This is a genomic window from Streptosporangium sp. NBC_01810, assembly GCF_035917355.1.
Classification (GTDB): Bacteria; Actinomycetota; Actinomycetes; order Streptosporangiales; family Streptosporangiaceae; genus Streptosporangium.
In genome coordinates, this window is record NZ_CP109070.1 from 4,402,347 (window position 1) to 4,460,017 (window position 57,671).

At 69.0% G+C, this 57,671-nt stretch carries 52 protein-coding genes and 1 pseudogene (2 of these 53 cut by a window edge); 21 read left to right on the plus strand and 32 right to left on the minus strand.

The window, feature by feature from the left end:
• Positions 1–559, minus strand: the 5' portion of a protein-coding gene (locus tag OIE13_RS19035; RefSeq protein WP_326637929.1) for an ABC transporter substrate-binding protein. 401 nt of this gene lie to the left of the window's left edge; the window shows 559 of its 960 coding nt (coding positions 1–559); its start codon is at positions 557–559; its stop codon lies off the left edge, out of view.
• 399 nt (positions 560–958) lie between these two features.
• Complete coding sequence (locus OIE13_RS19040; protein WP_326637928.1) at positions 959–1,813, minus strand: Gfo/Idh/MocA family protein; 855 nt, start codon at positions 1,811–1,813, stop codon at positions 959–961.
• Positions 1,814–2,060: 247 nt separating this feature from the next.
• Between OIE13_RS19040 and OIE13_RS19045 the strand changes: the two genes are divergently transcribed.
• On the plus strand, positions 2,061–2,654 hold the full coding sequence (locus OIE13_RS19045; protein WP_326828472.1) for a histidine phosphatase family protein: 594 nt from the start codon (positions 2,061–2,063) through the stop codon (positions 2,652–2,654).
• A 218-nt stretch (positions 2,655–2,872) separates the two neighbouring features.
• Here the strand turns inward: OIE13_RS19045 and OIE13_RS19050 are convergent, their stop codons facing one another.
• The 3 genes from OIE13_RS19050 to OIE13_RS19060 all read right to left on the minus strand — a co-directional run bounded on the left by OIE13_RS19050 (position 2,873) and on the right by OIE13_RS19060 (position 4,351).
• Positions 2,873–3,130 carry a hypothetical protein gene (locus OIE13_RS19050; protein WP_326637926.1) on the minus strand — a complete coding sequence of 86 codons (258 nt, stop codon included), beginning with the start codon at positions 3,128–3,130 and terminating at the stop codon, positions 2,873–2,875.
• 123 nt (positions 3,131–3,253) lie between these two features.
• Entirely contained in the window at positions 3,254–3,490 is a 237-nt protein-coding gene (locus tag OIE13_RS19055) for a DUF397 domain-containing protein (protein WP_326637925.1), read from the minus strand.
• The gene (locus OIE13_RS19060) at positions 3,491–4,351 is read right to left on the minus strand and encodes a helix-turn-helix domain-containing protein (protein ID WP_442811745.1); all 861 of its coding nucleotides are present in this window, start codon (positions 4,349–4,351) and stop codon (positions 3,491–3,493) included.
• A 316-nt stretch (positions 4,352–4,667) separates the two neighbouring features.
• On the opposite strand from OIE13_RS19060, the gene OIE13_RS19065 reads away from it, so the two are divergent.
• The 3 genes from OIE13_RS19065 (at position 4,668) to OIE13_RS19075 (ending at position 8,824) form a co-directional block, all read left to right on the plus strand.
• Positions 4,668–5,099, plus strand: a complete 432-nt coding sequence (locus OIE13_RS19065; RefSeq protein ID WP_326637924.1) for an ATP-binding protein — start codon at positions 4,668–4,670, stop codon at positions 5,097–5,099.
• A 277-nt stretch (positions 5,100–5,376) separates the two neighbouring features.
• On the plus strand, positions 5,377–7,773 hold the full coding sequence (locus OIE13_RS19070) for a helicase-associated domain-containing protein (RefSeq protein ID WP_326637923.1): 2,397 nt from the start codon (positions 5,377–5,379) through the stop codon (positions 7,771–7,773).
• A 256-nt stretch (positions 7,774–8,029) separates the two neighbouring features.
• Positions 8,030–8,824 carry an ABC transporter ATP-binding protein gene (locus OIE13_RS19075; RefSeq protein ID WP_326637922.1) on the plus strand — a complete coding sequence of 265 codons (795 nt, stop codon included), beginning with the start codon at positions 8,030–8,032 and terminating at the stop codon, positions 8,822–8,824.
• A 42-nt stretch (positions 8,825–8,866) separates the two neighbouring features.
• On the opposite strand, the gene OIE13_RS19080 is transcribed toward OIE13_RS19075, so the two are convergent.
• Complete coding sequence (locus OIE13_RS19080; protein WP_326637920.1) at positions 8,867–9,214, minus strand: hypothetical protein; 348 nt, start codon at positions 9,212–9,214, stop codon at positions 8,867–8,869.
• A gap of 119 nt (positions 9,215–9,333) precedes the next feature.
• On the opposite strand from OIE13_RS19080, the gene OIE13_RS19085 reads away from it, so the two are divergent.
• Positions 9,334–9,654 carry a GroES family chaperonin gene (locus OIE13_RS19085; protein WP_326637919.1) on the plus strand — a complete coding sequence of 107 codons (321 nt, stop codon included), beginning with the start codon at positions 9,334–9,336 and terminating at the stop codon, positions 9,652–9,654.
• A gap of 40 nt (positions 9,655–9,694) precedes the next feature.
• On the opposite strand, the gene OIE13_RS19090 is transcribed toward OIE13_RS19085, so the two are convergent.
• The 4 genes from OIE13_RS19090 to OIE13_RS19105 form a co-directional block, all read right to left on the minus strand.
• Positions 9,695–10,648 (minus strand): hypothetical protein, encoded by a 954-nt coding sequence (locus OIE13_RS19090; protein WP_326637918.1) that lies wholly within the window; start codon positions 10,646–10,648, stop codon positions 9,695–9,697.
• 90 nt (positions 10,649–10,738) lie between these two features.
• Positions 10,739–11,008, minus strand: a complete 270-nt coding sequence (locus OIE13_RS19095; RefSeq protein ID WP_326637917.1) for a hypothetical protein — start codon at positions 11,006–11,008, stop codon at positions 10,739–10,741.
• Between the two features lie 179 nt (positions 11,009–11,187).
• On the minus strand, positions 11,188–12,018 hold the full coding sequence (locus tag OIE13_RS19100) for an ABC transporter permease (RefSeq protein ID WP_326637916.1): 831 nt from the start codon (positions 12,016–12,018) through the stop codon (positions 11,188–11,190).
• Positions 12,015–13,028 (minus strand): ATP-binding cassette domain-containing protein, encoded by a 1,014-nt coding sequence (locus OIE13_RS19105; protein WP_442811542.1) that lies wholly within the window; start codon positions 13,026–13,028, stop codon positions 12,015–12,017. Before OIE13_RS19105 ends, OIE13_RS19100 begins: the two co-directional genes overlap by 4 nt.
• A 125-nt stretch (positions 13,029–13,153) precedes the next feature.
• Between OIE13_RS19105 and OIE13_RS19110 the strand changes: the two genes are divergently transcribed.
• Positions 13,154–13,924: a TetR/AcrR family transcriptional regulator gene (locus OIE13_RS19110; RefSeq protein ID WP_326828473.1), complete on the plus strand. Its 771-nt coding sequence runs from the start codon at positions 13,154–13,156 to the stop codon at positions 13,922–13,924.
• Positions 13,925–14,006: 82 nt separating this feature from the next.
• Here OIE13_RS19110 and OIE13_RS19115 read toward each other — a convergent pair whose 3' ends face one another.
• From OIE13_RS19115 to OIE13_RS19130, 4 genes are all read right to left on the minus strand, one after another.
• Positions 14,007–17,276 carry a type I restriction endonuclease subunit R gene (locus OIE13_RS19115; RefSeq protein WP_326828474.1) on the minus strand — a complete coding sequence of 1,090 codons (3,270 nt, stop codon included), beginning with the start codon at positions 17,274–17,276 and terminating at the stop codon, positions 14,007–14,009.
• 62 nt (positions 17,277–17,338) lie between these two features.
• Positions 17,339–19,744: a type I restriction-modification system subunit M gene (locus OIE13_RS19120; protein ID WP_326637910.1), complete on the minus strand. Its 2,406-nt coding sequence runs from the start codon at positions 19,742–19,744 to the stop codon at positions 17,339–17,341.
• A 17-nt stretch (positions 19,745–19,761) separates the two neighbouring features.
• Positions 19,762–20,478, minus strand: coding sequence for an RloB family protein (locus OIE13_RS19125; protein ID WP_326637908.1), 717 nt, complete (start codon positions 20,476–20,478; stop codon positions 19,762–19,764).
• Positions 20,475–21,770, minus strand: a complete 1,296-nt coding sequence (locus tag OIE13_RS19130) for an AAA family ATPase (RefSeq protein ID WP_326828475.1) — start codon at positions 21,768–21,770, stop codon at positions 20,475–20,477. The genes OIE13_RS19125 and OIE13_RS19130 overlap by 4 nt, the downstream gene beginning before the upstream one ends.
• Positions 21,771–22,034: 264 nt before the next feature.
• Between OIE13_RS19130 and OIE13_RS19135 the strand changes: the two genes are divergently transcribed.
• Both OIE13_RS19135 and OIE13_RS19140 read left to right on the plus strand, forming a co-directional pair.
• Positions 22,035–24,470 carry a type I restriction-modification system subunit M gene (locus OIE13_RS19135; protein WP_326828476.1) on the plus strand — a complete coding sequence of 812 codons (2,436 nt, stop codon included), beginning with the start codon at positions 22,035–22,037 and terminating at the stop codon, positions 24,468–24,470.
• Positions 24,463–25,683 (plus strand): restriction endonuclease subunit S, encoded by a 1,221-nt coding sequence (locus OIE13_RS19140; RefSeq protein WP_326828477.1) that lies wholly within the window; start codon positions 24,463–24,465, stop codon positions 25,681–25,683. Before OIE13_RS19135 ends, OIE13_RS19140 begins: the two co-directional genes overlap by 8 nt.
• A gap of 11 nt (positions 25,684–25,694) precedes the next feature.
• Here OIE13_RS19140 and OIE13_RS19145 read toward each other — a convergent pair whose 3' ends face one another.
• Positions 25,695–25,895, minus strand: a complete 201-nt coding sequence (locus tag OIE13_RS19145; RefSeq protein ID WP_326637901.1) for a DUF397 domain-containing protein — start codon at positions 25,893–25,895, stop codon at positions 25,695–25,697.
• Positions 25,895–26,710 (minus strand): helix-turn-helix domain-containing protein, encoded by an 816-nt coding sequence (locus tag OIE13_RS19150; protein WP_326637899.1) that lies wholly within the window; start codon positions 26,708–26,710, stop codon positions 25,895–25,897. The genes OIE13_RS19145 and OIE13_RS19150 overlap by 1 nt, the downstream gene beginning before the upstream one ends.
• Before the next feature lie 588 nt (positions 26,711–27,298).
• On the opposite strand from OIE13_RS19150, the gene OIE13_RS19155 reads away from it, so the two are divergent.
• From OIE13_RS19155 to OIE13_RS19185, 7 genes are all read left to right on the plus strand, one after another.
• On the plus strand, positions 27,299–27,544 hold the full coding sequence (locus OIE13_RS19155; protein ID WP_326637897.1) for a hypothetical protein: 246 nt from the start codon (positions 27,299–27,301) through the stop codon (positions 27,542–27,544).
• 112 nt (positions 27,545–27,656) lie between these two features.
• Complete coding sequence (locus tag OIE13_RS19160) at positions 27,657–28,250, plus strand: DUF6879 family protein (RefSeq protein ID WP_326637895.1); 594 nt, start codon at positions 27,657–27,659, stop codon at positions 28,248–28,250.
• A gap of 93 nt (positions 28,251–28,343) precedes the next feature.
• Positions 28,344–28,772 carry a hypothetical protein gene (locus OIE13_RS19165; protein WP_326828478.1) on the plus strand — a complete coding sequence of 143 codons (429 nt, stop codon included), beginning with the start codon at positions 28,344–28,346 and terminating at the stop codon, positions 28,770–28,772.
• 11 nt (positions 28,773–28,783) lie between these two features.
• Positions 28,784–31,030 (plus strand): tetratricopeptide repeat protein, encoded by a 2,247-nt coding sequence (locus OIE13_RS19170; RefSeq protein ID WP_326828479.1) that lies wholly within the window; start codon positions 28,784–28,786, stop codon positions 31,028–31,030.
• A 206-nt stretch (positions 31,031–31,236) separates the two neighbouring features.
• Positions 31,237–31,527: a hypothetical protein gene (locus OIE13_RS19175; protein ID WP_326828480.1), complete on the plus strand. Its 291-nt coding sequence runs from the start codon at positions 31,237–31,239 to the stop codon at positions 31,525–31,527.
• Between the two features lie 81 nt (positions 31,528–31,608).
• On the plus strand, positions 31,609–34,863 hold the full coding sequence (locus OIE13_RS19180; RefSeq protein ID WP_326828481.1) for a type I restriction endonuclease subunit R: 3,255 nt from the start codon (positions 31,609–31,611) through the stop codon (positions 34,861–34,863).
• 13 nt (positions 34,864–34,876) lie between these two features.
• Positions 34,877–35,584 carry a M48 family metallopeptidase gene (locus OIE13_RS19185; RefSeq protein WP_326828482.1) on the plus strand — a complete coding sequence of 236 codons (708 nt, stop codon included), beginning with the start codon at positions 34,877–34,879 and terminating at the stop codon, positions 35,582–35,584.
• A gap of 256 nt (positions 35,585–35,840) precedes the next feature.
• Here OIE13_RS19185 and OIE13_RS19190 read toward each other — a convergent pair whose 3' ends face one another.
• The 4 genes from OIE13_RS19190 to soxR all read right to left on the minus strand — a co-directional run bounded on the left by OIE13_RS19190 (position 35,841) and on the right by soxR (position 39,624).
• Positions 35,841–37,052: an AI-2E family transporter gene (locus OIE13_RS19190; RefSeq protein WP_326828483.1), complete on the minus strand. Its 1,212-nt coding sequence runs from the start codon at positions 37,050–37,052 to the stop codon at positions 35,841–35,843.
• A 523-nt stretch (positions 37,053–37,575) separates the two neighbouring features.
• Positions 37,576–37,950 carry a hypothetical protein gene (locus tag OIE13_RS19195; protein ID WP_326637875.1) on the minus strand — a complete coding sequence of 125 codons (375 nt, stop codon included), beginning with the start codon at positions 37,948–37,950 and terminating at the stop codon, positions 37,576–37,578.
• Positions 37,951–38,316: 366 nt separating this feature from the next.
• Positions 38,317–38,823: a TIGR02611 family protein gene (locus OIE13_RS19200; RefSeq protein WP_326637873.1), complete on the minus strand. Its 507-nt coding sequence runs from the start codon at positions 38,821–38,823 to the stop codon at positions 38,317–38,319.
• A 324-nt stretch (positions 38,824–39,147) separates the two neighbouring features.
• Positions 39,148–39,624, minus strand: coding sequence for a redox-sensitive transcriptional activator SoxR (gene soxR / locus OIE13_RS19205; protein ID WP_326637871.1), 477 nt, complete (start codon positions 39,622–39,624; stop codon positions 39,148–39,150).
• A gap of 208 nt (positions 39,625–39,832) precedes the next feature.
• Here soxR and OIE13_RS19210 point away from each other — a divergent pair, with 208 nt between their 5' ends.
• The 5 genes from OIE13_RS19210 (at position 39,833) to OIE13_RS19230 (ending at position 43,483) form a co-directional block, all read left to right on the plus strand.
• The gene (locus tag OIE13_RS19210; protein ID WP_326637870.1) at positions 39,833–40,159 is read left to right on the plus strand and encodes a hypothetical protein; all 327 of its coding nucleotides are present in this window, start codon (positions 39,833–39,835) and stop codon (positions 40,157–40,159) included.
• Positions 40,160–40,166: 7 nt separating this feature from the next.
• Positions 40,167–40,772: an AAA family ATPase gene (locus tag OIE13_RS19215; protein ID WP_326637869.1), complete on the plus strand. Its 606-nt coding sequence runs from the start codon at positions 40,167–40,169 to the stop codon at positions 40,770–40,772.
• A 39-nt stretch (positions 40,773–40,811) separates the two neighbouring features.
• Positions 40,812–40,940: a hypothetical protein gene (locus OIE13_RS19220; RefSeq protein WP_326828484.1), complete on the plus strand. Its 129-nt coding sequence runs from the start codon at positions 40,812–40,814 to the stop codon at positions 40,938–40,940.
• A gap of 211 nt (positions 40,941–41,151) precedes the next feature.
• Positions 41,152–42,624 (plus strand): hypothetical protein, encoded by a 1,473-nt coding sequence (locus OIE13_RS19225; RefSeq protein ID WP_326637865.1) that lies wholly within the window; start codon positions 41,152–41,154, stop codon positions 42,622–42,624.
• 61 nt (positions 42,625–42,685) lie between these two features.
• A complete protein-coding gene (locus tag OIE13_RS19230; RefSeq protein ID WP_442811540.1) occupies positions 42,686–43,483 on the plus strand; it encodes an ROK family protein in 798 nt (265 codons plus the stop codon).
• Positions 43,484–44,114: 631 nt separating this feature from the next.
• On the opposite strand, the gene OIE13_RS19235 is transcribed toward OIE13_RS19230, so the two are convergent.
• From OIE13_RS19235 to OIE13_RS19250, 4 genes are all read right to left on the minus strand, one after another.
• Positions 44,115–45,398 (minus strand): glycosyltransferase family 9 protein, encoded by a 1,284-nt coding sequence (locus OIE13_RS19235; protein WP_326637863.1) that lies wholly within the window; start codon positions 45,396–45,398, stop codon positions 44,115–44,117.
• On the minus strand, positions 45,395–46,630 hold the full coding sequence (locus OIE13_RS19240) for a glycosyltransferase family 9 protein (protein WP_326637860.1): 1,236 nt from the start codon (positions 46,628–46,630) through the stop codon (positions 45,395–45,397). Before OIE13_RS19240 ends, OIE13_RS19235 begins: the two co-directional genes overlap by 4 nt.
• A gap of 401 nt (positions 46,631–47,031) precedes the next feature.
• Positions 47,032–47,520 carry a dCMP deaminase gene (locus OIE13_RS19245; RefSeq protein WP_326637858.1) on the minus strand — a complete coding sequence of 163 codons (489 nt, stop codon included), beginning with the start codon at positions 47,518–47,520 and terminating at the stop codon, positions 47,032–47,034.
• 27 nt (positions 47,521–47,547) lie between these two features.
• Positions 47,548–48,246: a RibD family protein gene (locus OIE13_RS19250; protein ID WP_326828485.1), complete on the minus strand. Its 699-nt coding sequence runs from the start codon at positions 48,244–48,246 to the stop codon at positions 47,548–47,550.
• A gap of 235 nt (positions 48,247–48,481) precedes the next feature.
• On the opposite strand from OIE13_RS19250, the gene OIE13_RS19255 reads away from it, so the two are divergent.
• Positions 48,482–49,108 carry a helix-turn-helix domain-containing protein gene (locus OIE13_RS19255; protein ID WP_326637855.1) on the plus strand — a complete coding sequence of 209 codons (627 nt, stop codon included), beginning with the start codon at positions 48,482–48,484 and terminating at the stop codon, positions 49,106–49,108.
• A 25-nt stretch (positions 49,109–49,133) separates the two neighbouring features.
• Here the strand turns inward: OIE13_RS19255 and OIE13_RS19260 are convergent.
• From OIE13_RS19260 to OIE13_RS19295, 8 genes and pseudogenes are all read right to left on the minus strand, one after another.
• A pseudogene (locus OIE13_RS19260) lies at positions 49,134–50,540 on the minus strand (FAD-dependent oxidoreductase); the annotation flags it as partial.
• The gene (gene kynU / locus OIE13_RS19265) at positions 50,471–51,799 is read right to left on the minus strand and encodes a kynureninase (RefSeq protein ID WP_326637853.1); all 1,329 of its coding nucleotides are present in this window, start codon (positions 51,797–51,799) and stop codon (positions 50,471–50,473) included. The pseudogene OIE13_RS19260 and the gene kynU, both read right to left, overlap by 70 nt.
• Before the next feature lie 213 nt (positions 51,800–52,012).
• Complete coding sequence (locus tag OIE13_RS19270; RefSeq protein WP_326637851.1) at positions 52,013–53,032, minus strand: LLM class flavin-dependent oxidoreductase; 1,020 nt, start codon at positions 53,030–53,032, stop codon at positions 52,013–52,015.
• A gap of 112 nt (positions 53,033–53,144) precedes the next feature.
• Positions 53,145–53,468 (minus strand): TIGR04076 family protein, encoded by a 324-nt coding sequence (locus OIE13_RS19275; RefSeq protein WP_326637849.1) that lies wholly within the window; start codon positions 53,466–53,468, stop codon positions 53,145–53,147.
• Positions 53,469–53,521: 53 nt separating this feature from the next.
• Entirely contained in the window at positions 53,522–53,911 is a 390-nt protein-coding gene (locus OIE13_RS19280) for a nuclear transport factor 2 family protein (RefSeq protein ID WP_326637847.1), read from the minus strand.
• Between the two features lie 73 nt (positions 53,912–53,984).
• Positions 53,985–55,271: an amidohydrolase family protein gene (locus tag OIE13_RS19285; protein WP_326637846.1), complete on the minus strand. Its 1,287-nt coding sequence runs from the start codon at positions 55,269–55,271 to the stop codon at positions 53,985–53,987.
• On the minus strand, positions 55,268–56,980 hold the full coding sequence (locus tag OIE13_RS19290) for a hydantoinase B/oxoprolinase family protein (protein WP_326828486.1): 1,713 nt from the start codon (positions 56,978–56,980) through the stop codon (positions 55,268–55,270). The genes OIE13_RS19285 and OIE13_RS19290 overlap by 4 nt, the downstream gene beginning before the upstream one ends.
• On the minus strand, positions 56,973–57,671 hold the 3' portion of the coding sequence (locus tag OIE13_RS19295) for a hydantoinase B/oxoprolinase family protein (protein ID WP_326637842.1). The gene runs 978 nt beyond the window's last position; the window shows 699 of its 1,677 coding nt (coding positions 979–1,677); the start codon falls outside the window, past its right edge; it ends in the stop codon at positions 56,973–56,975. Before OIE13_RS19295 ends, OIE13_RS19290 begins: the two co-directional genes overlap by 8 nt.

The following is a 57,671-nucleotide window of genomic DNA, read 5'->3' on the forward strand; positions in this document are numbered from 1 at the left end:
GCTCGTCGAGCTGCTTCTTCATCTGCGCGGCGAGTTCGGTGGCCCGCTCGCCGTTGCCGGTGGCGGCACCGAGGTCGGTGATCTGGTCGTAGGTCTCGTCCAGCTTGGTGGCGGCGGGCTCCAGCAGCACCGGTACTCCGACCTTGCCCAGCGCGGCCACGATGCCGTCGATGTCATCGGAGAGCACGACCAGGTCCGGCTTCTGGGCGATGATCGCCTCAACGTTCGGCTTGAAACCGGACAGCTCGCTCTTCGGCGCTTCCGCGGGGTGGTTGGATCGGTCGTCCACCGCGATGACCTGTGATCCGGCGCCGATCGCGAACAGGCTCTCGGTGGCGGCGGGCGCGAGCGAGACGATCCGCTCGGGCCTGCTCTGGATGGTGACGGAGCCGTTGCCCGCCTCCACCGTGACGGGGAAACCCGCCGCCGGGGAAGGGGAGGTGGCGGCGGCGCTTGCCGAGGTGGGGGAAGCCGAGGTGGCTGGGGAACTCTGACCGCATCCGGCGAGGGTCAGCGTGGCGAGCAGTGCGCCGGCGAGGGCGCTGCGTACGGGCCTCACGTGAGGTCCTTTCAGTTACCGGAACCGAGGGACCCAGGCAAGGACGGGTCACCCTTTTCCACGAGGGTCGGCGTCGACAACGCGGCGGAGGCGACCTGGCTCGACCCACGAGGGGCCATGACAGTTGCGGGACAGCGCCGGGCTCACACCGGACTTCGCTCACGCCGCGCGTTGGACGAACGCTATCAACTCCCCCGAACAGCCTCTATGCCGAGGCTCCGGGCTGACCGCTCTGTGGCTCTCCAGGTAGGCCGCGCTCCGGAGGGGCCGCTCGCCGAACCTCCAGGCCCGCTCTTCGAAAGAGCCGCTCTCCAACCCTCCAGGCGCGCCATCCCGCCGGCAGGCCGCACGCGTACGGAGCCGCTCGTCCGGCGGGCCGTCGTTCAGCAGGGGCGTCTCTCAGCCGAGCTGTTCCTCGGCGGCGGCGATGATCTCCTGCAGGCGCAGGCCGTGCGCGGCGCCCAGGGGGTGGCCGCCACCGCGCCGCACGGTCCGCTCGAACTCCACGAGCATGAGGGAGAAGACGTCGGAGCCCAGCCGGGTGTCGTCGATGGACTCCCGGCCGAGGCGGCCGTAGATCTCGATGTCGGCGGGCGGGCTCTCGCCCGGCACGCTCATGCACAGCGACGCCTCGCTGACCGCGCCGGTCTCGTGCTCCAGCAGCAGGCCGACCCAGCCCAGCGGATTGCCGTGGGCGCGGACCCCGACGACCCGGCCGAGCGCGGCGTCCAACATGTCGATCATGTGCGGGCCGACGTCGAGGATCGCGCCGCGTTCCAGTCGCCAGGAGGTGGCGAAGGCCCCGCCGAGCATCGCTCCCGAGATGTTGGCCGCCCGGCCGCCGAACGGCTCGATGGCCGAGACCCTGGCCAGGAAGGCCCGGGTGGCGGGCGAGTAACGCCAGGTGAGGACCATCTGCGAGGCCACGCCCGCCTCGGCGACCGCCTCGGCCAGCCGCCGGGCACCGTCCAGGTCGGCGGCGAGCGGTTTCTCCAGCAGCAGCGCCTTACCCGCCTTGGCTGCGAGCACGCCGAGCTCCGCCTGAACGGCGGGCGGCACCGAGAACGCGACGGCCTCGCAGTTGTCGAAGAGTTCCTCGATCCGCTCGAAGACCGGAGCCCCGAACCTGGCCGCGGCCTCGGGGCGGCGAGCCCACACACCCGCCAGACGTGTGTTCGGACCAGCCGCCAGCATCGGCGCGTGCACCATCTCGGCCCACGGCCCGGCACCTACCAGACCCACAGATAACGTCACGGATCCAGTTTCGCACGCTCCCCGGCCCTGATCGCGTGCTCCGGACGATGCGCCGTGGTCCCGCTGTCGACCACGATCGTCTGACCGGTCGCGGCTGACGTCGAAGTCCTCGAGGAGCTCGCGGGGCGCTGAGAGGAGCGCTCGCGGGGCGCTGAGAGGAGCGCTCGCGGGGCGCTGACCCGCGAGGACTCCGGAGCCTCCACCCCGAAGCGTGGGCGACGGGCCGCTGACGGCATGATAGTGCACCATGGACCAGATGATTCTGCTGCGGCATGGTGAGACCGAGTGGAGCCGGGACGGTCGGCACACCGGACGCACCGACCTGCGACTGACAGCCAAGGGCGAGGAGCAGGCACAGGCGCTGGCCCCGCTGGTCGCGGGCCGGACCTTCGGTCTCACCCTGGTCGGCCCGGCCCTGCGCGCGAGGGACACCGCCGAGCTCGCCGGGATCAAGGACTACGAGACCGACCCCGACCTGTGGGAATGGGACTACGGCGGCTACGAGGGCATCACCACCTTGGCGATCCGCGAGACCCGCCCCGGCTGGTACCTGTGGCGCGACGGCGTCATCCCCGGCGACGCCGATCACCCCGGCGAGAGCGCGGAGCAGGTCGCAGCCCGCGCCGACCGGGTGATCGCCCGCGCCCGGGCCGCGGACGGCGAGGTGCTCCTGGTCGCCCACGGGCACTTCCTGCGGATGCTGTGCGCCCGCTGGCTCGGCCTGCCCCCGGCCGACGGCCGCCTGTTCCGCCTGGACACCGGCACCTACTCCCGGCTCGGCTTCGAGCGCGACGAGCCGGTCGTCCTCACCTGGAACGCCCCGGTCCTCCCCGCCGCCTAGTGGCCCCACACCGAACGTTGACCGGGAAACCCGCAGCGGGGAACAGACGTTCCGGCCCGGAAAAGCCCGGTCAACGTTCGGGGACGCCTCACCAGATCGGGGCGAGGCGGGGGCTCTGCCTAGATCGGGGCGAGGCGGGAGCCGGGAAAGGGCACCAGCAGGGTCTCCCGCCACGGGTCCGCGTAGCCCTCCGCGGTGATACAGCGTGGAGATCTCGTTCAGGCGGCCGCCGCGGCGGGCTGCGGACCTCGCCCCGTCAGCCATTCGAGAACCCTGCGGTGACCGTGGCAGGCATCCTCGAAGTGGCCCCAGCGCCAGTAGCGTGGCTGGTCGCGCACTCCGGTGACCCATGTGCGATAGGACACCGGAGCGGGCGCACCCTCCCCTGTTGCCGCCGAGGCGACGCCGTAGGTACGGATAACGACACGCCCGCCTGGCGCGAACAGCACGTCGTCGGCCACCGGGTACAAGGTCATCTGGTCGAGCACGGTTTGAGCCCCCAATCGCTGTGACCTCAAACTCTTCCGTGCCGTTCCACTCCCCCGGTTACACCACCGGCGCGCCTCGGTTAACCCTGCGGCCCTGACGTAAAAACGGCGTTACACCGTTAAACCGTCGAACTCCCCATCCTTCACGCCGAGCACCAGGGCACGAATCTCGTCCCGGGTGTAGATCAGGGCAGGACCCTCGGGAAAACGCGAGTTGCGGACCGCGATGCTGCCGTCCGAAAGCTCGGCAAGCTCGACGCAGTTACCCGTCGAGTTGCTGTAGCGGCTCTTGCGCCAGCTGGCCCCGGCAAGGTCAGTGGCCGGCATGCCGTTGTAGGTCTGGTTCATTTACATCTCTCTGAGAAGGTCGCCGAGGATCTCGGCGGTGCCCCCGGGCGTGGTGCTTTCCACGCACAACTGCTCCATGGCTGTGAGGTATGGGTCGATGTCCTCACGTTTGTCAAGGTAGAGGGCACCCCAGAGCTGCTCGACATAGACGACGTCCGACAGATCGGACTCGGGAAACCGCAAGATGCTGAACGCACCACCCTCGGCCGCGTGCATGCCGAATCGGAAGGGCATCACCTGAAGGGTGATGTTGGGCAGCGTGGCCACCTCCAGCAGGTGCTGGATCTGCTCACGCATGGTCTCCTTGCCTCCGATGGGACGCCTCAGGGCCGCCTCGTCGATGACCGCCCACAACCGGGGGCCGTCCTTCTTCGTCAGGCGATCCTGCCGCTGCATGCGCATATGCACACGACGCTCGATCTCCGCCTCCAGCGCGTCCGGGTAGCCCAACCGGATCACGGTGCGCGCGTAGGCGGACGTCTGCAGCAGGCCGGGAATGAACTGCACCTCGTAGGTGCGGATCATGTTCGTCGCCTCCTCCAGCCCCACGTAGGTGGTGAACCAGTTCGGCAACAGGTCGCCGTACTTGTGCCACCAGCCGGGGGTGTTCGCCTCGCGGACCATCTCCAGCAGGCCGCGCCGTTCTGCGTCGTCGAGCACGCCGTACAGGGTGAGCAGGTCTTCCACGTCACGCGTCTTGAAACCGACACGTCCGAGTTCCATGCGGCTGATCTTGGACTCTGAGGCACGGATGTGGAATCCCGCGGCCTCACGGGCGAGCCCTTTCTCCTCACGCAGCCGGCGCAGGCTCGCGCCGAGCATGATGCGCCGGACAGTGGAACCGGTACCGGGCGGATCCATGGACACGTGGTGCTCCTCGCTCGCTTTCCTGATCGACAGTCTGTCACTTCGCGGCCGAAGAATCCCTGGCCACGATCAAGATCCCCTTTCGCATGAAATTACCCAATCACGGGTAACGGTAGCGGTTGCACACACCTTATGCACGTGCATTCGCTCTTGCACCTGCACGGGAGTTTGCACCATGATTGCGGCTGTGCAGTCCGCCCAAACCGCGCCTCCCCGAGCGTCAACGTCATGGACGGCGCTCGACTGGTGGCCCCCCGCAGGCTGGTGGCCCGACTCCGCGCGCGATCTTCTCCTTGGATCCCCGGCAGTCATGGCCAGCGCCACCTTCGTGCTCCCGCCACACGCCGAGTCCGTCCACTCCGCCCGCAGCTTCGCGACCGGCACTCTCACCGGCTGGAATCTCGGCGAGCTGAGCGAGAACATGGAGCTGGTCGTCTCGGAACTGACGACCAACGCCATCAGACACGGCCTCCGGCTCGCCGAGTCGCGCGCCAGGGAGCCGGTCCGGCTCTCCCTGCTCCGGCGGGGCAACCTGGTCGCCTGCACACTCAACGACCCGGGAGCCGGCTTCCCCACGCTTCGCGATCCATCGCCACTCGACATCGGCGGCCTCGGACTGCACATCGTCGAGTCGCTGAGCCTCCGCTGGGGCTGGGCACCGCTGGCCCCGTACGGCAAGATTGTCTGGGCCGTCCTCAGAACGGGCCTTCGCGAGGATCCCGCTCCCCTCGACCGCCCGTAGCCTCACGAACGCCCGCCGCGTACCGTTCCCCCGCTTCTCCACGACCTCCACCGACCCCTTCCGGACGGCGCCGCCTCTTCCCCTTAAGGGCGCCAACCGGTCCCGGGGCCGCCACTTCTCCCTCTTGGCGGCCCCGGGACCGTTAGAACCGGATGGAGACCTCACATAACGCGTCGCATTCTGCGCGGTAGATGCCGTCAGAGATGCCCTCTGCATTACCGTGGATGTTTATGGCTCACGGAGAGTCCCCGCGCGAGATTCCTGAGAGAGCTGCGAGATGGACGATCACCTGCTCGGCTGGTTGAAAACCCTCGACGAAGAACGGCTCGCCCGAGTTCTGGCCAACCGGCCGGACGCCATCGCCCCGCCGTGGCCGCGCCGCCTGGACACCCTGGCGCAGCGGCTGGGCAGCGGGTTCGCGGTGATGGAGGTCATGCGCGGCCTGCCGCTGCCCTCCCTGGAGGTGGCACAGGCCTCACTGACCCTCGGCGAGCAGGCCGGGCCTGAGGCGGTGGCCCGGTTCATGGGCGTGCCCGAGGCCGAGGTGGCGCCCTGGCTCGACCTGCTGTTCGACCACGCCCTGGCGTGGCCGGACGGTGAGGGCCGTATCCGGGTGGCCGAGGGGCTCGCCCGGTGGTGGACCGCCCCCTGCGGGCTCGGTGAGCCGCTCCCCAACTACCTGAACTCCTGGACCGTCAGCGCCGACGCGCTGCGCGGGCTGGCCAGGACCCTGGGCCTGCCGAACGGCCCGAAACGGCACACGGTCGCCAGGGTCACCGAGATCCTCTCCGACCCTCAGCGGGTGATCGCGCTGCTGGAGAAGGCCCCGGAGGGCGCGAGGCGGCTGCTTGAGGAGTTCGCCTGGGACGGTCCCGTCCGAGACGTGGACGGCGGCGCGTTCGTGGTGCCGGGGGCTCCCGAGAAGTGGGCCGCCGATCACGGGCTGCTCTTCCGCCCCAGCTGGAACGTGGCCGCGATGCCTCGTGAGGTGGCGCTCGCGCTGCGCGGCCCCGACTACCATCCGCCCTTCACCCCCGTACCGCCCGACCTCGCCACGGTCCCGGTCGATCCCGAGGCCGTCGACCACCTGATGACCCTGGCCGCGCCACACGTGGTGGAGCGCTGCGCCGCCATGCTGGAGAACACCGCGAAGTTCCCGCTGCCGCTGCTCAAGGCAGGCGGGGTGGGCGTGCGCGAGGTCCGTCGAGTGGCCAGGGACACCGGCTGCGACGAGGACGAGACCCGGCTGCTGCTGGAGGTCTGCGCGGTGGCCCGGCTGCTGGCCTGGGACGATTCCGCCGGCGGGCTGGTGCCCACCGAGAAGTTCGACCGCTGGCGGCTGGACGACGCGGCCGCCAGGCTCCGGGTACTGCTGTCGGCGTGGTGGCGGATGGAGCGCTCGTCGCTCCGGAAGGTCGACGGCAAGTACGGCACGGTGCTCGGCGACGATCCCGCCGGAGCCATGGTCGCCCGTGCTCGGAGGGCGGTGCTCGGCGTGCTGGCCCGTCTGCCCGCCAACACCGCGTGCGTCGACCGGGCCGGGCTGGTCGAGTCCACGTACTGGCACGCCCCGCTGCTGGACCGGTCGCTGCTGGCCGAGTGCGCTTCCGCCGTGTTGGAGGAGGCCCGGATGCTCGGGCTGGTCGCCCTCGACACGATCACCGACCTCGGCCGCGCGATAGCCGGGCTGGACGCCTTCCCCGGCGACGAGATCGACGACTCCACGCCCCTGGTGGAGAACGATCCCGTACTGGTCGAGTGCTCCACCAGGGCGCTGGCCAGCGTGCGGCGGAGCGCGCTCTTCGGCGCCGACCTCACCGCGGTGGTGACCGGCCCGCCCGCGGGCGAGCTCGCCGAGCTGCTCGACCGGGCCGCCGAGCGCGAGTCGCGCGGCGCGGCCTCGGTGTGGCGGTTCACCCCGGCCAGCGTGCGCCGGGCCATGGACTCCGGCTACACCGCCGAGGGCCTGCTGACCGACCTCGCGGAGGTGGGCAGGGTTCCGCAGCCCCTCGACTACCTGATTCACGACGTGGCCAGGCGGCACGGCGAGGTCACGGTGACCACCGTCGCCTGCATCGTGCAGGCCTCCGACCCGGCGCTGCTGGCCGAGATCGCCGGGCACCGGCGGCTGGGCAGGCTGGGCCTGCGGCTACTCGCCCCGACCGTGCTGGCCAGCGCGATGCCCGCCGACAGGACCCTGACGGCGCTGCGGGAGAACGGCTACGCCCCGGTGCCCATCGAGGACACCGGGGAGATCACCATCCGCAGGGCCCGCGTCGAGGAACCACGGAACGGACGGCTGATCCTGCTGCCCGGGGGCAGGGTCGCCGAGTTCGAGCAGCCCCCGTACCCGCTGGTGGAGCCGCCGCCGGACCCTCGCGAGCACGCTCAGCGCCTGCTCGTCGCCGAGGGCCAGGCCGCCCAGTCCGGCGGCAGGACGTGGGCGGTCATCGGCCGCATGGCCTCCCGCCTGCCGACCGCCCAGCAGTCGCTGCTCGGCTTCGTCGTCGACCGGGGCGTGCGGGCGGCGATCACGCTGACCGACGGCCTGACCGCCACCATCAGCCACGGCGAGCTGCGCAGCGGCGTGCTCGACGCGTGGTGCGAGGAGGCGGGCGACTACCTGGAGTTCCCGCTCGCCGACATCATCGAGGTCCGCGGCGCCTACGCCTGATCCCGTCCGCTCCACCTCGTAGGCCTACCGGGTCTGCCGTCTCGGCTCCGCTCCCGCACGCGGCGAGGGCGAACACGAGGCCGACGGCCATGAATCCCCGCTGCGGAGAACCGGTAGGGACATTTCCCTCTTTGAAGGATAGGCTTACCTAAATGACTATTTCATTAGATTAGCCTTACCTTGGCCATACCGGCAGGGAGGGGTACCCGGTGAGTAGGGACGTCGTGGCCATGGCCGCGTCCGAGAGGGAACGACGTTGAGACTGTACGGCACCGGCCTGACCCTCTCCTACGACAAGCGCGTGGTGGCCAGAGATCTGGACGTCACGATCCCCGACGGGTCGTTCACCGTGATCATCGGTCCCAACGCGTGCGGCAAGTCCACGATGTTGCGGGCCCTGGCCCGCATGCTCAAGCCCCGCGCGGGGGCGGTCCACCTGGACGGATCCGTGATCACCTCGCTGCCGTCCAAGGAGGTGGCGCGCAGGTTGGGCCTGCTGCCGCAGAGCTCGATCGTGCCCGACGGCATCACGGTCGCCGACCTGGTGGGCCGGGGCCGCTATCCGCACCAGCGGATGATGCGCCAGTGGTCCCGCGAGGACGAGGCCGCGGTGGCGGCGGCCATGGAGTCGACGGACGTGACCGAGCTGGCCGACCGCTGCGTGGACGAGCTCTCCGGCGGCCAGCGCCAGCGCGTCTGGCTGGCCATGGCGCTGGCCCAGGAGACCCCGATCCTGCTGCTCGACGAGCCGACGACCTTCCTGGACATCGCCCACCAGATCGAGGTGCTCGACCTCTGCGCCGACCTGCACGAGCAGGGCAGGACCCTGGTCGCCGTACTGCACGACCTGAACCAGGCCTGCCGCTACGCCACCCACCTGATCGTGATGCGCGACGGCCGGATCGTCGCCGAGGGCGACCCCTCCTCGATCGTCACGGCCGGGCTGGTACGGGAGGTCTTCGACCTGCGCTGCGAGATCATCAAGGACCCGCAGAGCGGCACCCCGCTGATCGTCCCCGAGACCCGCCGCCGCGCCGTCGCCAGGACATAGGCGCGGGGCCGCGTCCGAAGGCGGCGGGTCTCCTCCGAGAGGCTAGCCCTCCAGCGCGACCCGGCGGGCAAGGCCCAGCGGGAGGCCGCCGGAACCCGCCAGCGTGTCGTGGAAGGTGCGCAGATCACCGCGGCCCGCGGCCAGGTAGTCGTCGCGGATGCGGTCGATCTCGTCCTCGAAGTCTCCGGGGCCTTCCGTGCCCTGTCCCCCCTGCTCCCCCTGCAGCCGCTCCAGCCAGCGGCGCGCCTGCCGCTCCCTGGCGAGGATGCCCGCCTCGGTGAAGTCGCCGAGGGTCCTGTCGTACCCCGGCGCGCCCGCGAGGGCGGCATAGATGGGATTCTCCGCCAGATACCAGTCGATAAATTCGCTTACGAGCGCGGGAGACGTCATAGCGCGAGATCCTACTTCGCAGGCGATTTCACCACCGATGTCGTTGCCGACCGGCCTTCTCACGACCCGAGTCCACGGACAAGCAGGCACGGCTCCGCGGTTCCCATAAACTTCATGACGTGGGTGACCCGAAGTTCGAGATCCAGATGCTCCACGACCGCGTCATGGTCAAGGTCGAGCAAGAGTCAGAGGAACGGCGCAGCACGGCCGGCATCGTCATCCCGGCGACGGTGAAGATGGCCAACCGCCTCGTCTGGGGTGAGGTCTGCGGCGCGGGCCAGAACGTCCGGGCGGTCAAGGTCGGCGACAAGGTCCTGTTCAACCCCGAGGACCAGTACGAGGTCGAGGTGCACGGCCAGCTCTACCTGGTCATGCGCGAGCGCGACCTGCACGCCATCGCCACCCCGCAGACCGACAACGGCACCGGCCTGTACCTCTGAGCTCCGCGAAGGACGTCCCCACCGCTCGGTGAGAGACCCCTTACCTCCGGGTGTATCCGAGATAGAGCTTGTTGTTCCAGTCGGCGGCGGCGAAGGCGGCCAGCACCCGCGTGGTCTTGCCCTTCAGGGTCGACAGGACCACCTGGTAGTGGTTCCCGGAGGGGATGACCGCGATGAAGTGCTTCTCGTCCCACCACCCCCACAGGGCCTTCGGCTTGATGCCGGGCACCTTGGCCGCGAGCCTGCCCGAGGTGCGATCCCAGACGCAGACGTGCTCGGTGTGGCTGGACGGGCACCAGGTCATCAGGCCCTTGCCCGAAGGGGTGAAGGCGTCCTCCCCGCCGGCGGGTCTGCCGGTCTTGGCCAGGGTGCGGCGGATCGTGCCGTCCTGCCCGTAGAAGCGGGCACCGCCCTGGTACTCGGCCACCACCTCGGTGCCGTCGGAGCTCCAGCGGAACCGCGCGGCCTTGTCGACACCGGCCACGGTCACCGCCTTGGCGCTCTTCGCCGACACGTCGACGACCACGAACCCGGAGGCCACCCACGCCGAGCCGCTCTTCCGCTCGGTGGTCAGCACCGCCTTGCCGCCGTCGCGGCTCCAGTGCACGTAGTGCGCGACGAGCGGCTTCTTCACCGTACGGATCCTGGTGCCCTTGGAGGTCGCCAGGTCGAGCAGGACGACCGAGTCGTAGCCGCTCTTGTAGGAGGTGGGCACCGCGAGTGCGTTGCCCCCCTTCGGCGCGACCGTGACCTCCTGGTAGGCGGCCTGCCGGGTGAACCCGTCGCCCCTGCGCAGATAGGTCATCTTGCCCAGGGAGTAGGAGGTCACCCTGAGCGGGTCCGTGGAGTCCTCCCGTACGGTGACCCGGGTGCCGGGCAGCACGGTGTCAACGGGTGCGGCCTCGGCGTACGCGGCCGCGGGGAGCGGAACGATCGCCGAAGCCAGCACGACAAGGCAGCCGAGGAACCGGTAAATCCCAGGAGTCGCGGGCACGCCGGAATCCTAAGCCGGAAATCTCCCAAGATCCCGATCTAGACCGAATCGGTTAGAACAGGTGTAAGAGGGGCTCAGGGTGGTGATGGTTCATGCTTCACCCGTCACCGCCCCACACCTCAGACACTCCTCGACCACGGGGACGCGATGGCGCCGGTCTTCGTAGAACCGGTGACCGAGCGCCGCCACGACGAGCACCCCGCCGAGCAGCAGGAGCATGAACGGCCCGTACTTCTCATGTCCAATCAGGCCCATGACGAGATGGGCTATGCCTGCGGCGACGATGATCGCGCCGACGTTGAGCAGTTCCTTGTTGAGCGTCCACCCCGAGGCGGATCGTTCCCGTTCCGTCTCACTCATGTCCCCAGGTTCACTACCGTCAGTTACAGGCTCCGACGGATTCCGTCACCACGATGTAAAAGGCGGAGCGGCAATGTAAAACGCGGAGCATCTTCTCGCGGCGGCAAACGTTGTGATCCATCGGGAAACAGGGCTTCCCCCGGCCGCACAGAGATCTGACGGCCGGGAGGCAGACTCCGTCAGCCGCCGAGCCGGCGGAACCTGCGCGCCGACAGCGGCAGGAAGACGGCGATCAGCAGCAGCGGCCAGACCACCGCCATGAGCGGGGCGTTCTGCACGATCCACGACTCCCCCGCCCAGCCGGGGTTGTCGAAGAGCCCTCTGGCGGCCGTGGCGGTGGCCGAGAGCGGGTTCCACTGCGCGATCGCCCCGAGCCAGCCGGGCATGGTGGCGGGGTCGACGAACACGCTGGACAGGAAGCCGACGGGCCAGACCAGGATCTGCACCGACGTCACCACCTCCGGCCCTCCCGCGACGAGGCCGACATAGATTCCCACCCAGAGCAGGGCGAAGCGCAGCAGCAGGAGCAGGCCCACGGCGGCCAGCGCCTCGGGCAGGCCGCCCTCGGCACGCCAGCCGAGCAGCAGCCCGGCCCCGATCATGACGGCCAGCCCGACCACCGAGTTGAGCATGTCGGCGATCCCGCGGCCCATGACGACCGCCGAGGCGCTCATGGGCATCGAGCGGAACCGGTCGGTCACGCCCTTGGCCGCGTCGGTGGTGACCGCCATCATCGTGCTCTCCAGGCCGAAGAGCATCGTCATGGCGAACATGCCGGGGATCAGGAAGTCGAAGTAGCCACCCCCACCGGGAACACCGATGGCGCCGCCGAACAGGCCGCCGAACATCAGCACCATCATGACCGGGAAGAGCCAGCCGACGATGACCGTCCCCGGGCGGCGGACCCAGTGATTCAGGTCGCGCAGGGTGATCGTCCAGGAGTCGGCCAGTGCCCAGCCGAACCGGGAGAGCGGAGAGGTGGCGGGCAGGGTCGAGGTCGTCGTACTCACGCGGACACCTCCGTACGGGCCGCCGGGGCGGGGGCCGGGAACCGCTCGCCGCCTGTGGCGCCCGTCAGGTGCAGGAAGACCTCGTCGAGCGTGGGGCGGCGCAGCGTGACGTCGATCGGCTCGATTCCGGCGTCGCCGAGCGCGGTGGCCATGGTGACGAGTGCCCGGGTGCGCTCGGCGACCGGGATGCTGACCCGGCGCGATTCGGCGTCCACCTGGATCCCGCCGGACGCGACCCGCGCCGCGAGCGCCTCCGCCCTGGCCACGTCCGCCGGATCGGCGAGGACGAGGTCGAGCCAGTCGCCGCCGATGGCGGACTTCAGCTCCTCCGGGGTGCCCTCGGTGACGACCCGGCCCGCGCCGAGCATCGTGATCCGGTCGGCCAGCCGGTCCGCCTCCTCCAGGTACTGGGTGGTGAGCAGCACCGTCGTGCCGGAGCCGACCAGGTCACGGATGGCCGACCAGACCTCCTGGCGGGCTGCCGGGTCGAGGCCGGTGGTGGGCTCGTCCACGAAGAGCACCGAGGGCGCGACGATGAGGCTCGCCGCCAGGTCGAGTCGCCTGCGCATGCCGCCGGAGTACTCGCCGACCGGCTTGGCCCCGGCGTCCGCCAGCGAGAAGCGCTCCAGCAGGTCGTCGGCCCGCCTCCGCGCCCCGGTGGCCGGCAGGTGGTTCAGCCTGCCGAACATCACCAGGTTCTGCCGCCCGCTGAGGATCTCGTCGACCGCCGCGTACTGGCCGACCAGCCCGATCCGCTCGCGAACCTGCCGCGCCTGCGCGACGACGTCGAATCCCGCGACGCTCGCCCGGCCCGAGTCCGGGCGCAGCAGCGTGGACAGGATCCGGATCACCGTGGTCTTGCCCGCGCCGTTGGGCCCGAGCAGGCCGCAGACCGTGCCGGCCGCCACCCGCAGGTCGAACCCGTTGAGCCCCGTCCCCTCGGAGGCACCCGCATAGTTCTTGCGCACGTCGTGCGCGGCGATCGCGAACTCTGCCGCTTTCACAGTCACCCGTTTCACCCCTTTTCGCCCGTCTTCTCATCCGGTGCCGTCGCACCTCTAAAGCGTAGACTGTACCGTACATCGTACGGCTCGGTTACGGTGGTCTCAACGACGAGAATCTGGAGACCGTTCCCTTGAGTGCGAAAAAAGCTTCCGACGCCGACCCGGCACGCAGCCTGGCGCTCCTGTGGGGCTCGCACAGCAAGCCGGGGCGCTCCGGGCTCACCGTGCGCTCGATCGTCCTGGCGGCCATCGAGCTGGCCAACGCCGAGGGGCTCGAAGCGGTCTCGATGCGCCAGGTCGCCGAGCGGCTGGAGGTCGGGACCATGTCCCTCTACACCCACGTCCCCGGCAAGGGCGAACTGGTCGACCTCATGGTCGACACCGCCTACGGGGAGCTGTACGCCGATGTGGACACTCCGTCCCGGCAGGCAGGCGGGTGGCGGGGCGCGATGGGGTTCGTCGCCGCCCGCAACTGGGACCTCTACCGGCGCACCCCATGGATGCTTCAGGTCATCGACGCCCGCTCCACGCTGGGGCCGAACGCGTCGCTCAAGTACGAGGCCGAGCTACGCCCGCTGGACGGCGTCGGCCTGACGGACGTCGAGATGGACTCCGTCCTGGCCCTGGTCCTCAGCCACGTGCAGAGCACCGCCAGGGCCGCGGCCAACCAGGAACGGGTCCGGCAGGAGAGCGGGATGACCGACACCGAGTGGTGGCTGTCCAACGCCCCGATGCTCGACAAGATCATGGACGGCACCCGCTTCCCCGTCGCCTCCCGCGTCGGCGAGGCGGCGGGCCAGGCCCACCAGGCGATCTCCGACCCCGCCCACGCCCTCACCTTCGGCCTGGACCGCATCCTGGACGGGGTCGCCGCCCTGATCGCGAGCAGAGATCACCCGTAGGCCGGACACTTACCGGGCTTTCATCCCGTGACCCGTCGACCTGGATGATCTGTGCCGTCCATCGGCGGGAAGATCCCGGCCGTCAGTCCTCACGGAAGTGCTCGATATCGGCGCAGACCACCTGAACGATCGTCGCGGCGGCCGTCGCGGCAGCGGCGCGACCGAGCATGCAGCGATCGATGAGCAGTTCACGGACCCCGACGCGGAGGGCCTTCTGCAGGTAGTTGCTCTGGGGGAAATGCGGAGGACGGACCCCCTCGCGGATGAGAACGACGAGTTCCCTCGCCACCGTGACCGCGAGACCGGGTTCACTCGCCGTCCCCAACTCCTGGGCCAGAACCTGCTCCATGATGCTGTAGATCGGCCCCTCGGTATGGGGCGCCAGGCCCAGCGCGAGGATGTCCGCCTCCGGCGCCAGTGTCTGCTCGACCAGTTCGCGCAGTGCTTCGGCCAGTTCCTCCCATGAGTCGTTCAGCCGCCGCAGGAGGTCGTCGATCTGCTCGCTGATGCTCTGGGCACGGATTGGGTCGGTGGCCGAGACGCGCTCCAGGTGGTGCCTGAGGGCGTACTCCAGCTCCCGTGCGCGGTCGCGACCGCTCCTGATGGCGTCGACCGCTTCCATGAAGCCGGGAGTGGTGATCTCCACCGGGGGAACCTGCTGTCCGGCCTGGCCCGCGCGGACGTGCTCGTCGAGCAGCTCGCGCAGCAGGGCACTGTGACGGTAGACGTCCTGCTGTCCCAACTGCGTGTCCCGGAACAACCGTCGGGCATGCCACTGGACGTCGTAGACCGCCCTCGCCAGATCGAGATGTTCAAGGGCCTCATCACGCGGCAGCAGCCGCTCGACGCCGAGCAGCAGGTCCTCGACCGCGGCGTCGAACCGGCGGCGGGTACGGGGATCTTCGAGCAGGTGGAGCATCTCGGACCTCCCCTCCTCGCTCTCGATCATGTCGATGTCGAGCTCCACGAGCAGATCGCGCATGCACTTGGCCGCGCTCACCAGGCGGGGCAGCTCGTGGTCGAGCAACTCCTCCCGCATCCCGGTCAGGTCCTCCTGGTCATAGTCCGCGAGCGCCCGCCCGAGGTTGTCGATGATGCCCACGTAGTCGACGACGAGCCCGTGGCGCTTGTTGCGGGCGGTCCTGTTGGTCCGCGCGACCGCCTGGAGGAGCTCCGCGTCCCGGATGGAGCGGTCGATGTAGAGTGCCTGCTCCAGCGGCGCGTCGAAGCCGGTGAGCAGCATGCTCTGGACCACCAGGAAGGCGATCGGGGCCGGTCCGCTCTCATCGCTGAAGGCATCGTCACGGGCGTACTTCGTACGGTCGTGCTCCGCCCAGGGCGTGTCATCCGTGTAGCGAGGTTCGGCCCGCGAAAAGGGAGCGGGAACGGGAGTGGAAAACGGCGCGACGAACCGGTCCGTGTGCTCCTTGTGCGCCTCGGACGCCGTCCACCGCCTCCAGTCCTCCGGATCGCCGTCCCGGTGCGAGATGACCGTGGCGAACTCCACCCTGGCCAGGAGCCGGCGGAAGCGGTTCGCCATGGCGAGCACCGGGGCCTCGAACCCGTCATGTGCCCCCTCGTCCTGCCGGTGGAGCCGCGCGGCGGCCAGGAGCGCGTCCCTGGCCTTCCCCAGTGCCTCCCCGTAGCGCACGGCCGCGAGCCTGGACACCGCGACGACCTGTGCCTTGAAACCGTCTGGCAGGCCCGTGAGCACCCAGTGGGCGAGCATGTCACGTGCCTTGGCCTCGATCAGGTCCCTGGACTCCAGGATCTCCCGGAGTGCGACGACGGCGGGGCCGCCGCCCATCTCCCGCTCCATCGCCAGGTCGAGTTGGACCCGGTCGATGAGATGACCGGGCAGGTGGCGCCCCTCGTAGCGGATGGGCACGATGGTGCGGTCCGTCTCGGCCTCGGTCAGACCGTAGTGGTCGACCGTGATGCCGAACAGGCTCCGGGTCGTCTGCTTGAACGAACGGACGATCGGGGTGCCGGTGAAACCGATCATCGCCGCGTTGGGAACCGATGCCCGTAATCGCTGGTGGAAGGTGCCCGACTGGGTCCGGTGGGCCTCGTCGACGAGCAGCAGGATGCGGCTGCTCTTGTTGAGCACGGTGGTGGCGAACTCGACGCCCTCGGAGTCTCCTGCCAGCCCTGTCACCGTCCGGGGCCCCGCGTCGTCCCTACGCGCCTGCTGGATCATCATCTGGAACACGCCGGGAACGCCCCGGGTGAGGTGCCTGCGGGCCTCCCGGCTGCTCGTGAGGACCTTGACCTTCTCACCACTGAGCCGCAGGACCGGGGTGAGCTGGCGTCGTAGGTCCAGCCGATCGGAGACCACCATCACCATGAGGTCTTCCAACCCCCTGGTCGTACGGATCTTCCGTACCAGGAAGGTCATGGTGAGGGTCTTACCGGCGCCCTGGGTGTGCCAGAGCAGGCCTCCCCGATCCTGCGGGGAGACCCCGTGCCGCAGCCGGAAGACCATGGCGTGGACTGCCTTGAACTGCTGGTGGCGGGCGACGATCCGATTGTCGGTCCCACTCCGGTGGGTGCAGACGGAGAAGTTTCGCACCAGGTCGAGAAGGTGGGCCGGCCGGAGTGCCCCGGCGAGCAGGGTCTCCAGCTCGCTGAGCGGACCGGGCACGCTCAGCTCGGCGCGCACCTCGTCCTCGGCGACGGGCAGGGTCGTGCGCCAGACGGCGAAGTCCTCGGGCCGGGAGGTGACCGTCCCCAGCTTGGCCCCGACGCCGTCCGTGGCGACCAGGACCTGCACGTAGCGGAAGAGCTCGGGCACGCTCCGGTCGGGGGCCAGCGCACGCTCCCCCGTCCAGGAACGCAGCGCGTCGACTGCGTCGCGCACCCCGCCCACCAGTGAGGCGACGGCCGCCACGACGAACGGAATACCGTTGACATATCCGACGGCGTCGAGACGGATGTCGGACACACCGCCGTCGCGGGGTCGCTCGACGGGATGCCCGGTGACGAGGAGGAATTCGTTGGCGCCCGGGGCGTCCCAGTCGACCAGCCGGACGACCTGCCGCCTGCCGCCGTCCCAGTCGGACAGTCCCTCGACGTCCACGCCGGACTGCAGGACCTCCAGTACCTTCCGGTTGCCCTCCACCATGTCCATGGGGATGCGGCGGGTCAGTTCCTCCCAGACCTGCTCCAGACGTCCGGGGTCGAGCCACGGCTGACCGTCGCGCAGGTTGATGCGCCGGACGGCGGCCAGGAAACGGTCTTTGAGCAGCCCTTCATGGTGATCGCCGATGTCGCGGGCGGTCTTCATGGACCAGTCGACGGCCTCGTGCCAGCCCAGCCGCCCCAGAAGCCTGGCGATCCTCTTCTGTGCCACATGGTTCACGGTGGCCGACCGCCCCTTCTGAGCAAAATGTGGGAACTGAATCTAGCGCTAGGTCACGACATTTGCTGACGTTTCCTGCGTGGGTATCCCAGGTCGCGCAGATGTACGGCAAGACGGGCCGCGGCCTCCTCGCGCTCACGTTCCAGGTCTTCGAGCGAGATCTCGTACTTGTCGGCGAGCCTGCGAAACCCGGCGGTCAGCTCACGCCTGGCCGCCTCCAGACGCTCCTCGATCCGGGCGGTCACGTCCTGGCCGAACACGTCGACGACCAGCTGTCCCGCCTGCTCCGAGGTGAGCTTGGCCGCCTCTGTCTCAATGGTGGTGGGCAGGACCGCCGCAACGGAGTCGACCGCCTTACCCACGATGTCGCGGTCGCTCTTGAGCCTCTTCAGATCGGCCGCGGGAACACCCTCCTCCTCGGCGGCCTTCACCTTGGTGTCGAGCTCGGCGTAGGCGGCCTCCGCGGCCTCAGCTCCTTCGCCGTACCAGGGGATCAGCCGTTCGACGAAGGGACGCTCACGGACCGCGCGCCACTCGGCGCCCGTCGTGGGCTTGGGCTTTCCGCGAACCCGCCGGGTGGGAAGAGCCGCCACCGCGCTCGCGGCCCAGGCCCCGATCAGGTGTATCGGCCCCTGTGCCGCGAGCGTCTTCACGTCGGCCAGGTTGTCCGCCCACCACTCGGCGACGACGCCGGCCGCGGTGAACTCGTCCAGCAGTGGAATGGACGCGACCACCTCGCAGAATGAGGAGATGAGCGAGGCCCTGGCCGCCATCGGGGCGCCGTTGACCGGCAGTTCCTCCAGCAGTACGGCGTGCTTGCGCCACCAGGTCTCGACGGCGGCCCGGAAGGCGGCCTCCCGATCTCCCGCGAGGCCGTCCACGCGGGCCGCCGTCGCCTCGTGCCCTTCGGGCAGGAAGTCGAGGTAGCCGTCATCCGGGGCGGTGAAGAAGGCGGCGGGCTCAAGGCCGTAGGCGGTGAAGGCGGGGGCGAGCGCCTCGACCTCGGCGCGGGGGATGCCGCCGTAAAGGTGGGCGGAGACGTCCTGCGGCTCCGGCTCCGGTGTGTTGTCGACCCACCTGCGGATGTTCAGGTTGGCGCCGTCGTCGAGCAACTCCTTCACCGGCACAACCCGGGAGAAACCGCCGATCTCCCGCCACTCCTGGTAGGTTCGTACGATCTTCTCGGCGTGTTCCTCCCCGAGGATGTTCTGCTTGCGCCCACGCCGGTACTCGCGGTCGGCGTTGACGAACAGGACCTTGTCCCGGGCGTGTGCGGGCTTGTGTCCGGGCGCGCGGAGAATCAGCAGGCAGATGGGGATGCCGGTGCCGTGCAGGATGCCGGCCCCCAGGCCGATCACCGCCTCGACGGCGTCGGCGCGGAGCAGGCTCTCCCTGATCTCCTTCTCCACCCGGTCGCGGAACAGCACTCCGTGCGGCATGACGGTGACCGCCACGCCGTCGTCGGCGAGCGAGGCGACCATGTGCTGGACGAACATCAGGTCGGCGCTCGGCGAGGTGCCGTGTTCGAACCGCCGGTAGTCGCGCGAGGTCGCGACCCCCTGGTCATAGTCCTTCCAGGAGAACTCCGGGTTGCTGAGGATCCGGTTGAACCGCTGGGGCACTCCACCGTCAAGGTGCCGGGGCTCGGCGAGAGTGTCGCCCAGCCTGACGTCGGCGTCGCGGATGCCGTGCAGTAGCAGGTTCATCCGGCCGGCCGCCCAGTGCGCCGTCGACAGCTCCTGCCCGGAGAGCGAGACCGTGTGCGCCTGGCCCGGGTGGTGGTCGGCGATGTACTCACGGGCGTAGACGAGCACGCCGGCCGAGCCCGCGCAGGGATCGTAGACGGAGTCGCGAGGACGGGGTGCGGCGAGGCGGACCATCAACCGCACCACCGAACGGGCGGTGTAGAAGTCGCCGCCCTTGGAGTCGACGCTCTCGGCGAAGTCCCGCAGCACCTTCTCGTAGGCCAGCCCGATCAGGTCGGGAAATTCGAGATCCTCGTCCCTCAGCCGGATCCCGCTGAACAACCGGACGAGCTCCACCAGGGTCGCGTTCTTCAGCTGGGCTCCATCGGGGGCCCGGTTGAAGTCAATGTGCCGGAGCACTCCGTCGAGATCCTCGTTGTTCTTCTCCAGGCCGTGCAGGGCGGCGTTGAGGTGACCGCCCATCTCCATGCTCCGCCCCGCGAGGCTCGCCCAGCGCGACTCCGGGGGAACGAATATCTCAGTGCCGTAGGTCTCGGGGTCGTCGGCCGCCTCCGTGGCCTCCGCCGGGTCGCGCGTACGGGCCAGTTCGGCGTCGTACGCGCACTGCCAGGCCCGCTCGAAGGCGTCGGAGCACCGTTTGAGCAGCAGCAGCGCGAAGACGTAGTTGCGCTTGGCGGAGACGTCGAGTTTGCCGAGGCCGTTCGCGGCTTCAAGGAGCAGGTTTTCGAGCTGGGGAAGGGTGACCCTGGACACGAGGGGGGCTCTCCGGGTTAGGCGGTGGTGAAGCCGAGGCTTTCCAGCATGACGTAGACCCCGGTGGAGGGATCCCTTTTCAGGATCGGACAACTCTCGTGGTGCGGCTCCCGCCTGCCGTCCGCGACGCGGCGGTCCGGATCGCACAGGCCGCTCTCACAGCCCGCGTCCAGCTTCCTGGCCAGCTTGATCGCCTGACCGAGGTTGGCCGAGAGCGCGGCCTGGCGGACCGGAGAGAGGAGCCGCTTGTCCTTCTTCGGAGCGTAGTCTTCGAATCCGGCGGTCCCCTGGAGCTTGGAGACCAGGAAGGCACTGCTATCCCCCTGGGGGGTGGGGCGCCCGGGAGCGAAGTGCAGCCAGAGCCACAGGTCAAAGGAGGGATGGGAGAAGGCGACCTTGATCTGGTTCTTCCTGGCGAGAACGGCTGCAGACTCGACATCGGGGTGCTCGTCACGGTCGAACATGACCCAGACATTCTCGCGATCACCTCGATAGAGGCCTTTCCGCACCTTGATGGCGCGTTCAACCGCTCCCGTGGGCTTGAATCCCTCCGGCCTGGTGTAGGGGATGACGTGGAAACGCATCGTCTTGCCGAAACTCGCTTCCAGCAGCTTGAGATAGTCGCCCTCGGTCTCTCCCTCGCACACGACGTACAGGGTCTGCTGAGACCGGTTGGTTCCCAGCTTGCGCCCCGGGTGCACATCCTTCCCGGGAACGGCGTTGCGACGGCTCACGCGCTACACCCCTGTGGCTCGGCACGTGCCTCGTCGTCCGGCACGTAGGCGATCGTGTCAGCGACGTCCCCGCTGTGCACTCGGGGGATGCCTCCGTAGGCGCCGGACAGGTAGCGCCGGGCCAGCGGCTCGCCCTTGCGGGGCCGTGCGTCGGTCAGCGGGTAGAGCTCCGAGCGGCCTCCGGCTCCCTTCTCCGTGATCCATACCTGATCCCGGTCCAGGGGTTGCTGGGGGTGCAGACCGCTGATCAGGGTGGTGTCGTGCACGGTGGCCACGAACTGGGCGTGCCGGGGATTGGCCTCCTCGCTGCGGAAGGTCCGCACCACCTCGGCGGCCAGCAGGGGATGCAGGCACGCGTCCAGCTCGTCGACGAGCAGGAGCGCCCCGGTGTCGAGCGCCTCCAGCATGGGACCGATGAACGCGAACCACGACTGGGTGCCCGCCGACTCGTCGTGGAAGTCCATCGGGACCGGCCCCGACTCCCCCTCGTGGATGAGGCGGATGCGCGGCTCGCCCAGCTCGAAGTCGACCTCCGCACCGCAGATCCCGAGGTCGGCCACCTTCAGCAGCGCCACGATCTGCCGCCTGCGCACCGGATCGCGGAGCATCGTCCCGGTGAAGTCGCGCCGCGCCTGTTGGTCGTGGCCCATGCTGACCCACCAGAAGTTCTTCCCGAACCAGTCGCGGAGCGGGGAGAGCTGCGGATGGTTGTAGTCGGCGGCGACGGTGAGGAAGAGCGCGGTGGCCTTCGTCCGGGGGACCAGACTCTCCTTCGCCCCCTTCATCCCCTCACCGGGAAACCGGAACGGCTCGGCGGCATCGGCCTGCCGCTCGAACCAGACCTGCCTGCGCGCCTGGCCACCCGGATAGGCGTGCAGCCACTCGGCCTCCACCCGCTCGTCGGAGACCTCGAATCCGTAGACGTAGCGGTCGCCGTCGAGGACGAAGTCGGCCTCGTAGTACGAGGTGCGCAGGCGCGCTTCGAGATCGAGCATGAACGCCTCGCGCGGCACCGGGCTGCGCCGCCGCCAGTCGTCGGCCACCGAGTCAGCCGACCACCGATCGACGGAGTGGAGCACGGCCTGCTGCATCCAGCGCATGGCCTCGATCACATTGGACTTGCCCGATCCGTTCGCGCCGTAGATCACGCTTGACGGAACGTACGAGAGATCAGGCTCCTCCGGCAGGCCCACCAGGCGGCCTGAGCCTTGGTTGAACTTGCTGGCGGTCAGGTGCAGTTCGAACTCGTCGCGGAACGACCTGTGGTTGGCCGCTCTGAATCTCAAGAGCATGGAAAGCCCCCTAGCACGGGTCCTGGTTCCATATTAGGAGGTTCTGCGGAGAAAACCTACACAGAACGCAATAAAACTCGATCCATTCTAACAGGGCTGGTCACGATCCGAGAATGTCCCGTCACGATCCGTATCCGCCGGGCACACTGGGGGCACCCGGCGATGGCCGGATTGGGCTGGACCTCATGGCAGTGAAAAGTCATAAATGTCCGCCAAAAGGACTAGCCTCGCATCGCGTACTACCTGCTAGGAAGGACTCACCACGTGGCCAAGCTGACGCTCCCGCAACTGGAGCGCCATCTGTTCGGGGCGGCTGACATCCTCAGGGGCAAGATGGACGCCTCGGAGTTCAAGGACTACATCTTCGGGATGTTGTTCCTGAAACGATGTTCCGACCAGTTCGACGCGGTCCGCGAGAAGGTGATCGAAGACCGGATGGCCGAGGGCGTTTCCCCGGAACGAGCGGCGGAGATGGCCGACAAGCCGTTCTTCTACCCGCGTGACTTCTATGTGCCGCCGGAGTCCCGCTGGAAGTGGATCAGAGACAAGTCCCGCGCCTCCCATCTCGGTGAGATGCTCAACACCGCCCTGGAGAGGCTTGAGGAGGAGAACACCGACGCTCTGCGCGGCGTGCTCGGACACATCGACTTCAGCCGCCGCAGCGGTGCGGCGGCGCTGAGCGACAGGAAGCTCCAGCAGCTGATCGACCACTTCAACCGCTATCGGCTGCGCAACGCCGACTTCGAGTTCCCCGATCTCCTCGGCGCGGCGTACGAGTTCCTGATCGGCGAGTTCGCCGACTCGGCCGGCAAGAAGGGCGGCGAGTTCTACACCCCGCGCGGCGTGGTCCGGATGCTGACCCAGTTGGTCAGGCCTCGGCAGGGAATGCGGATCTACGACCCGTGCGTGGGGTCGGGCGGCATGCTGATTCACGCGCTGGAGTACGTCGAGGAGCACGGGGGCGACCCTCGCGATCTGTCGCTGTACGGGCAGGAGTACAACGGCAACACCTGGGCCGTCGCGAAGATGAACATGATCCTGCACGGCATCCTCAACGCCGATCTGAGGAACGACGACACCCTGGCCCGACCGTTGCACGCCACCGACGACGGCCACCTCATCCAGTTCGACCGCGTCCTCACCAATCCGCCCTTCTCCCAGAACTACGAGAAGACCGGCATGGAGCACCGGGAGCGTTTCGAGAAGTACGGCTGGGCGCCGGAGAGCGGCAAGAAGGCCGACCTGATGTTCGCCCAGCACGTGCTGGCGGTGCTCGCGCCGAACGGTGTCGGCGCGGTGGTCATGCCGCACGGGGTGCTGTTCCGGGGCGGCGATGAGAAGAGGATCCGCCAGGGGATCATCGAGGACGACCGGCTGGAGGCCGTGATCGGCCTCGCCCCGAACCTCTTCTACGGCACCGGCATCCCGGCCTGCGTGCTGATCCTGCGCGGCAGCGCCCAGCGCGACCCCGAGCGTCGTGGCAAGGTCCTGTTCATCAACGCCGACCGCGAATACACCTCCGGCCGCGCGCAGAACTACCTGGACCCCGAGCACGCCGAAAAGATCGTCTCCACCTTCACCGGCTACCGGGACATTCCCGGCTTCGCCCGGGTGGTGGACATCGAGGAGTTGCGGGAGAGCGAGTTCAACCTCAACATCCGGCGCTACGTGGACAACACTCCCCCGCCGGAGCCGCAGGACGTCCGGGCCCACCTGCACGGCGGGGTGCCCAAGTCCGAGGTCCGCGATCGGCGCCCGCTGTTCGACGCGCTCGGCATCGATGTGGCGAAACTGTTCGTCGAGCGGGACGCCGACTACTACGACTTCCCCCCGGAGGGCTGGGAGGCGGCGGCGGCCCGGATTCCGGAGCTGGCCTCCCCGGTGGAGAGACGGTTCGGCGAGGCGTTCGACGAGTGGTGGAGAAAGCATTCCGAGATCGTGGTCGCGTTACCGGAGAGCGGTCACCCGATGAAGGCCCGGACCGAGCTGCTGGACCTGTTCGTGACCGAACTGGGACCGCTGGGCGTGCTCGACCGGTTCGAGCTGGCGGGGGTGACCGCCTCCTGGTGGAGCGGCGTCCAGTTCGACATGCGGACCCTGGCTCAAAACGGCTTCGGCGGCGTGGTGGAGAGTTGGTTGTCGACTACCGCAAGCGCTTTCGCCGGCGATGACGACAACACCCCCGGGGACAAGCAGCGCGTAGCCGCCGAACGCCGCAAGGCCCGGCAGCATCCCATGGTCGCGCTGGTGATTCCCGACTATCTGAGCGCCCTGGAGGACGAGGAGTCGCGCCGGACGGAACTGGACGCCCAGATCAAGGCCGCCATAGCGACGCCGGGTGACGATGACGCCGAGGAGCCCGAGGAGACGATCAGCGCTGCTGAGCTGAAGAAGCTGAAGGCGGAGCTGTCCATGGTCCGAGGCAGGATCCGCCGGCTGGAGAATGTCTTCGTCGAGCAACTGTCGGCGGCGGTCCGCCTGCTCGACATCGACGCGGAACGGGACCTGGTTCTTCAAATCTTCGAGAACGGCCTGAGGCGGCGTCTGGAGGACAAGGTCTCCGTCCGCCGTCGGATAAGCACCAATGTTTATCGTATATGGGGCGACAAATACGCGGTCACCCTCCGCGACCTCGAAGCCTCCCGAACAGCCGCCACTACCCGTTTGGACGCCCACCTCAAGGAGCTCAACTATGCGTGAACTTCCTGAGGGCTGGACTTCCATGCCGCTGTTGGAATGCGGAACCTGGATGTCCGGTGGCACACCTTCCACAGACAACCCCAGCTACTGGGGAGGAGATATCCCATGGATCAGCGCAGCAAGCCTAAAAGACTTTTACATCCGTGACTCGGAGCGGCGGATCACGTCGCTCGGCGCTAGGTCAGGAACGCGAATGGCCCCAAAGGGGGCGGTCCTCTTCGTTGTGCGCGGCATGAGCCTTAAGACCGAGTTTCGCGTTGGCGTAACGCAACGCGAACTATCTTTTGGACAAGACTGTAAGGCCATCATTCCCAGACCAGAAATCGACGGCACGTTCCTCGGACTTGCTCTCAAAACACACTCAAGCCAGGTTCTAGGTATGGTCGATGAAGCCGGACATGGGACCGGTCGCCTCCCCATCGACATGCTCTCTCGACTAAGCATCGATATTCCATCAAAAAGAGAACAGCAAAATATTTTAAATATCTTTGAGTCAATCGATGCGAGAATCTCAGCAACAGGGCGCATCATAGCCAAACTTGAGAGGATAAACACAGGAATTAAGCATAGAGAAATAGAAACATTCCTATGGTCTGCACAGAATTCAAGATCCCTGCTCCCGCTATCCGCAATAGCGGAAATAAGAAGCGGAGTTACCCTTGGTTCAGAACCTCACGGCACAGAATCTATCCAAGTACCCTATCTAAGGGTTGCCAATGTTCAAGATGGACACATAGACACCAGGGAAGTTAAAACTATACGCATAATGCGCAACGAGCTAACCAAATATCTACTTTTAAAGGGGGATGTTCTACTGACAGAGGGCGGAGACTTCGACAAGCTCGGGCGTGGCGCCGTGTGGGACGCCCGAATTTCTGAGTGCATCTCCCAAAATCACATTTTCCGGGTTCGGTGCGACCAATCTCGCCTTATTCCGGAATTCCTGTCAGCTTATACCTCATCACACCACGGGAAGCGATACTTCCTCAGTATTGCCAAGCAAACCACCAATCTCGCAACCATAAATTCCACTCAGCTGAAATCTATGCCCATCCCCGTCCCATCTTTGGAAGTTCAGAAGCGGCTGGTCAACGCACTTGAAGCGCACAGCGCAAAAGTAACGACCGAGAAGAAGCAGCTAAAACAGCTCATGTTGATCAAGCAAGGCCTCATGAAGGATCTACTAACGGGCAAAGTTCGAGCAAACAGCTAAGTTAACCTCGATCAAACTTCAAACCCACCTTCTTTGATCTCCTTGAGGAACATCCCCCATTCGGATCGACTGAAAATGAGTGCTGAACCATTGGGATTTTTGCTGTCGCGTACAGCAATGACACCGGGCAGGTTGCTAGCCACTTCCACACAATTCCCACCGTTGGTGCTGCTTCGGCTGGACTTCCGCCATTCGGCCCCGGTCAGATCCATTATGCGATCATCCTCGCTATGAGCTCCAGCGATGCCCTCTGCGGTAGTGCCTCCGCGCGGAGGGCATCGAACACGTATGTGACAGTCTCAACGTCCTCACGACGCTGGACGATGTGGCCGTGTGCCGCCGTCTCCAAGTAAACGGCATCCGGCCCGTTTCGGAAACCCGCAATGACGAAAGCACCAGCAAGCCCTGGGTGGGCTACTGTCTCCTTCGGCACGACCTGAATCGTGATCCGAGGATGCTTACCAAGTTTTATGAGGTGTTCGATCTGCCTCTGCATGACCTGCGGTCCACCAATTGCCCGATGCAGCACTCCTTCATCGAGAACAACCCAGAACACCGGAGGATCACTCCGCTCAAGAACCGCCTGTCGTTCGAGCCTCGCAGCCACCATCTCGTCGATCTGTTCAGGGGTGTCTCCAGGACGCCCTCCGATGAGCATAGCCCTGGCGTAATCCTCGATCTGGAGTAACCCCGGAAGCACCAGGGGCTCATAGCCCTTTAGGCTTGTCGCCTCGCGTTCGATCTCCACGAACGGCCGGAACCACATCGGATACGCCTCCCGGCTGAGCAGTGGCCACAGGCGCATCAGTGCCCCGCCTGTCTCCAGGACCTCGTCGCACCGGGTTGCGAAGTCGCGTGACGGAACTCGCCTGGCATTTTCGATCATGCCGACCAGGCTGAGTGAGTAGTTGATCTGCTCGGCCAGTTTCTCCTGGGACCATCCTTTCTCGGTGCGATAGCGCCGGAGTTCCGCACCGAAGAACGTCAGCGGGCTCATACCTGGGTCAAGCTCACGCGCTGGGGGCATCGCGCTCTCCTTCGACTACGCCCGACCACACCGCCGTCACCGAAGTGATCCAGACTCCAGGACGACCAGGGCCGCTCCATACGACTCCGTGTTCGAGTCGCTACACACCGTAGCGCCATGAGGCCGGACTGTGAAGAGGAATCCGTCACGCCTCCGGCGCCGGAGGGAAACACCCCGCGGCAACGGCCGACGCGGCGCGGACCCGCCCCAAGCACGAGGACCCCCCTTCTGCACCACGACATCGGAGGCCGTCGCAGCCCTTGGTCCCAGAAAAACATTCAGCCCCGTTGCAGCCAATCCCGCAACGAGCCTCACCGGACCGTACGTCACTCGCGAACCATCATCCATGACCGGAATACCGTAACCAACCTGCTACACGCTGAAGTTCGCAATGGTAAGAGCAGCCCTCTCCACGCCAGCGTGAGTGACATGCTCCTTCGATCGTCCGACAAGACAGGAATGGATCATAAGGATACCTAAATATGTCTTTGTGCTATTCATCCCAATGTTGACCACAGCCTTTCCTGATGACAAAATACGGAAGCCATTCCTACCCCCGCACATCGAACAGATAATCGGAGGGGAAGCATGTTCGTACGTCGTATCGGCCCTCATCCTCACGGAGACGGCGGCGGCAATGGAAGCGCCGGGGCGAACAACTGCCCCGACATCTGGGAGTTGGAAAGCGGCGACTTCGCGATCATCGGACTGGAGCGCACGACCGAGCTCGAACCACTGCTTCCCCAGGACGCCTTCCTGGACCCGGGTGAGGCCATCGTGGTCCTGCCACGACACGTGCTGGTCAAGGCCCGCGAGAACATCCCCCTGGAATAGCCAGTCTCCAGCAGGAAACCGGACCAGGAACGCCGGCACGCGAATCCGACCCATCCGCCGCTTCGGCCGCTCAGAGCACGGCAGGCACGATCGACCAGAAGGAGCATGGGCATTGAAGATCTATCCCCCGGCTGAATCCACCGGGCTCTCCACTACGGACGGCCATGTGGATGATTTCGGGAGGTTTTTCAACGAGCTCCGATCGCGATGGGTGAAGGTAGAGAGGCTCCAGGAATACGACGAGTCCGACTTCGAGGGCTATCAGGCCTTCAAAAACGGTGATTTTGCCACCGCCAGGAAGCTGGTCCAGGAGATGGTGAGGGGGCAGGAGGAGATCTACACCCTGGCAAGACAGCGAGACATATCCATGGTCCGCATCCGGATATGCGACCTCCCGCTGAGCTCCTATCTCGTCAACTACGAGATCCCGGCCTACCTGGCGGACATCGAGTGCGGGGAGGACATACGGTTCATCAACTCCCGTGACATCCAGCAACTCTTGTCAGATTCGGGAATATCGGATTACGTGTTGTACGACGACACCCGGGTGGTCGCGCTGATCTACGACGAGGCCACCGCACGCGTCAGGGAGGCCAGGCTTGTGGACAGTCCAGCCTTGGTCACCAGATACGCGGAGCTATCCGATGAACTGATTGAGAGGTCCGTGCCGATGCTGGAGAGTCCGATCTACCGATCCGTCATATGAGGGCAGGCATCTTCTCCTCCGGAACCTGCCGCCTCTTTCCTCTGATGATCTCCACAACGCGAGTCCGCCATCCTTCAAGGTGGGAGTGTCGCCATGGCCTCCACTGAACTGCTCGCCGCCCTCGCCTCGGCGGGCGCGACGGCGATCGTCAGCAGTGTCGCGAGCGACGCGTGGCAGTCCCTCCGTGACCGCGTCGCACGCGTCCTCGGTCGTGGTGACGACCGGCAGGAGGTCATCCAGGGTGAGGTGATGGACAAGGTGCGCGAAGCGATCCTTCAAGCCTCAAGCACCGACCGTCCCATGATCGTGGCGGCACAGCGGGAGCGCATCTCCGCACTGCTCGCGGAGGCGATGGCTGGTGACCCTGTCGCCGCCGAGGAAACACGTTCGCTCATCGCGGAGTTCGCTCCCACCGTCGACATCGAGAGTGTCAGCGGCGGCCAGCACGCCCACGCCGAGGGAGACGCTCAGCAGGCCGTCCAGTACACCGGCGTCCAGACCAATACCTTCAAGCGCGACTGACCTCAAGGACGATGATGCGGCCCGGCGAGAGCCAGCACGCCGAGGCGGCGGGGAGTGCACAGCAGGCGGTCCAACGGAGCGGGGTGCAGTACAACACGTTCGTCGGAGCCGCACAGGCACGATCGGTGGCCTCCTCCGCACCACCCCTCGCCGTACCGCAGCGACGGGCCTTCGCGGCCAGGCTTCGAGGTCGCGACGACCTGCTGTCGGAGATCGACGGGCTCATCTGGACCCCCGCACGGCGCCCGCGGGTGGTTCTCGTTCACGGAATGGGCGGGGTGGGAAAGACCACGATCGTCCAGACACTCGCTCACGGCGCCGCGGAGAGAGGCACCAAGACGTGGTGGGTGCGGGCCGGCAGTCCGGACGGCACGCGGGCCGCGCTCCACGCGGTCGCCTTCGACGCGGGGGCGCTGGACTCGGACTTCGACCACGCGCATCCGTCCGATGTGCTCTGGCGCGCCCTGAACTCCCGATCGACGCCCTGGCTGCTCGTCATCGACAACGCCGACGACCCGCGCGTGCTCTCGGGGGAGGACCGCGCCCTGGAGGACGGCACGGACTGGGTGCGACCGCCGACCACCCCGTACGGAACCGTGCTGATCACGAGCCGGGACGGACGCGTGGAACGGTGGGCCTCCTGGATGAGCATGTACAAGGTCACCTCCCTGGCGCCGGAGGTAGGGGCGGCCGTGCTCATGGATCTCGCGCCTGACGCGGGACCTCACCAGGCGGCGCGTGAGCTGGCCGCCGCCATGGGCGGGCTCCCACTGGCGTTGGAGTTGGTGGGGCGCTATCTGAGCTGTGCCAATGCCGATCCATTTCCCGCCCCGGACTCGACCGGCTCATTCTCCGGCTACAGAAGCACCTACGAACGACGCCTCCAGGATCTGACCATGAACGAACCCGGTTCCGAGGAATTCCGCGACGGGCGCCGTGCGCTCACGACGACGTGGGAGATGTCCGTCGAACTGCTCGCCCAGCAGGGACACGATCTCGCGAGGCCACTCATGCGGCTGCTGGCCTGTTGCGCGCCCTCGCCCCTGCCGTACCAGCTCGTGCTCCGTCCCGATCTACTGGAACGCAGCCCGGCTTTCACCCGGGCCGTCGCAAGGCGGCTGGGCGGCTCCCTGAAGGCCCTGTCCGGGCTTGGCGTGATCTCTCTCGATCCCGGGACCGGCACTCCGGGCGCGTCGGGAGCCTCGACGTCACGCCGGATCGCGATGCTCGACATGCATCCGCTGGTACGCACGGTGACCCGGGGAAACATCAGGGGTTCCGGAGAACTGGGAAGGTTCCGGGATCTGCTCGCCGACCTCCTGAATGCCGCGACGAACGAACTGGACACCGACGACGCCGACGATTGGAACGCCTGGGCCGCACTTGCCGAGCACTGCCTCGGTCTGCTGGATCTCGTCCGTGACGACGAGACCATCCTCCCCGCCACCGCCCTGAGCGCGGCGCTGCCCGCTCGCAGGGTCGCCTGGTATCGCTACATGGCGGGCCTCTACGATCAGGCGGTCACAGATTTCCGATCCATCCTGGACGTGGTAAGCCCGCTTCTGGGCAACGAGCACCCGGACGTCCTCGACATCCGTAACAGGATGGCCCGTGCCGTCCGGGAAAACGGCCACAACACCGAGGCCGAGCGACAGTTCCTGACCGTTCTCGCAATCGCCTCCCGCGTTCTGGGCGAGGAGCATCCAGACACGTTGAGCGTCCGCATCAACCTCGCTCGCACCATCCGGGAAGCGGGACGCCACATCGAGGCCGAAGCTGCCTTCCGCTCCATCGTGGCGGCCGCGCGGCGTGTCCTGGGAGACGATCATCCGGACACCATCGTGTCCGCGCTCAACCTCGCCCGGACCTTGCGTGACCAAGGACAGTACGATCAGGCGGAGGCTGGTTACCGGGACGTCCTCCGCGCCTGGCAGCGAAACTTCGGTGAGGACGACCTGAACGCCCTCGACATCCGTTACGAGATCGCCGAGACCCTGCGTGAACGTGGAATGTTCAGCGCAGCCAAAGCGGAGTACACCGACATACTTGCCGCTAACACTCGTATATACGGCGAAGACCATCCCAACTCGCTCACCATTCGTCGTGGTCTGGCTGCGGCGCTGGCGGGCAACGGTGAGTGGGAGGCCGCAGAGGTGGAGATCCTGACGATCGTGCGAGGGCAGCGAGCGAGACTCGGGGCGGATCATCCCTTGACCAGGAAAAGCGAAGCAGCACTTGAAGAGTTCAGGCGGCGCTGACCCTTCGCGGGTTCCACAGGGTTACACGACTTCGGAGCGTCGTTTCCACGACTCGAATGTAGCCACCGGTTCGCTACTCACCGTAGTAACTCATCGTCAGCGTGTGAGGGGTGAATCCACCACCACGCCGCCTTGGCCGTTTCCGCCCCCGCACGCCCGATCTCCCGGAGAGGGAACCGTCCCCAAACCCCTGGGACACCCCGGCCGTGAGAGCCGCCGAGCGCCTGCGGGGAGCGCTGGAAGGCATGTGGGTGCCCGCCGACGTGCACGCGGGGTTCGGGGTGGCGTTGGTCAGCGTCTGGACCGATCTGCTCGTGCTGACCGACGGACGCTGCTACCGCTGGTGGACGGGTGAGGTGGACCGGATCGGCCACCGGACCTACACCTACTGCCCCGTCGAGACCCCGGCCACCGCCGCCCACGACGTGGCCCGGGTGCGTGAGATCCTGCGTGCCCGGCAGCCGGAACGAGCCGAGCCCTCCGCGGATCCGGTCTGACCCGGTAACGCCGCCGACAACACCCCAAACGACAGCGGACCTGACTAATGTGGGCCGCTGATCCGGGAAGGGGTGGACCAGGTGGCAGGGCCGGAGTTCACGCAGTCGGAGGAGCCCCTCATCAGGCAACTGGTCTCCATGGGCTGGAGGCATCTGGACGGAGCGGCGGGATCGGCAGTCGCCCGCGACCCCTCGGCGAGCGACAGGTCGTCCTTCGCGGAGGTCTTCCTCCTCGACCGGCTCCGCGGGGCGCTCCGCGAGCTCAACCCCGGCCCCGACAACGGACTGTGGCTGGACGACCGGCGGGTGTCCACCGCCGCCGGGGAGCTGACCCGGATCACGGCGCCCAGCCTGCTGGAGGCCAGCATGCGGGCGACCGGGCTGCTGATCGCGGGCACGACGTCGGACGGACTCCCGGAGTGGCGGAGCGAGCGTGAGCGGCCGGTGCGCTACATCGACTGGGCCGAGCCGGAGCGCAACGACTTCACCGTGGTCTCGCAGTTCCGGCTCGACGTACCCGGCACCCAGGCAAGGCGGTGGATCATCCCCGACCTGGTGCTGTTCGTGAACGGCATCCCGCTCGTGGTCGTCGAGTGCAAGAAGCCGGGCGGTGACGCCACGCTCACGGCGGTGGGCCAGCTCAGGCGCTATGCCGAGCGCGGCGCGGACAACGTGGGAAAGGGTCACCCCGGCCTGTTCCACACCGTGCAGCTCACCGTGGCGGCCTCCGGCGAGGACGCCAGGCTCGGCACCTTCACCGCCGAGCCCGAGCACTACGTACCCTGGCGCGACCCCTACCCGGTGACGCGGGAGGCCTTGAAAGCCGACCTGGCCGGGAAGACACCCCGCCCTCAGGAGATCCTCGCCGCCGCCCTGCTGCACCCGCACCGGCTGCTGGACGTCGTGCGCAACTATGTCACCTTCAAGACGGACGAGGCCGGGAAGACCGTCAAGGCCGCGCCGCGTTACCAGCAGTTCCGCGCGGTGGGCAAGACCGTCGCGGGCCTGCTGACCGGGCAGACCAAGCCGCAGAACGGCGAGCGTGACGAGCGTGGCGGCATCATCTGGCACACCCAGGGCTCCGGCAAGAGCCTGACGATGACATTCCTGGTCCGCAAGCTGCGCACCACCCCCGGTCTTGAGGACACCAAGGTCGTCGTGATCACCGATCGGGAGCAGCTCCAGACCCAGCTCGCCCGGACGATGGAGCTGACCGGCGAGGAGATCAAAACCGCGAGGACCGTGAAGGCCGCCAAGCGGCTGTTGAGTGCGCGAGGTCCGGGGATCGTCTTCGTGATGATCCAGAAGCAGCACGATCTGGAGGCGCGCAAGGCGGCCCGTGAGCGAGGCGTGCTCACCGAAAGCAGGCCGCCTTCACTCGGCCTGCTCAACTCCGACGAGTCGATCGTGGTCCTGGTCGACGAGGCGCACCGCTCGCACGGGTCGGCGCTGCACACCAACCTCATGGCCGCACTGCCCAACTGCGCGCGGATCGGCTTCACCGGCACGCCGATCGTGAAGGAGACCAAGGCCCGCCAGACCACCATGAAGACCTTCGTCCGGTTCATCGACCGCTATCTCCTGCGGGACGCCGAGGAGGACGGCGTGATCGTGCCGATCTTCTACGAGGGGCACACGGTCACGGGCGCGGTCCGCGACGGCCGTGACCTCGACGAGGTCTTCGAGGACATGTTCGACCTCACCGACGAGCAGCGTGAGGAGGTGCAGCGGCGCCACGCCACCAGGGCCGACGTCATGGGGGCCGAGCGGCTGATCGCCGACAAGGCACGGAGCATGCTGCGGCACTACGTCGGCACGGTGTTACCCGACGGGTTCAAGGCGCAGCTGGTGGCGGAGGATCGGACTGCGACCGTGCGTTACCGCGAGGCCCTGGAGACGGCACGGCGGGAGCTCGTCACCCAGATCGAGGCAGTGCCGCCACACCTGGCGGACACCGACCCGGAGGGCATCCGTGACCGGCGCACCGCGTTCCTGGTCCGGGCCCGCGAGCACCTGAAGCTGATCAGGGAGATGGAGTTCGTCCCGATCATCTCCCCCGGAGCGGCGGAGAACGAGGCCGAGCTCAGCCCGTGGACGAATCCGGTCGGACACAGGGCGGCGATCGCGGCCTTCACCTCGCCCTTCGGCGGCGGGCTGCCGCCGGTGGCGTTCGTCATCGTGAACGCGATGCTGCTGACCGGCTTCGACGCCCCCGTCGAGCAGGTCATGTATCTGGACCGGTCGCTCAGGGACGCCGGGCTGTTGCAGGCCGTCGCCCGGGTCAACCGGACGGCGCCGGGCAAGAGCTGCGGTTACGTGGTCGACTACCACGGTGTCGGCGCCCATCTGAAGGAGGCCCTGGCCGCGTACGACGAGGTCGACGTCGAGGCCGTGCTGAAGGACATCCGCGACGAGATCGCCAAGCTCGGCCCGCAGGCCCGGCGGCTGCGGCTGCTGTTCACCGGTCGCGGCGTGCGCCCGGAGGGCGGGGAGGCGGTGATCGAGGAGTGTGTGGCGGTGCTGGAGGACCCACGGCTGCGTGACCGGTTCGAGGTCGAGCTCGGCCGGTTCCTGACCACGCTCAACAGCGTGATGCCCGCCCCCGAGGCCAAGCCGTACATCGAGGACGCCCGGCTGTTCGCCGAGATCAAGCTGCGCGCCCGGCGCCGCTACCGGATCGACGACGAGTTCGACCCGAGCCTGTACGGCGCGAAGGTCCGGGAGTTGATCGACCGGCACCTGGAGTCTCTCGGCGTCGAGCAGCTCCTCCCTCCCGTCTCCCTGACCGCCGCCGACTTCGGCGAGAAGGTCGCCGCCCTGGCCGGTCCTCGGGCGAAGGCATCGGAGATGGAGCACGCCGTCCGCCACCACGTCACCGTCCACTTCGACGAGGATCCCGCCCGCTACAGGCGGCTCAGCGAGCGGCTGGAGGAGATCCTCGCCGACTACCGGGAGAACTGGGAGCAGCAGGTCCTGGCGCTGGGCGAGCTGGTCTCCGAGCTACGCGACGACCGGAGCCCTCGTCCACACGACCTCAGCCCGGTGGAGAGCGCGCTGTACGGGGTGCTGCTCGCGGAGAGGGCGAGCGACGGCCTGGCCGATCCGGATCTCGGCGAGCGGGTGGCCGGCATCGCCCGTGACCTTCGCCGTCTGGCCGCCGAGGAGACGAGCCGTCGCGACTTCTGGCGCAAGACGGTGGACCAGACCGCCCTCACCAAGCGGATCGCGGTCATGCTGGTGATCAAGGACATCTGCCCGCCCGACGGCGCCGCCGACCTCGGTTCACGGATCTTCGAGGTGATCCGTGCCAACCGCGACCGCATCGGCCGACCGTGACAGGCTTCCCGACGTGAGTGACTTTCCAGGGACGTTCCGCGTCGACGATCTCGACATCGCCGTCGAGATCAGTTCCCGGCGGAGGAGCGTGCGGCTCACCGTGGAACGTGACGCCTCGGTGACCGCGACGGTCCCACCTCGGATCGGGCCGGACGAGCTCGCCAGGATCGTACGATCACGCCGGCGCTGGCTCTACGGCAAACTGGCCGAACGCGCCGCGCTCGGCCCGGCGCGTCCGCCCCACGCCTATCTGAGCGGTGAGGGTTTTCTCTACCTGGGGCGCGGCTACCGGCTTCTGCTTGTCCACTCCGCGCCGATGCCCGTGCGGCTGCTCCGGGGCAGGCTTGAGCTCCGGCGTGACTGCCTGGACGATCCGGCCGGGCACATCGTCCGCTGGTACCGCCGGGTGGGCGAACCCTGGTTGCTCAAGCGCGTGGTGCCCTGGGCGGAGGCACTGGGAGTCACGGTCGCCGGGCTCCGGGTGCTCCCTCTCGGCTACCGCTGGGGTTCCTGTTCCCACACGGGCCACGTCAACATCCACTGGGCCGCCATGCAGCTCACCCCGGACCTGGTCGACTACGTGCTGGTGCATGAGCTGGCTCATCTGAAGCGACCGGACCACTCCGCGGAGTTCTGGCGGATCGTCGAGCGGGCGTTACCCAATCACCGGGAAAGCCGGGAAAGCCTGAAACACCTCGGCCCCGACCTCTGGCTGCCCTGAGGATGAAACCGTGTCAGTCCCGTACGGAGGCCGGCGACGCGGACGCGGAGGACGATTTCCGGCTCGAAGCGGTCGCCGGAGGTGCCGAGCCGGTCGGCGAAGAGTTCGGTGGCCTGGCGGAGGCGGTGGCGGACGGTCTGCGGGTGGATACACAGGATCTCGTGGCCTCGGCGAGTGACCGCAATGCGTTAACCGAGAGGATCAGCACGCACATGGTCAACCGTGACGGACGTGAGAAAATGAGACGGCCCTTGAATCAGGCGGGCTCCTGCGCCGGTACGGCCGCGTCGGTCTCGGGCCCCCGGGGCGGTACGGCCGCGTCGGTCTCGGGCCCCCGGGGCGGTACGGCCGCGTCGGTCTCGGGCCCCCGGGGCGGTACGGCCGCGTCGGTCTCGGGCTCCCAGGGCGGGTCGCTGAGCTGTTCGCGCAGGTAGTTCCAGACCACGGCGATCAGGGCGGCGACCGGTACGGCGAGCAGGCTGCCCACGATGCCGGCCAGACTGCCGCCCAGCGTCACCGCGAGCAGGATCACCCCCGCGTGCAGGCCCAGGCCACGGCTCTGCACCATCGGCTGGAACACGTTGCCCTCCAGCTGCTGGACCGCGACGATGATGGCCAGCACGATCAGCGCGTCCGTCGGGCCGTTCGACACCAACGTGATGAGCACGGCGACGAGGCCGGCGAACAGGGCGCCGACGATGGGCACGAACGCCGTCACGAAGGTCAGGACCGCCAGCGGGAGCACCAGCGGCACACCCACGATCCACAGGCCGAGGCCGATGAAGACGGCATCGAGCAGGCCGACGAACGCCTGGGAGCGGACAAACGCGCCGAGGGTGTCCCAGCCGCGTGCGGCCACGGTCGGCACGTCCACGGCGAGGCGGCCGGGGAGCTGGCTGGTCAGCCACGGCAGGAACCGCGGGCCGTCCTTGAGGAAGAAGAACATCAGGAAGACCGCGAGGACGGTGGTGATCAAGCCGTTGGCGACGGCGCCCACCCCGGTCACGGTGGCGGTGACGATGCTGCCGACGCTGTCCTGGATGCGGGCGATCGCGCTGTCGAGCACGCTGGTGACCTGCTCGTTGCCGATGTTCAGCGGCGGCCCGGCGGCCCATTCGCGCACCTGCTTGATGCCGTCGACCACGCCGGTGGCCAGCGCTCCGGACTGTGACGTGACGGGCACGACGATCAGCACCACGATGCCCGCGGCGACCAGGAGGAACAGCAGGGTCACGGCCGACGCGGCCAGGGCGGGAGGCCAGCCGTACCGGCGCAGGAGACGGGTCACCGGCCAGGTCAGCGTGGTGAGCAGCAGGGCGACCACGAGCGGCCAGACCACGGACCACATTTGGCCCATGATCCACAGGACCACCGCGCTCATCAGCAGGACCAGCAGCATCTCCGCGGAGATGCGCGCCGAGGTGCGCAGTGCGGCCCGGGTCTTCGTGGCACTCAGCGTGGCAGGCACGTGATCACCCTATGCATCCTCATGATCAGGCACGCGTCAACGCGCAGGATTCGGGCGGACTCAGGTTGGTTTGGCGCTGTTTTGCCCTGTTAAAACGGCGCCCTGCTTCATAGTAAAAGGAGTCATACATCTGTTTCTCCCAGCAGTCTGGCAGAGAGGGCACCCGCGCCGTCATCTCCGGGATCTCAGGCCACGGACGCGGCTGCATCGACATCACACCATCCTCATCACAGCCCGGCAGAACAGCCACATCCAGGACGTTCAGGTAGGGGCGGAGGGCCTCGGCGAACTCAGGTAGGAGCGGAGGGCCTCGGTGAACTCCGGGGGATGTCCGCCTGCGGCTGTTCGACGACACGGGCAAGGCCCGGGGGCTCCTCCTGACCTCGGACGCCACTCCGATGTCAGGAGACCCTCTGCCGGCCGGAGCAGACGTTTTCCCCGGTGCTCCCACTCACCCTCGTAACAAGCAAAACGGAGCGGGAACGCCCTCCAGGGCGCTCCCGCTCCGCTTATTCCGGTCGGGTTAGAAGTAACCGGTGCCCGTGATGGCAGCCGGCGTGTCGCCCACGTTCTTCACCCGGTAGCGGATGCACTGGGCGGGCTGGGGGGTGCTGGCGGCGACGTACGGGGCATGGTCGTTGGCGGCGATCGGCACCGTCCCGATGTACCGGCCGCGGCAGTTGCTGACCTTGACCTTGACGGGAACGCTGTTGTTGTCCAGCTTGACCAGCACGTTCCCGTTGTACTGGTTCCCGGGGACGAGCTCGGGCGTGAGGAAGACCTCCTCGCCGGGCTGCACCCTCGCGGACAGGTTGACGTCATCGGCGTGGGCGGGGGTGCCGGTCAGGGCGACGGCTCCGGCGGCCGCCAGGACCAACATCGAGGACAGGGCGCGCATCGAACGTCACTCTCCTTATTCGTCTCTGCCGACCCGTCCCTGCGGATCGGACGTGGCGACACTACGGAGAGTCACATCCTTGGAAGATAACGAGGTGACCGAGTCCGGGTAAAACTCCCGGGAGCGCCGATCTCGCTTCCCGTACATACCGTGTCATCGCCGGTCAGAGCGGCGCCGTCGCCGCCGTCAGACCAGGCATCGGAGCCGGGCAGGTTCGGGACAAGGGCTTTCGGGGTGGCTCTCCGTACGGCTGAAGCCGGTGGCCCCGACCCTCACGGATCGGTCTTCCCGCTTCGTCGCCGGTCGCCCGCCGGGCTTGTGCGCACGAGCGGGGTCCGGTGCCGCCCGGCGTCGGAGCCGGGCGTGCTATCGGGTGAGGAGCTTCTGAGCCTCGATGATCAGGTCGAGGTCGAGGCTGAGCTTGAGGCCGTAGTAGACGATGGCGGTGGCGGTCACCGCGGCGACGAACACGACCAGGACCTTGACGCTCCAGCCCTGGCGGCCCATCCAGGCCGTCCATGCGGACAGGGTCCGCTTGCCGAACTCCAGCAGCCGGTGTGCCCAGTGGAACTCGGTGGCCAGCACCGCCAGCCCCGCGAAGACGACCAGCCAGCCGGGACCGGGGAAGGGCACCATGACGAGGCCGCCGATGACCAGCACGGCGCCGATGGCACCGATGACGATCTTCAGGGTGAGACGTCCCGCGCGGGTGGACCTGATCCCGTCGAGCCAGCCGTGGATGCCGGACCTCTCGGCGGCCTCATCCTTCAGCGCGTCGGCGTCGCCGATCTCGTTCGGAGCGTCGGCGCCACCGGTTTCCGATGGGCGCCCGATCCCGTCCTGAGGGTCGCGCAACCCGTCTGAGATCGCCATGCTCTCCCCCGGACGGTCGATTTCTCTCACAATAAGGTCTGCCAGGCGGCTCCGTCCCCGCTGACGCCTCACTTCATCCTGAAGGCGGAGACCACCAGGTCCTTCAGGCGGAGACTCTGCGGCTCTGGCTCAGCCGAAATGCCCGGACCGAGATGCCTTCGCTGGGTATATCCGCAAACAACGTATAGGACGACAGGTAACGCTTACACCGTGAATCGCCCACCGGAACGGCGGAAGCGGTACGGCCCCGCCCACGCCCGTCCGGGGCATGGGCGGGGCCGTACCGACTTCCGGTGCCCCGTGGTTCTGCACCGGAGCCCGGATCTACTCCGGCTCGCAGCCGGTGGCGCACTCCCGGCGGGGAGCGATCATCAGACGCGAGCCCGGCCCTCTCGCCGCGGCCACGTCGTCGGGGTTGGCCAGCGCGCAGCGGTCCAGCGAGAGGCAGCCACAGGCGATGCACTCGGTCAGCCCATGCCGGAGACGTTCGAGCTGCCTGATGCGGTCGTCAAGCTCGTCCTGCCACATCCCCGAGAGTCTCGCCCAGTCCTCCCTGGTGGGGGTCCGCCCGTCGGGGAGGGCGGACAGCGCCTCCTGGATCGTCCGAAGCGGGATCCCGACACGCTGGGAGACCCGGATGAAGGCGATCCTGCGCAGCGTGTCACGGGAGAAGCGGCGCTGGTTGCCCGCGGTGCGGCGGCTGCGGATCAGTCCCTTGGACTCGTAGAAGTGCAGTGCGGAGACCGCGACCCCACTGCGCGAGGAGAGCTGGCCGACGGTTATCTCCGGATTGTTGAGCATGCGGCAGTCTACCTTGACCTCAACCTACATTGAGGTTGCCGGGCGGGAGCATGACGTTCACGGAGGCGGCGCCCGCCCACTCCAGAGACGGCGCCCGCCCACTCCAGAGACGGCGCCCGCCCACTCCAGAGACGGCGCCCGCCCACTCCAGGGACGGCGCCCGCCCTCCCCTCGGCTCCAGAGGGATGTTCGGGTAAGAATAGGCCACATGACAAGAACACTGATGCTGGGTGGCGGAGGTGTGGCGGGCATCGCCTGGGAGGCGGGGAACGCCGACCTGGCGGCGGGCAGCCCGGCCGTGATCATCCTGGAACCGCTGGCGCACGTCTCGCCGAGGGCGCGTTTCGAGGCCGAGCCGGCCGAGCTGGGGGAGCTGGGGGACGCCGCGGTCGCCCACATCGTCCCCGACGAGGCGCCGGTCGCCGTGTTCGGCGTCAACGTCCTCGATCCCGCCCTGTGGCGCCCCGCCTTCCATGCCGGCCTCGCCCAGGCTCCCGCCGTCACGGAGCGCGTGGCCAGAGCCTGGAAGGGCTGAGAACGACGTGGGCGCGGACGAAGCGGCGCCGCTCTGGGTGGTGAGCGGGCCCCCGGGAGCGGGGAAGTCGACGGTCGCGGCGGCGCTGCTGGCGCTGCTCGACCCACCTCCCGCGCTGCTCGACAAGGACACCGTCTACGGCGGCTTCGTCGCCGCCACCCTCCGCGCCCACGGCCGCGACGACGGGGAACGTGAGGGGCCCTGGTACGACCAGCACATCAAGAGGTACGAATACGACGGGCTGACCGAGGTCGCCAGGCAGATCCGCTCGCACGGCTGCCCGGTGATGCTGGAAGGCCCCTTCACCACCCAGGTACACGACGCGACGGTTTGGGAACGCTGGGTCGGGCGACTGGGCGGGCCGCCCGTACACCTCCTCTGGGTCCGCTCGGACAGTGCGGCGCTGCGCTCCCGGCTGGAGGCCAGGGGGCTCGCCAGGGACGCGGGCAAGCTCGGCCGCTTCGAGGACTACCTGCGGGCCATCAGGGTGGACGAACCACCCGTCGTGCCACACGACGAGATCGACAATCGTCCGAGCGCGCCCTCCCTGACAGCACGACTGGAAAGGCTCATCGCCTCCCGGGACGCCCGGCGCGGTGTCTCCGAGCCCTGACCGGTGCCATTATCAGCGGATCTGACGTCCTGGACGACCGTGGCCAGCGGGACCTCCCCCAACCCCGATGAGGCCTTCACCTACAGCGACACCGCAGGCACCTACCGCGTACGGGTGTACGCCTACAGCGGCTCCGGCTCCTACACCCTCGGCCTGACCAGGCCGTAAGGCTCTGCCCGGCCGGACTCGATCGAGTCCGGCCGGGAACACACCGGGGATGTGTGAGCCCCGGGGCTCACACATCCCGAGCGGACCCCGGGGAGGTGTCCCGAGACCAAGCCGGTCCGCCGCCCCCGCCGTCCTCCCCTCCACGGGCCTGTGCGACCTCGTGGAGGGGAGGGCGGCGTCGCCATGCCCGGACGTCGAGAACAATGGGGTGATGAGCGACCTTCTGCGGCTGAGCGAGGGCGCGGTGCTGACGCATCTCGTCACCCGGGCCGAGCTGACGAGCGGGGTGCTGCCGGCCTCCGACGACCTGCGGCTGTGGGCTCGGCTGGCCGACGGCGACGGGGTGCCGCTGGCCGGGGGCGGCCGGGTGCTGACCTCCCTCGACACCGGAGAGCCCGCCCTGACCGGACCCGACGGCTGGCTGGCCGGGCTGGAGCCCGAGCAGGTGATCGCGCTGCGCCTGCGCGACGGCGTCCTGGAGCTCTCGGCCGTCGAACTCGACGACGTTCCGGCGGAGCGGGTGATGCGGGTCGCCCAGGAGTTCGGGGAGCAGGCGCTCGACGCGCTGCGCGCCTTCGCCGAGGGGCTGGAACCCAGTCCCGGCGTGCCGGTCGACGTCGTGGTCCTGGAGCTGCTGATGAAGGCCCCCGAGACCTTCGCCGACCCGCTGCCGCCGCTGGCCCCGCTGCTGAGCAACGCCTCGCTGGAGGTGCGGGACGGCCGCGTGGGCATCGTGGGCGCGCCGTGGGACACGGCGTCGGTCGCCGACCTGGCGCCTCTGGACATCATCAGGCTGGCCCTGGTGCGCAGCGCGCTGCGCACCTACGGCGAGGGTGCCGACCTCTCCAAGGCCGTCACCTACCTGTCCCGCTCCGAGACGGTGCTCGCGAGGATCGCCGACGAGGTGGAGCGCGAGCCGCTCGGCCCGGCACCGGTCGAGGCACTGCCCCGCGCCGAACCGGCCGCGCTGCTGCTGATCGCCAGGTCGGCCGAGGGCGAGGGCCGCTCGTTCGAGGCGTCCGGACTGATCTCCGAGGTGCTCTCCCTCTCCCCCGGACTGGCTCCGGCCGTGCGCGACGCGGCCGAGTACGCCGCGTGCCGCACCGACCCCGGCGCCTCGCTGCCCGAGCGCGCCGCGCACCTCTACCGGCAGCTGCTCGCGTACGCCTACCGTCCGGCCCGCAGGCGGCTGATCGAGGATCTGGTCGCGCTGAGCGTCCGGGTGGCCGAGCCCGCCCTGGCCGACCTGGCGCTGTTCGAGAACGACGTCGTCGGCGAGTTCCTGGACGCGCGCTCCGAGTGGCTGCGCGACGACGAGCTGGAGCTGCTGGAGTCATGGCGGCGGACACCGCTGCGCCTGTGGGAGGTGCTCGACGTCTCCGGGAACGAGATCACCGTGGCCGCCGCCGCCGGAGAAGGGGACGGGGGCGGGGGCGGGGAGCGGGTGACGCTGGCCGACGAGCTGCTCTCCGGGCAGGCGCTGCCGGGAGACCTGATGCTGACCCGGCTGCTGAGCGACGGGGAGGGCCCGCACGTGTTCGGCCATCCGTTCAAGGTCGCCCCGGAGCGGAGGCAGGAGATGCTGGACCTGCTCACCGACCCCGTCGACCCCTACGCGGTGGCCGCCTTCTTCAGGCGCCTCGGGCGGACACCCGGCGCGACGGGCGGGGACGCCCGACGCTGAGACGCCGATAGACCGTGGCCCCGAGAAGACGCTCGGCTGGCTCCAGCACACCTTCGAGGAGATGCTCGCCGAGACCGGCCACCGCCCGGACGAGATCTGCGGCATCGGCGTCGGCCTTCCCGGCCCGGTCGAGCACAGCTCGGGACGCCCGGTCAACCCGCCGATAATGCCGGGCTGGGACGGTTTCCCCGTCCCCGAATGGCTCGGCTCGCGCCTCGGCGCACCCGTCCTCGTCGACAACGACGTGAACATCATGGCGCTGGGCGAGCACTGGGCCGCCCGCCCCGAGGCCGACCACCTCATCTTCGTCAAGATCGGCACCGGCATCGGCTGCGGCATCATCAGCGACCGCCGCCTGCACCGGGGCGCCCAGGGCGCGGCGGGCGACATCGGCCACATCCAGGTGGCCTCGGCCCTCGACATCGTCTGCCGCTGCGGCAACGTCGGCTGCCTGGAGGCCGTCGCCAGCGGCGCCGCCATCTCGGCCAGGCTGTGCGCGGCCGGGGTGACGGCCGAGGACAGCCGCGACGTGGTCCGCCTGGTGCGCGGCGGCAACACCCAGGCCGTCCAGCTCATCCGGCAGGCGGGCCGCGAGGTCGGTGACGTGCTCGCCTCGATCGTCAACTTCTTCAACCCCTCGGTGATCGTGGTCGGCGGCGACATCTCCGAGGCCGGGGAGCAGGTGCTCGCGGGTCTTCGCGAGGTCATCTACAGCCGGTCGCTGCCGCTGGCCACCCAGCACCTGACGATCACCGCCAGCAAGCTGGGCGACCGCGCGGGCGTGATCGGCGCCGCCGTCATGGTCATCGAACACGTGCTGGCCCCCGGCAGCGTCGATCGCTCCGTCAGCCCCGCCTGACCGCGTACGGTCCAGAACACCGCGGGATCCGAGTAGGAGTGCTCAGGCGCGGCTGAGTGCACGCGCCCTCCCCCGGCTCCACGATCCTCGAAATACTCAAGTCATGAAATGGTGGATTTTCCTGGTCGCGCTCGTCAGCACGGTGGTCGCGGCGTGGCTGCTCGTGTACGCCGACGTCCCGCTCTCCACGTTCCTGTCGCTCGGGCTCGGCGCGATCAGCCTCATCTGGTTGATCGTGCTCCTCACCCTGCCGTGGAACCTCTACTTCGGGGCGCGCCAGGTGGTCCACGAGATCCACGTGTCCAGGGAGCGCGGCATCGAGGTGCCCGAGGGGCACGAGGCCGAGGCGCTGGAGATCGCCGGGCGGATGCGCCGGTTCGCCATCGGCGGCCACCTCGTCTCCGCGGTGCTCCTGGCCGTCATCACCTACCTGTCCGGCGCCTTCGTGGGCTACTACTTCGCCGGGTTCTACCTGCTGAGCACCTGCTTCCGGCCGGCGGGCGCCTACCTGTCCCACATGCGCGAGCGGGTCACCACGCTGATGAGGGAGGCCCACCACCCCCGCGAGGACATCGTCTCGCTCGTCGCCAGGGTGGACGACCTGGCCACCGAGGTGACCGCGCTGACCAGGTCAGCCGAGCAGCTCCGGGACGACGTCGGAACGCTCGGCGCCGACCTGCGAAACGGCGACGAGGCCCTGGAACGCCGGATCACCGGGCTCGCCCGGCGTTTCGAGGACACCGTGGACGGTCTCACCGACAACCACGAGGTCATCACCGGGCTCAAGGCCTTCCTGCGCCTGGTCCGCGCCGACGCCCACGGCCAGGCCTGACCCGCGCCACGCCCGGGGTGCCGCCTCCAGCAGCCGCGCCGCGGCGCCGAGGACGTCCCTGACGCCGATCTCCAGAAGACCCGGATCGGGCCGGTAGGCGTGCGGGTCTCCGTGGCCCCCTGCCCACAGGACGACGTGCGGTCCCGCCTGCGGAGGCCCCCACACGGCGGGCGCGACGGGGCCGAACAGCGCCACGGAGGGAGTGGCGAACGCGGCCGCCAGATGGGTCACGCCGGTGTCCCCGCAGACCACCAGCCTGGCCCTCGCCACCAGCGCGGCCAGTTCGCACAGCCCGGTGCGCCCGGCGAGCACGCACGAAGGCGGCAGCCCGGCGAGCATGGCCACCCGCTCGGCGAGGTCCCGCTCCCTCGCGCTCCCGGTGACCACGACCTCGTGCCCGTTCCTCCGCAGTTCCGCGGCCACGAGCGCGAACCGCTCCGGCGGCCAGCGCCTGGCCGGATACCCGGCCCCGGGGTGGATGACGACGGGCCGGGCCTCCTCCTCGCGGGAGCCGGGGCGCCGGAGCCCCAGGTCGGCGGGATCGGCCGTGATGCCGTACCAGGCGAGCAGGTCGCACCAGCGTCGCACCTCGTGCACACCGTCCTGCCAGGCCGGTCCGCGCACACCGGGGAAGGCGGGGTGGGAGTGGGTCAGCAGCCGGGCCGGGCCGGTGCGGTGGAGCGCGGCGATGCCGTGCGGGCCGCCGCCGTGCAGGTTGACGGCGACGTCGACGCGCCGGCCGAGCGGCGGGACGTGACCGGGCCCCGACACGTCGCACACCTCGTCCACCCCGCCGATCAACGGCACCAGGGGCGCCAGCACGGAGGGCGCGGCCAGCACGATCCGATGGCCGGGATGGGAGCGGCGCAGGGCGCGCAGGGCGGGGACCGCGGTGAGCAGGTCACCGAGACCCAGCCCGCGCAGCACCACCATGACCGGCCGGTCCGCCGCCGCCTCGGCGGCGGCGGGGACACCCCGCCCTCCCTCGCCGGCGTCGCCGAGGGTCTCGGGGAGAGTCACGTGTCCCGGTACCTGGAGGGGGCACACGACCGCCTCCTTCACGGAGGCCGGAGCGGTTCTCAAGTGACCGCCTCCTTCATGGACGTCAGGCGGTCGACCGCCTCGACGACCCACGTGCCCGGCACCGACGACAGGCACGGGTGACCGGCGACGGCGCAGGTCCCCGCCGGTGTCACCCGGCAGGGGGCCTGCTGGTCGCCGAGGATCACAACCGGCACGCCGTACGGCGCCCAGCGGCCGACGGGGGCCAGGGGGGCGAACAGGCTGACGACCGGCGTGCCGACCGCCGCCGCGAGGTGGGCGGGCCCCGTGTCGGCGACGACCATGGCGCACGCCCCGGCGAGCACCGCGGCGAGCTCGGGAAAGGTGGTCCGGCCGCCCAGGTCGACGACCGCCCTTCCCACCTGCACGCCCGGCCGCCCGTCGTACGGGGCCGGGGGATCGTTCCAGCTCCGGCCGCTCGTCGCGGCGCACGTCCCGTCGACCCAGCCGGCGGTGAAGGCCGATTCGTCCAACCTCCAGCCGCGCAGGCCGGCGAGTCCGCCACCCATCCAGTCGCCCGCGAAGACGGAGCCTGGCGACAGGCCGTGCAGCCCGGCGCCGGCGGCGATCCGCGCGGTGAGCCCGCACTCCTCCCGGCCACCGGTCACGACGACCCTGCGGCCCGAGCGGACGAGGTCCCGAACCGCGCGCGCCCAGCTCTCCGCGGGCCACGCCCTGGCGGGGATCGAGGCACCTGGGTGCACGACCACGTAGCCCCGCGGCCCGGTGAGGTGGCCGACCTCGGGCAGCGGGTGCCGTACGGCGAGATCCCCCGGATCTCCCGGCGGGAGCTCGAACCCCGCCGCCCTGGCCAGTCCGAGCATCCGCTCGCTCTCCGGCACGTCCACGTCCTCGTCGACGACGTGCCGTACGTCGAGCAGCGAGCCCGGGTCGTCGGTGGAGATCGCGGCGATGCTCGGCGTACCCGCCAGCCGGAGGATAAGTGCCAGTGGCAGCGGGGACTGCTGGAACGAGGTGAGGATCAGTGCCTGCTCGGGGGCCGTGTCCCTGATGGTCCGCAGCAGTCTCAGAACGTGCGGGCCGGTCGCCGGCGGTGCGGTGGGGTCGATCCACGGCGCGCGCCACTCCAGCACCCGCGACACCCCAGGCAGCAACTCGCCCGCGGGCCGGCCTCGCGGGCCGGCCAGCAGCACGACCTCCCGCGCGCCTGCGGCCACCGCGCGGATCGCAGGCCCCGCCAGCAGGACGTCGCCCGCGTTGTCCAGGCGGGCGACGAGAACGGTGCCGGTCACCGCCGGTCACCGCCATACCCTGAATGCGGTACGCCAGCCACCGGCAGAACGGCCGCTAAATCACGAAATATCGTGTTTTTTCCAAGAAATCTCATGGAGCCGGACCCCTCGTTCGATATCTAGTGACTACCGAGAGCGGCGCTCCTTAAACCGAAAAATCGGACATAGACATAGTTAAGAGCATCGACTGATCGCTTTTATCACTATAAGTAATTATTTTGAGGATTACCTGCCCTCGTTGCCGGGTGGCGAGCGGGTCGCGGCGAGGTCCCGCGCGCGACGAGGGCCGGGGAAGCCGGCCGGGAACGCCTGGCTTGCCGATTACCCGCCCTCACTGTCGGGTGGCGAGCGGGTCGCGGCGACGGCGAGGTCCCCCGAGGCGGGGCGCGGGAGAGGTCCGGTCAGCCGGGAGCGCCGGGAGTCTCAGGAGTGCCGGGCATCTCAGGGGCACCTGGGAGGAGATGGGCGTTGGGCTCGCGGGCACGGTCCGCCAACTCGGGGATCTCCAGCACGGTCACCCCGGCCGCCGCGAGTTCCTCGGCCCCGTGGCAGTCGACGAAGAGCAGCGGCTCGCGCCACGCCAGCACCACCCGCCGAACACCGCTGTCCAGGATCAGCCGGGTGCAGGTCCTGGGACGCGACCTGCGCGCGCTGCACGGCTCCAGGCTGCTGTAGACCGTGGCCCCGGTCAATCCGGGGTCGTCCGGGGAGATCTTGCCGAGCGCCGACTCCTCCGCGTGGACGTGGGGGTCGCCCTCCCGCGAGTATCCACGGGAGATCTCCTCGCCGTCCTCGGAGACGATCACGGCGCCGACGGAGAAGGCCGTCTCCGAGGGCGGGCACAGCCTCGCCAGGTCACACGCCAGCCCCAGCCAGTCGCGGTCGTTCATCCGGACCTCCCCGGTAGACGGTGCGTGTCAGGCCAGCAGGTAGCGCAGCAGGGTGACGTCGCCCATCCTGCGGACCTCCGCCAGGTCCATTCTGCGGTGGCGGTCGTGGGGAAAGTCCCCGTCCAGGACGAAACGCGGGGCGGCGGAGTCCCCGACGAAGAACGGGGCGACGACGAGGTGGAGCTCGTCCGCGAGGTCCTCGCGCAGGAAGCGCGTGTGGACGGAGGTGCCGCCCTCGACCATCAGGCGGCGCACCCCCCGCCCGTACAGGTCGGCGAGGACGCGGCCGAGATCGATCGGCTCTCCCGCGTCGACCACCTCCGCGGCCCCCGCGAGGCGGCCGGTGAGTTTCGCCAGGGCCGGTGCCGCGGCGTACACGATCTTCTCCGCGTCACCGGCGGTGAAGAAGGCGGCTGCCGGGTCGAGGTCCCCCGTGGCGGTCAGCGTCACCTTCGCGGGAGACGGCGGCAGGCCGCGCGCGACCCGCTCCCGCCGGCGCCCCGGCGACCTGACCAGGAGCCTGGGGTCGTCGCGGCGGACGGTTCCCGCCCCGACCAGGATCGCGTCGCAGCCGGCGCGGACCGCGTCGACCCGGTCGAGGTCCTCGTCGTTGGAGAGCAGGAGCCGTTGCGGCGTGCGGTCGTCGATGTAGCCGTCGACGGACATCGCGCAGCTCAGCAGCACGTACGGGCGCTCGCCCACCCTCCGCCCCCCCTCCTTCGGCACCGGCCGATCGTAACAACCTCCCGCCCGGCCCACTCGACGCGGTGGGCCGCCGGCTCGGCGATGCCGCCGACGCGCTCGCGAACGCGATGCTCAAGCGGAGCCACTGAAACCGCGCCGTCGTACACATAACCGTCTGCCATTTCCCCCTCCCTTTTGACGAAGGACGACTCTTGCTATGAAATATGTTTAGCTAGAGCGAACAGGCGGCCGCGCCGCTTGACGGAGGGAGCCGTAGGTGGGCACATCGGAGCGTCATGGCGGTGAGGAGCCGGACCGCCAAGACGCCGTCGGAGCCCGGATGCGGCAGTTCCGCAAGGAGCGCGGTCTGACACTGCGTGGTCTCGCCACCCACTCCGGGCTCTCAATCGGGTTCCTCTCCCAGGTCGAGCGGGGCATCTCCTCCATCGGCCTGACCGCGCTCAACAGCGTGGCCACCGCGCTCGACCGGAGCGTGGCGGAGTTCTTCAACGACGTGCCGCCGGAGGAGACCGAGGAGAGGCAGCCGCCGGTCTCCCCGCTGCCGAGCCACTTCACGCTCACCCGCTCCGCGACGGCCGCCACCGAGTACATCTCGGGCCAGCAGACCTACCGCATGCTCTCGGCCAGGGGGCCGAACCTGGTGCTCGAACCGCTGCTGGTGCACATCGCACCCGGCGGCAAGCGTGAGGACTCCTACGGTCACGCCGGGGAGGAGTTCGCCTTCGTGCTGGAGGGCGAGCTGCTGTACGAGGTCGACGGCGTCGAGCACCGGTTGCATCCGGGCGACAGCGTCCATCTGAGGTCGACGGTCCCGCACAGCATGTTCAACGACACCGACCGGGTCACCACCGTCGTATCCGTGGTGACCCCTCGATTGTTCTGACCGTCCGCGTCCCGCGCCGCCGCGGTCAGTGGCGGCGTAGGGCGCGGATCGCCGACGCCGCCAGTGCGGCCGCGGCCAGCGCGCCGAGCGCCCCCGCGGCGACCGCCCGGCGCTGGCGGGAGATGCGGGGCTGGATCTCGGCGTACGGCATGGTGGTGAACGAGACGAGCTCGTAGCGCGAGGTGTAGCGGCCGGGCAGCAGCCGTTCCAGGCCGTGCTCGACCCGTTTCTGTAGCAGGAACGACCGGGAGGCGACCTTGTCGCGCATCTCGACGAAGTTCGCGAGCGCGAGTTCGGCGATGGTGTCGGCGTGTTCCTTGCGACGGGCGCCGTACCGGGCGAGGGCCTCGGGGAAGTCGTCTCCGGTCTCCTGCAGGCAGCGGTCGAGCTCCACGCAGTCCTCGAAGCCGCAGTTGGCGCCCTGGCCGTAGAAGGGGACGATGGCGTGGGCGGCGTCGCCGAGCAGACCGACCACGGCGCCGGCGCCGCGCACCTGCCATGGGCGGGCCCGCACGGTGACCAGGTGCCCGATCGGGTTGTGGGCGTAGTCTCCGGCGAGGTCGGGCATGAGCGCGCGGGCGTCGGCGTAGTGGGCGGCGAAGAACTCCTCGAACCGCTCCGCGGTGTCCAGTTCCTCGAAGCTGCCGGGCCCCGACTTGGGCCAGAACAGCGTGCAGGTGAAGGACCTGTCCGGGTTGGGCAGCGCGATCATCATGGCCCTGCCGCGCGGCCAGATGTGCAGCGCGCCGGGGTCAAGGGCGAACCCGCCGTCGCGCGCCGGGATCGTCAGCTCCTTGTAGCCGTAGTCGAGGTAGTCCTGGCTGAAGTCGAAGCCGGGCAGCAGCTGCAGCCGTCCGCGTACCGCGCTGTAGGCCCCGTCGGCGCCGAGCACGACCGGGGCGCCGTGGGTGACCGGCCCCGCGGGCGTGTCGAAGTCCATCCGCCCCGAGTCGACGTCGAGCCCGGTCAGCCGGTGCTCGAAGAGGGCGCGGACCCCGGGCATGGCGAGGGCCGCCTCCAGCAGCGTGCGGTTGAGCTCGGCGCGGCTGATGGAGTTGATCGCCCGCTGCCCTCCCGCGCTGTACGGCTGGAAGCTGAGCGTGCCGTCCGGGGCGTGCATCATCCGGCCCGGCATCGGCAGCGCGGCCTTCAGCACCGCCTCGTCCAGACCGATCCTGCGCAGCGCGTCGATCCCCCGCTCGGAGATCGCCAGGTTGATCGAGCGCCCGCGCTCCGGAGTGGCCTGGCGCGGGTCGGGCCTGCGCTCGTACAGGGTGACCTCGTAGCCTCGGCGGGCCAGGTAGCAGGCCGTCAGGCAGCCGACCAGTCCGGCGCCGACCACGGCGACCTCGCCACGGGAGCTCATGCCGGGTTCACCTCCTCGGCGAGCGCGGCGGCCGCCCGCCAGCAGTCGTGGAACGTGGAGTACATCGGCACGGGGGCCAGCCGGATGACGTCCGGGCGCCGCACGTCGGCGAGGACGCCGTGCACCTCGTGCAGCCGGGTGGCGAGGGTGGCGGCGTCAGCGGTGTCGGGGCCCCCGGTCACCCGCAGGGAGAGCTGCGCTCCACGCCTGGCCGGGTCGGCGGGCGTGACGATCTCCAGGGGGCGGTCGCGGACGACCTCGGTGAGCAGCCGCTCCAGGTAGCCGGTGAGTGCCAGGCTCCGCTCCCTCAGCGCCGCCATCCCGGTCTCGGCGAACATCCGCAGCGAGACCCTGACCGGGGCCATGGCGAGGATCGGCGGGTTGGAGATCTGCCAGGCGTCGGCGGTGGGGACGGGGACGAGTTCGGGCCGCATCTCGAAGCGGGTCGCCTGCTCGGTGCTCCACCACCCGGCCAGCCGGGGCAGTTCGGGGTCGGTCACGTGGCGCCGGTGCACGAAGCAGCCCGCGACGGCGCCGGGACCGGCGTTGAGGTACTTGTACGAGCACCAGGCCGCGAAGTCCACGTCCCAGTCGTGCAGCGCGAGCGGCACGTTCCCCGCGGCGTGCGCGAGGTCCCAGCCGACGACGCATCCGGCCGCGTGCCCGGCGGCGGTGACGGCGGGGATGTCGAGGAACTCTCCGGTCAGGTAGTTGACCCCGCCGAGGAGCACGAGCGCCACCCGGTGTCCCTCGCGGGCCAGGTAGTCCACGATGTCCTCGGTGCGCAGGCAGTCCTCGCCGGGGCGGGGGCGCAGCCGGACCACCGTCTCGTCGGGGTCGAGGCCGTGGTGGACCGCCTGGCTGCGCACCGCGTAGCTGTCCGAGGAGAAGGCGTGGTCCTCGATGACGATGCGGGTGCGCTCGCCCGCCGGGCGGTAGAAGGTGGCCATCATCAGGTGCAGGTTGACCGTGAGGGAGTTCATCACCACGGTCTCCTCCGGGGCCGCGCCCACCAGCGCGGCGGCGTCCTCGCGCAGTTCGGCGTGGTAGGGCAGCCAGGGGTGCGCCGCCCGGTGGTGCCCCTCGACCGCGTGCAGCGCCCAGTCGTCCAGCTCGGCGGAGAGCGCGGCGCGGACGGCGCGGGGCTGGAGGCCGAGCGAGTTGCCCGCGAAGTAGGCGACCTCGGGGTATCGGCAGGAGGCGGGGGCGGGCGGGAGGAGGAAGTCCTCGCGGCGGCAGGCCGAGTCCTCGGCGTCGGCCGCCAGCGCCGCCCGCTCGCCGAACTCGCCGTCTTCGCCGAACACGTCGGCGCGCTTGCTCGTCACATCGTCTCCTTCTTCCCCGCCAATGTTCACTCATGCTGAACTCTAGTGAAATTAGTAGTACGAGACGATTCGGGCAGTGCGCTTTGCGGATGGAAGGTTCTTCGGGGATCCGGTTTCAGGATGACGGAGCGTCACCCGAAGGCACCGCGGTCAGGCCCTGCCCCCTTGGATCCCTTGCCTATCGCGGTCGGTCGGATCCGCGGGCCGGAACACCTACGCCGCTCCCTTCGGTGAGCGGTTCAGCAGCGGCAGCACCTCGGTGCCCAGCAGTTCCACGCCACGGTCGTCGGTGAGGCCGTGCGGCGTGCCGAACTCCACCCGGTGCGCGCCCGCGTCGATCAGCGCCTGAGCCTGCGCGGCGACCTGCTCCGGGTCGCCGGAGAAGGCGAACAGGTCGAGCAGATCGTCGGGGATCAGCCGTCCGGCGGCCTCGTCCCGCCCGGCGTCGACCAGCTCCTTGACCCGGCCGAGCAGGTCGGCGGGGATCTCCACGGTCGGGTCGAGGTCGGCGACCACCGCGAGGTACATGGCGACCTCGCTGCGCGCCCTGGCCCTGGCCGCGGCGCCGTCCGTGTCCACGACCGTCACCGCGCCCAGGACGACGCCCACCTGGCCCGGGTCACGTCCGGCCGCCGTCGCCCCGGCCGCGACCCGCTCGCGGATCACCCCGACCATCGCCGGGTTCGCGCTGCCGCCCACCTTGATCTCGTCGGCGATCCGCCCGGCCAGCGCCGCGCCCTTCGGCCCCCAGGCGCCGAGCAGCAGCGGCGGCCGGGTGCGGTGCACGGGGTAGCGCAGCCGGGTGCCCGGCGCCAGGCGGAACATCTCCCCCTCGAACCCTCCGGCGTCGCCGGCCAGCAGCCGGTAGACCACCTCGACGGTCTCCGCCAGCGCGGTCAGCGGCCGGGGCTGGGCGATGCCCACGGCGCCGAGCCAGGTGCCGCGCGCCAGGCCCAGGTAGGCACGACCGTGCGAGGCCAGGTCGAGGGCGGCGAGCTGCCCGGCGATCTCGTACGGCGCCGCCGAGTACGGGTTGAGGCAGGCCGCGCCGAGCCGCACCCTCTCGGTGGCGGCGGCCATCTCCAGCAGCGGGAAGATCGGCGGCTGGTACATCAGGTCGCCGAACACGCTCAGCACGTCGAAGCCGTGCTCCTCCGCGCGGCGCGCGAGCCGGGCGTAGTCACCGGCCCGCTTGTCGCTCTGCAGACCGAGGCCGATCTCGGCGGTGCTCATCACATCTCCTTGAGGTGGAGACCCCCGCCCTGAGGCGTGGGGAGGAAACAGCGAGGGGTTTCTTCGGAATCCCCGGGCTTCGGCCGCGGGGAGGATGTCGACGTGGATCCCCTCAGGTCAGGTCGGCGGAGTTCATCCGGCGGCGGCGGGTCCGCTCGACCCGCATCACCAGCCGCTCCTCCGGGTCGGGGCAGCAGAACAGGGAGTCCTGCGCCAGCCAGTCGCCCTCGGCGAGGTCACGCTGCTTTGCGGCGAGGAACGGCAGGACCGAGGCGAGCGCGTAGACGCAGAAGTGCCTGCCGTCGGGGAGCCGCAGGTGCGCGCTCCGCTCCAGTGTGAAGTGGTCGCCCACCTCCATGCCGCAGACGGATCTGCCCTCGATGCGGTCGACCACGACCCGCAGGTCGTACAGCTCCATGTCACCGTCGTCGTTCATGCCTGCTCCTTGCTCGCCCATTCCCTCGCCCGTGCCCTCGCCCGTGCCCTCGCTCATGGCACGAGCAGTTCGGAGTGGTGGTGCACGATGAGCCAGTCGTCGCCGGTCCTGCGCAGCACGTCGGTCACCCGGCTGTACTGCGCGGGTTCGCCCGACGCCTCGGCGACGAGCACGTAACGCGCCACCCCGGCGTCGCCCCACACGTCGATCCGCTTGTCCTCGGCCGCCAGCCTGTCGAGTTCGGGACGGGCACCCGAGCCGTCCCTCTCGTTGCGGTAGGCGTCGAGTTCCGACCGGGTCCGCAGTGGTCCCGGCAGGTGCGTCTCCCAGGTGGTCACCTCGGCGTGCAGGTGACTGTCGAATCGGCGGCGGTCCGCCGCGAGGAAGGCGTCGTACATGTCGTCGATGCCAGCCGCGATCGCGGCGGCCTCCGTGTCGTTCACAGCACCGTTCACCGGACCGTTCACCAGTACTTCACCCAGATGCCCCGGTCTTCAGACCCCGGGAAAACCGCGTTCACTGCCTCTCCCATCCCGACCGGTCGTCGCGGACGACCCGGCCGCCCTTCATCACCCAGCGGACCCCGCGAAAGGCCGAGGTGTCCGCGAGCGGGTCCGCGTCCATGGCGATGAGGTCCGCGTACTTGCCGACCTCGACGGTGCCGAGGTCGGCGTCGGCGCCGAGCCAGCGCACCGGGCCAAGCGTGCCCGCATACAGCGCTCCCGCCGGGCCGAGACCTCCCTCGGACATGCACTCCAGCTCGCGTACCGAGGCGTTGGTCCCCTCGAAGTCCCAGAACGGCGGCATGTCACTGCCCAGCAGGACGTCCACCCCGGCGTCGAGGGCCATGGCGTAGCTCTCCAGATGCCGGGGGCCGGCGCCGAGCGAGCGGCACTGCATCCACTCCGGCACCCCGAGCTCGTCGAAGAACTCCTTGCAGCGGGTGACGAGCAGCGTCGGCACCAGGGCCGTGCCGCGCTCGGCCATTCTCTTCGCGACCTCGGGGGTGAGCTGATAGCCGTGCTCCACGCAGTCGAGGCCCAGCTCGACGGCCTCGGCGATCACCGCCGCCGGCCCCGCGTGCGCGGTGACCTTCCGGCCCCAGGCATGCGCGGTCTGCAGCGCCGCCGCCATCTCGTCGGAGAACAGCTGCGGGGTGTCGATGTCCTCGTGCTCTCCGGCGATGCCACCGGAGATCATGATCTTGATGAGGTCGGCACCCGCCTTGACCTGGGTACGCACCCCGCGCCGGAACCCGTCGACTCCGTCGCACTCCATGGTGTCGCTCGCCTCGTGGCCGTGGCCGCCGGTGCAGACCAGGGCCTGGCCCGCCGTGAAGACGCGCGGCCCGCTCGCCCTGCCCGACTCGATGGCCCGGCGCAGCGCGAAGTCGGCGTGGTCCTTCTCGGCCACGCACCGCACCGTGGTGACCCCGCAGTGCAGGGTACGGCGGGCACCGTCGGCCATGTAGAGGACGAGTTCGTGCGCCGTCATGTTCTTGACGTTGTCGCCTCCCTGGCCCGGCAGCGACAGGGACAGGTGGGTGTGCATGTTGACCAGGCCGGGGGTGAGGTAGGCGCCGCCTAGATCAAGTCGCTGCGCCTCCCCCACCCGTTCCAGGACCTGCTCGCGGGGGCCCACGGCCGCGATCCGGTCGTCCCGGATCCACACCGCCGCATCCGTGATCCGCCCCTCGGCGCTCCGTGGAGCCTCGGCCGGTGCCTCGGCCGGCGCCTCGCCCGACGGAGCGCCGCCGGCGCGGGCGTCGGTGACCGTGCAGTTGACGATGACCACGTCGTTCATCGGACGGCCTCGATCCGGTAGATCCTGCGGGCGGCGTCGGGAGAGACATAGCCCTCGGCGACGTCGCGGCGGACCAGTTCGGGGTCTCGCTCGCACGGGTCCCCGTGCCCGCCACCACCGGCGGTCAGCAACCTGATCCGGTCACCGACCCGCACCTTGGTCCGCTTGGTACTGACCCGATGCTCGCGCTCGGTGTCGGGAAAGACCACCACCTGGTTGGGCTCGGGCTCCAGCCCGCCCTCCAGCGCCCACGGCCGCGACCGCGTCTTCTTGATGACCGACAGGAACTCCCCCGGGGTGACGAAACGGATGTCCCTCCGCAACCCCACCCCACCGCGGAACCGCCCGGCACCGCCGGAGTCCTCACGCATCTCCATCCGCTCGAAGAACATCCCGGTCCGCGCCTCCAGGACCTCGACGGGGGTGTTGCGGGCCTGGGTCTGGCACAGGTGGTTGGCGGCGTTCATGCCGTCGTGGGAGGGGGTGGCGCCCCAGCCGACCGGGTCGTTGTTGCTGACCGCGAACATCTGCCCGGTCTCCGGGTGGATCCCGACCATCATGAACCCCGGCACGTCCCCTCCCGAGGAGGCGGGCAGCCGGTCCGGCATGCCCTGCGCCAGCGCCTTGTAGATCAGTTCCAGGGCGACCGTCCCGGTCCACTGGGTGAAGGTCGCCGCCGGGTAGACGGCGTGGAAGAGCGTGCCGGGCTCGGCCCGCACCCGCAGGGGGGCGAAGTGCCCGGCGTTGGTCTGCTCGGTGGGCGTGGTGATCGCCTTGAACGCGACCCGGCAGGTCGCGATGGTCGCGCCGAACGGTAGGTTGACCGGCCCCTCGGTCGCGCCCGACGATCCGGCGAAGTCGACGGTGAACGTGCCGTCGGCGATGGTGACGGTGACCCGCATCCGGATCGGGTCCTCGGTGATGCCGTCGTCGTCCAGCCAGTCGACGGCGGTCCACGAGCCCTGCGGGAGGCGGGCGACGGCCTCTGCGGCGGACTCGGCGGCGCCCTCGATCACGGTCTCGACGACGGAGTCGACGACCGCCCTGCCGTAGCGGGCGTACAGCTCCTGGACACGGCGTTCTCCGGTGCGCAACGCGGCGACCTGCGCGTTCAGATCACCGATCACCAGATCCGGCATCCGCGAGTTGAACCGGATCAACTCGATGATCTCCCGGTTCGGCTCACCCCCCGAGAACACCTTCGTCCCGGGAAAGATGATCCCCTCCTGGTGCATGTCCGTGGAATCCAGCACATACCCCGGATCCTTGGCCCCCAGATCCATCCAGTGAGCCCGCACACACAGAAAACCCACCAGCTCCGACCCCAGGAACACCGGCGAGAACAACGTCGCGTCGTAGGAGTGTGCCGCGTTCCAATACGGATAGTTCAGCAGCACCACATCACCCGGACGCAGGTTCTCCCGCCCCACGTACTCCACACCCTTGCGGATGGAGTAGTCGTTGGCGCCGAGGAAGCGGCTCAGCCCCGTCGACTCGGCGACCAGGCGCAGGCCCGAATCGTAGACGGAGATGCCGAAGTCGAAGACCTCGTAGATGACCGGGTTGAAGGCGGTGCGCACGAGCGTGGCCCGCATCTCCTCGGCGGCCGAGGTGAGATGGCTGCGCACCACCTCGACCGTCGCGCCGTCCACCCGGGGCAGAGCCGTACCGGACCACTCGGACACCGTCTCGGACACCGTCTCAGACATCGTCGATCCCGTAGATCCTGCGGGCGGCGTCGGGAGAGACATAGCCCTCGGCGACGTCGCGGCGGACCAGTCCGGGGTCTCGCTCGCACGGGTCCCCGTGCCCGCCACCGCCGGCGGTCAGCAACCTGATCCGGTCACCGACCCGCACCTTGGTCCGCTTGGTACTGACCCGATGCTCGCGCTCGGTGTCGGGAAAGACCACCACCTGGTTGGGCTCGGGCTCCAGCCCGCCCTCCAGCGCCCACGGCCGCGACCGCGTCTTCTTGATGACCGACAGGAACTCCCCCGGGGTGACGAAACGGATGTCCCTCCGCAACCCCACCCCACCGCGGAACCGCCCGGCACCGCCGGAGTCCTCACGCATCTCCATCCGCTCGAAGAACATCCCGGTCCGCGCCTCCAGGACCTCGATCGGGGTGATCCTCCCGGTACTGCCCGAGACGTGGGTGGCGGCGTTCATGCCGTCGTGGGAGGGGGTGGCGCCCCAGCCGACCGGGTCGTTGTTGCTGACCGCGAACATCTGCCCGGTCTCCGGATGGATCCCGACCATCATGAACCCCGGCACGTCCCCTCCCGAGGAGGCGGGCAGCCTGTCCGGCATGCCCTGCGCCAGCGCCTTCAGGATGAGCTCGACCGCGACGATGCCGGTCCACAGGGTGAACGTCGGCTGCGGGTAGACGGCGTGGAAGAG

Coding starts and splice junctions, on each gene's coding strand:
- OIE13_RS19155 (WP_326637897.1), top strand. CDS start 27,299: ATGTTCGTACGTCGTATCGGCCCTCATCCTCACGGAGACGGCGGCGGC.
- OIE13_RS19045 (WP_326828472.1), top strand. CDS start 2,061: ATGGACCAGATGATTCTGCTGCGGCATGGTGAGACCGAGTGGAGCCGG.
- OIE13_RS19200 (WP_326637873.1), bottom strand. CDS start 38,823: ATGGCGATCTCAGACGGGTTGCGCGACCCTCAGGACGGGATCGGGCGC.
- OIE13_RS19140 (WP_326828477.1), top strand. CDS start 24,463: ATGCGTGAACTTCCTGAGGGCTGGACTTCCATGCCGCTGTTGGAATGC.
- OIE13_RS19230 (WP_442811540.1), top strand. CDS start 42,686: ATGCTCGCCGAGACCGGCCACCGCCCGGACGAGATCTGCGGCATCGGC.
- OIE13_RS19165 (WP_326828478.1), top strand. CDS start 28,344: ATGGCCTCCACTGAACTGCTCGCCGCCCTCGCCTCGGCGGGCGCGACG.
- OIE13_RS19225 (WP_326637865.1), top strand. CDS start 41,152: ATGAGCGACCTTCTGCGGCTGAGCGAGGGCGCGGTGCTGACGCATCTC.
- OIE13_RS19060 (WP_442811745.1), bottom strand. CDS start 4,351: ATGGATCCGCCCGGTACCGGTTCCACTGTCCGGCGCATCATGCTCGGC.
- OIE13_RS19150 (WP_326637899.1), bottom strand. CDS start 26,710: ATGCCCCCAGCGCGTGAGCTTGACCCAGGTATGAGCCCGCTGACGTTC.
- OIE13_RS19270 (WP_326637851.1), bottom strand. CDS start 53,032: ATGAGCACCGCCGAGATCGGCCTCGGTCTGCAGAGCGACAAGCGGGCC.
- OIE13_RS19195 (WP_326637875.1), bottom strand. CDS start 37,950: ATGCGCGCCCTGTCCTCGATGTTGGTCCTGGCGGCCGCCGGAGCCGTC.
- OIE13_RS19210 (WP_326637870.1), top strand. CDS start 39,833: ATGACAAGAACACTGATGCTGGGTGGCGGAGGTGTGGCGGGCATCGCC.
- OIE13_RS19170 (WP_326828479.1), top strand. CDS start 28,784: ATGATGCGGCCCGGCGAGAGCCAGCACGCCGAGGCGGCGGGGAGTGCA.
- OIE13_RS19285 (WP_326637846.1), bottom strand. CDS start 55,271: ATGAACGACGTGGTCATCGTCAACTGCACGGTCACCGACGCCCGCGCC.
- OIE13_RS19130 (WP_326828475.1), bottom strand. CDS start 21,770: ATGCTCTTGAGATTCAGAGCGGCCAACCACAGGTCGTTCCGCGACGAG.
- OIE13_RS19275 (WP_326637849.1), bottom strand. CDS start 53,468: ATGAACGACGACGGTGACATGGAGCTGTACGACCTGCGGGTCGTGGTC.
- OIE13_RS19080 (WP_326637920.1), bottom strand. CDS start 9,214: ATGACGTCTCCCGCGCTCGTAAGCGAATTTATCGACTGGTATCTGGCG.
- OIE13_RS19070 (WP_326637923.1), top strand. CDS start 5,377: ATGGACGATCACCTGCTCGGCTGGTTGAAAACCCTCGACGAAGAACGG.
- soxR (WP_326637871.1), bottom strand. CDS start 39,624: ATGCTCAACAATCCGGAGATAACCGTCGGCCAGCTCTCCTCGCGCAGT.
- OIE13_RS19290 (WP_326828486.1), bottom strand. CDS start 56,980: ATGTCTGAGACGGTGTCCGAGACGGTGTCCGAGTGGTCCGGTACGGCT.
- OIE13_RS19055 (WP_326637925.1), bottom strand. CDS start 3,490: ATGAACCAGACCTACAACGGCATGCCGGCCACTGACCTTGCCGGGGCC.
- OIE13_RS19050 (WP_326637926.1), bottom strand. CDS start 3,130: ATGACCTTGTACCCGGTGGCCGACGACGTGCTGTTCGCGCCAGGCGGG.
- OIE13_RS19095 (WP_326637917.1), bottom strand. CDS start 11,008: ATGAGTGAGACGGAACGGGAACGATCCGCCTCGGGGTGGACGCTCAAC.
- OIE13_RS19145 (WP_326637901.1), bottom strand. CDS start 25,895: ATGGATCTGACCGGGGCCGAATGGCGGAAGTCCAGCCGAAGCAGCACC.
- OIE13_RS19065 (WP_326637924.1), top strand. CDS start 4,668: ATGGCCAGCGCCACCTTCGTGCTCCCGCCACACGCCGAGTCCGTCCAC.
- OIE13_RS19245 (WP_326637858.1), bottom strand. CDS start 47,520: ATGAACGACCGCGACTGGCTGGGGCTGGCGTGTGACCTGGCGAGGCTG.